Source organism: Acidobacteriota bacterium (assembly GCA_030697165.1).
In the GTDB taxonomy this organism is placed as follows: Bacteria; Acidobacteriota; Vicinamibacteria; order Vicinamibacterales; family UBA2999; genus 12-FULL-67-14b.
This window is the reverse complement of sequence record JAUYQQ010000015.1, coordinates 517,839-558,449: the sequence shown is the minus strand read 5'-3', so window position 1 is coordinate 558,449 and position 40,611 is coordinate 517,839. Positions and strand designations below refer to the sequence as shown.

The following is a 40,611-nucleotide window of genomic DNA, read 5'->3' as shown; positions in this document are numbered from 1 at the left end:
CCCGCGCCCTGGTACGCCTCGCTCGCCACCTCCAGCGCCAGCGAGGGGGCACAAAATCCATGGAGGCGTTGAGGGCCAGCGCGATTGACGGGCGAGGTCGGGGTCGGCGACCAACACCTGGAACGGAGAAGTGGAAGGCGTAGAAGGTGAAGATCTCTTTGGCCTTGGAGCTCCTTGCTTGGCCAGCACCATCGAGTCACTCCCTGTCCGTCCGCGAGACGGCAGAGTTTAGGCAGCCGTAGGCGAATGAAACCCTCGCGACCTGCAGGGGAGTCGAGGCGGGAGAACCAGGAGGAAGAGGACCAGGGCGAGGGTGCAGCCTGGCTCAGGATGGTCAGGGGAAGCCAAATCCGATGAGTAGCTCTGGGTCGGTTGAGATGCTGAGCAGGCAGGAATGGCGCCACCAGACTGAAGAAGAAGTTGAGGTCAGCACCAAACTCCACAAGTGAACTCCTGCCCGGCCTGCAGGTCGAACAGCGAGAAGGCGGCGGCCTGGCCGCTCCATGGGGACGTTGGGGGAGAGGCCGTGGCGCAGGAAGAGGGAGGTCGTAGCGCCGGAGTGGCGCAGGAGAGGCCAGTAGCTGGAAAATGGAATATCGATGATTATCTCATGAGAATTGTCAGCCCAACTGCAACTGCAACTGCAACTGCAACTGCTAACTTCAACTACCAACTTTAAACTCGTCAACTTTCAACTCTTTCTATTCGCGTGCTTCCCAGAAAGCCAGGGCGAGCCCGCCGGCGACCGTCAGGCCCAGGAAGAGGTTGGCGAGGCCGTGCAGGCGGTCGAACTCCTCGCGGATGGGATCGCCGGCCGGCAACATCGAGACCGGACCGCTCACCCGGGCCTGGATCGTCGCAATCTGCGGGGTGACCTGGTAGTCGGCGGCGAGCGTGAACGCGAGCATCAACCAGAGAATCGACGCCCGCACGCCGTACTTGATGGGCCGCGCCCCCAGCAGCCGGTGCAGCGTGAGGGCCACGAACATGACCGCGGCGCAAGCATAGCCGAGCCAATACACCCGCTGGAGCACCTCGCCGAAGACCCGGCCGGCCAGGACCCGGCCTTCAACCGGGTCCCACGCCTGGAGCACGCCGAATATGGACGGGGCGGCGACGCCGCCGGCGACCACCATTCCGCCCAGCCACAGGCACAGGGCCAGGACGTAGAGGTAGCGCAGGAGGGCCATCACCCCAGTTTACTGGTAAACTTTCTGCTCCCAATGACCTCTTCTCATCACCGTAATCCCCTGGCCCAGCTGACCCGCGAACAGAACGAGCGTAACGCGGCCCTATTGCGCAACACGCCGACACTTGGGCGCGAGGTGCGCTCGGAGGTATTGCCCTTCGCGCTGGATCTGACGCGCGCCGGCGTTGGCGCCGGCGCCGACACGACGCTCGCCGCGCTCGAGAAGACCGCGGCCACCATTGCCATCGAATCGCTGGTGTCGCTCGGCCGGGTCAACGATATCGACCACCTGGGCGGTGGCCTCGAGTTGATCGGCCCCCTGCTCATGACCTTGTCCGTGGTCGACTACGGCGCCAAGCACTACGCCATCGAGCATGGGCACACCAGCATCGGCTACTACGCAGCCCTGGCGGCACTGGGGTTTCTGCCGCGGGAACGGGTGATCGACTCGTTCCGCCGCAGCCTCGACATGGCCGGCCACGTGTCCTGGGTGCCTGGCGGCACGCCGATTGGTTCGGGCCGGTTGGGCGTGTCGATGCCGGTCGGCACCGGATTGGCCCTCGGCCTCAAGGCCCATCACGGCAAGGACGCGTTGGTGGTCTGCCACACGGGGGATGCCGGCTGGATCTCGGGCCAGGCGCTCAACGGGTTCACCGCGGCCAGCCTGCACGGCGCGCCAATCACGTTCGTGATGCACAAGAACGGCATCCAGTTGTCGGGCACCACCAAACGGATCATGGACAAGGATCCGCGTCCGATCGTGTCGAGTTTGGGCATCACGGTCCTCGAATTGCCGTCGCTGCACGATCGGCCCCGGCTGTTCGAGGCGTATTGCGAGGCCTATCGACTGGCGCAGGACGGCCACCCGTCGCTCATCTATCCCATCGGCTTCGGCCCTGGCGAGGCCAGCACGGTTCAGCACTTCGGCGAGAGGTACGGGATCGCCGACCGGGTCGCGAAGTTCGCCGCCGACCACCAGGTCGCCACCAGCACGCCGATCTGGATCCCCGGCTCCCTCATGAGCTACCGCGACGCGGAAGCGATGACGCAGTGCGTGTTCTACGTCAACGGCCTGGCGGGTGGCGAAGCCCATCACGACGGCGGCATGAAGGGCCGCGATGAAGCAAGCGTGCTCGGCAACCCGATGCTGGCGCTCTCGACCGAAGAGCAGCAGGCGTTGACGGACTTGCGGGCCAGGCCGGCGCGCCAGGTCGTGTCGTCGGCGCGGCCGCCGCACGGTACCGCCAACCTCATTCTCGACCCGGCGGATCTCGCCGGTATCAAGCTGCCCACTCCTGACAAGTGGGTCTCGCCCCGCGCCGGCAGCGAAGCCGCCTATGCCGCGGTCGCGAAGAAGTACCCGACCAGCTGCTTCCTGGTGTCGTGCGACCTTAATCCCTCGACCAAGCTGGGTAAGGCTGCGGACCTGTTGGCGCCGGGCCACACGTTCGAGTTGAGCATCCAGGAGCAGGCCGCCACGCTGCTGACCAACGGACTCGCGTTCTCCAGCACGCAGCCGCAGCTGAACGTCTTCGCGACCTTCGCGGCGTTCATGGAAGGCATTGCGAGGGAAGGGTTCGAGTTCTGGCGCTACCAGCGCAATCTCGATGGCCCCAACGAAGGCTTGAACGTGCTGATGCACCTGTCGCACGTCGGCGCCTGCACCGGCCGCGATCACTTCTCGGGCTGGAGCCTGGACTGGGTCAACCTGGCCCTTGGCTACCTGCCGTACCTGCGCCGGTTCTATGCGCCGGCCGACGCGCGCGCCGCGTTCATTGCGGTGCGGGACGCGGCCGCCGGCATGGGCGGCCACATCATCGCCATCCCCCGCGACGTCTTGCCGGTGTTGACGAAGCAAGGTACCACCGAGCCGATCTGGTCCGCGGAGGATGCGTGGGAGCCGGTGACGGCACTGCGCACCGCGCCTGGCGCGAAGGCCGTGGTCCTGGCGCTCGGCGCGCCGGCCTATGTCGCCGTTGCGGCCGCTGACCGCGCCACTGCCGCCGGTGTTCCCACCGACGTGTTCGTCGTCAACGGATTCCCCGTGCCCGAGGCGTTCTTCGACGGCCTGGCCGAAAAATACCAGCATGTCGTCACGATCGAGGACGGGCTGATTGGCACTGCGTCGGCTGGCCTGCGCGGCTTCGCTGCGTTCGTGACCGGCCGACTCGCTGCGGCCGGCGTCAAGTTCGATTATTTCGGGATCGTCGATCCCCAGATCGCGCCGTCGGAGGCGCACCTCCAGGTCTGGGAGCACTACGGCATGACCGAAGAGCGCCTCGCGGCCGCACTCTCCGGCGCCGGCTCTGGCGCCGTGGAAAAACCATGACGAACTCGAGAATCGGCATCGGCCTGGTGGCGGTCGCACTGTCGTGCGGGCTGTCGCGATCGCCCATCCAGGCGCAGGTGCCGGTGGGTGTCCAGGAGCCGGCATGGGCGCCCGACGGACGCCGGATCGCCGTCTCGTACCTCGACCGCATTTGGACGATGACGCCCGAGGGGCGGCAGGGGAAGGCCGTCACGACCGGCGAGGCCGGCGCGATTGAGCGCGAACCGGCGTTTGCGCCCGATGGCAGTCGCCTGGCGTACGCGGCCGATCGTGGTGACGGCTTCGACATCTACGTGGTGGCGCTGAAGAACGGCGCCGCCGCCGGCGCGCCCGTGGCCGCCACGACCCAGCCCGGCGACGAGCGCTGGCCGTCGTGGACCGCCGATGGCCGCCTGGTGTTCGCCCACCGCGATGCGCGTCCCGCCGGGCGCGGCGCCGACCCCAGCCTGCAGTGGGACCTGTTCGTCGTGCGCCCGGTCGAGGGTTCCGAGGCCTGGCAGGCGCCGCAGCCGCTCACCGAGACGGCCGATTCGGAAACCTATCCCCGCGTCTCACCCGACGGCACCAAGGTGGTGTTCGTGTCGGAGCGCGACTCCGAAGACGATCTCGACCTGTGGTGGATGCCGCTGCCGGCGGCGGCGGTGGCCAGGCCCACGCCGCTCGGCTCGCGTCCCGCCACGCCGGTGGTGGCGTCAGTGCCCAGTGTCGGCGCGGATGGGCGGGCGTTGCGCGCCACCCGGGTTGGTCGAGTCCGTGGTCACGAGGCCTATCCATCGTGGGCGCCCGACAACACCCGCATCGCTTTCTACGCCGTGCGCGAGGGCATTGGTTCGGTGTGGGTGACCGCGATCGAACCCGCGCGTCCCGAAGGCACCGAAGAGCCGGAGCCGCGTCCCAAGCCGGCGGCGCCGCCGCAGTTGGTGTCGCGCAAGGGCGGCGCGCCAGCGTGGTCGCCGGACGGCAAGACGCTGCTCGTCTCGGGCCTGCCCGACCCGCAGCCGGTTTACAACGGCAATCCGCTTCGCAGCGACGTCGAGGCGCCGCCGCTGTTCGCCCTGAACGCCGCGTTCCAGTTGTGGCGCGTGGCCGCGCCGCTGCCGGTCCACGAAGAGGGTGGCGCCGTGGCCGCCGACCTCGAGCCGTCGCCGGCCGCCTTCACCGCCGTGTTCGATCGGGTGTGGAACACCCTGAGCGCCCTCTATTACTCCGCACCGCCTGCAGCCGAGAAGTGGACCGGCCTGCGCGATCAACTCCGCCCACGCGCCGCCTCGGCGAAGGCCGAGAGCGAGCTGGAGGCCGTGATCGACGAGATGGTGGCGGCGCAGCCGCTGATCAAGCCGGTCGTGACCTCGAACGGGGCCGTCGTCGTGTCGGGTCACCCGCTCGCCTCCGAGGCCGGTCGGCTGGCTTTCGAAAAGGGCGGCAACGTCGTGGACGCGATGATCGCCGTGTCGTTCGCGCTCGGTGTGGTCGAGCCCGAGGCGTCGGGGGTCGGCGGTGACGGCTCGGCGGTGCTCTACCTCAAGGGCATGAAGAAGCCGACGGTGATCGAATACAAGGACATGACGCCGATTCGCGCGACGGCCGACAACCCGTTGCTGATGCAGGACGGCCGCATCGTCGCCGACGGTCCCGCCGCCGCCAATATTCCCGGCGTGGTGGCCGGACTCGATTACGCCTATCGTCACTACGGCAGCGGCAAGGTGAAGTGGGAGGACCTGGTTGCGCCGGCGATTGCGCTGGCCGATGAGGGGTTCATCCTGGACGAGGGCCTGCCCTCGAGCATTGCCGAAGGCCGCCGCTTTCTCGAGAAGTGGCCCGAAGCCGCGAAGATCTACCTGCCTGGCGGCAAGGTCCCCAAACCCGGCGAGCGGTTCTTCAACAAGGACTACGCCAATACGCTGCGCGCCATCCAGAAGGGCGGCGCCGACGCGTTCTATCGTGGTGAGATCGCGAAGAAGATCGCCGCCGACATGGAAGAGAACGGCGGCATCCTGACGTATGCCGACATGGCGCAGTATCGCGCCATCGAGCGAGCCCCGGTGATGGGCCGCTACCGCGGCCACACGCTGTATGCCGGCGGTCCCCCGGTCTCGACCGGCATCCAGCTGTTCGAATCGCTGCACGTGCTGGAGAACTACCAGCCGGTTGCGGGCGCGCGCGCCTCGACCGATCCGGACTACCTTCACTACCTCGTGGAGTCGTGGAAGGTGCGCGATCCGCTACGGCGCGTGGCCGATCCCGAACGCTGGCCGGTGGACTTCGAGGAGCACCTGACCGCCGAGCACGCCAAGAAGCTGTTCGCCAGGATCGATGCGAAGAAGGCATCGCGCTACGAGCGGCAGGCCCCCGAGGAGGCGCCGGCGACGCCGGCGGCTCCGGCGCCGCGCATCAGCACCGGGACGACCTCGTTTGCCGTGGCCGACGCGGAGGGCAACATGATTGCCGTCACGCAGACGCTCAGCACCTGGGGCGGCACTTTTTACGTGTCGAAGGGCCTCGGCTTTCTCTACAACAACCACCTGCGTTCGAACCGGCTGACCGCCGGCGCCTACGGCAGCCTCTTGCCGTTGACCAGGTCGAGCACGGCCAGCGTGCCGACGCTGGTGTTCGAACAGAAGCCTAACGGCGAGGAAGTGCCGCGGCTGGCGGTGGGCTGTGCCGGCAACGCGTGGATCCCGGTGTCGGTGTACAACATCATCACCGGCGTGATCGACGGCAAGCTGGGCGCGCAGGCGGCGATCGAGGCGCCACGGTTCCTGCCCGGCCGCGACCCGGCGGATCCGCTCGAGAACGGCGGGCGCATCGAGATCGAGGATCGCTTCCCGCGCGGCCTGTTGGGCAACCTGACCGACCGCGGCCACAAGTTCCAGCGGATCGGCCGCAAGGGTGAAGTGCGCTACGGCTATGCCGCGGCCATTACGGTGGACGTCGCGAACAAGACGGTCGAAGGCGGCGCCGAGCCCCGCCGCTCGCATGCAGCCGTGCCGTTCTCCCGCGCGGCCACCACCACCGCGCAATAGTTCGGGCGCACAATGTAGCGTCCGGCTTTCTTGTCCGCCGTAGCCTTGGCGGAGGTGGAAGCCGGACCATGCGACGGAGCCTCCATGATCGAACCCGGCAAGAAAGCCCCCGCGTTCTCCTTACCCGACCAGGCGGGCAAGACCCATTCCCTCGCTGACTATGCCGGCCAGCCGGTGGTGATCTACTTCTATCCGAAGGACGACACCCCTGGCTGCACCAAGGAATCGTGCGCATTCCAGGACAACCTGCCGAGGTTCAAGAAGGGCAAGGCGGCCGTGCTCGGCATGAGCATGCTCGACTCGAAGAGCAAGGCGAAGTTTGCGAAGAAATACGACCTCACGTTCCCGCTGCTGGCCGACGAAGATCACTCCGTGATGGAGAAATACGGCGTGTGGCAGGAGAAATCGATGTACGGCCGCAAGTACATGGGCGTGGCGCGCACCACTTATCTGATCGGGCCCGATGGCAAGGTCGTGAAGCGCTGGGACGGCGTGAAGGTCGACGGTCACGCTGAAGAAGTGTTGGCTGCCGTCCAGGCCCTGTAGTGTCTCAACCCACCGTCCTCCGGTTGCATGTGGCCGGGATGGACTGCGCTGACGAAGCGGCGCTGATTCGTCGCGCGCTCCATCGTCCTGGTGTGGCCGCGCTCAACTTCGACCTGGTCGGCCGGCGGGTTGACGTCACCTACGATCCGTCGATCCTGCCCGCGTCCGCGATCCTCGCGGCCGTGGCCGGCACCGGCCTGACCGCGCACACCCACGATGCCGGCGATGTCGTCGGCGACGATCATCCCGAGCACCATCACCATCATCACGACTACGCCAAGTGGTGGGCGGCGGCGAGCCTGGTGGCGTTTGGCGCCGGCTGGATCATCGACGGCGTGAACGCCGACACCTGGGCCGAAGCCCTGTTCGGCCATGGTGAAGACGGGCACGCGCACTACGGCGGCGCGGTCGTCGCGTACGCCATGTCGGCCGTGGCCGGCCTCGCGCCGATGATCCCGCGCGCCGTCACCTCGTTGCGCCACCTGCATCTCGACATGCACGTGCTGGTGTGCCTGTCGGCGATTGGCGCGGCCGCGATTGGCCAGTGGGCGGAAGCGGCCGCCGTCGCGTTCCTGTTTGCCGTCGCTCACTTGATGGAGGCGTGGAGTATCGATCGGGCCCGGCATGCGGTAGCGGCCCTGGTGGGACACGAACCCGGGTGGGGCGAGGACCGTGGCCATGAATCCGCGAATGTGGAACGGTGGATCGAGAAGTTCGCCGCGGTCTACACGCCGGCGGTCACTTTTGCCGCCCTCGCCGTGGCGCTCGGGCCTCCGCTCGTCGATGGGCAGTGGCAGACGTGGTTCTATCGCGCGCTGATCTTCCTGGTGCTGGCCTGCCCGTGCGCCCTGGTGATCTCCACGCCGGTAACGATCGTGGCCGCGCTGACTTCGGCAGCAAAGCGCGGTGTGCTGTTCAAGGGCGGATCGCCGCTCGAGCGTGCGGCCAACGCATCGGCGCCCACCGCCGCCGCGTTAGCGGCGGCAAGAGTAGTAGTGCAGTGCCGCACCACGGCGACCGTCCCGCTCGACCAGGTGGACGTGGTGCTGACTTGTGATCATCCAGAGGATCTCGAGTTCCTGGTGAGTCACGCCAAACGGGCCGTCAACGTCATCCGGCAGAACGTCACGCTCGCGCTGGCGACCAAGGCCGCGTTCCTGATCTCCGCGGTGTTCGGCGCTGCGCCGCTGTGGCTGGCGGTACTCGCCGATACCGGAGCGACCGTCGCGGTGACGCTGAACGGGCTTCGCCTCCTGCGTTCCCGGTAGCGACCACGTCTTCCAAGGTTCGGTAGGGCGGCGATCTGTGTCTAAATCTGTGTAAATCTGTGGCCTAGAATCGGTGCGTGTAGTTCACCTTGGTCGTCGCCCCGCGCGACAAGGTGAAGTAGCGGCCGTCGTCGTGGCGCCAGTTGTGGCCGTAGACGAAGTAGAAGTCGCTGCCCGGTCGCAGGATCCAGCGTAGCCGCGAGTTCAGCCCGGCGACGCGGCTCACATTGTCATATTGCAGCGAGTTGGTGAGCGCCACGAACGGCGTTGGCGTCCAGGCGGCGTTCACCCGCATCAGCGTGGTGGCGAAGGCGCCTTCGGGCAGCGTCACGTCCTGGCGCTCGAGGACGGCCGCCAAGTTCAGGGCACCGCTCGGCCGAAGCGTGGCGCCGAGCCTGGCGCGGCGGCGTGTACCCGACCAGAACTGGCCGAGTTGCACCTCGGCGTTCACCGACACGACGCGCTGACTGGCCGTGTTGACGTCGGCCTTGATGTCGTTGAACGAGTACTCACCCGGGGCCAGCACCACGCCCTCGGCGATCTCGAACGGCGCGTCCAGGTTCTCGAACTGGTTGGCCACCTCCACTCCCAAGTTGTCGCCCTGGTTCAGGCGCATGCCAAACGGCTGCGCCGACAGGCGCCGCGTTTCGAGCACGCCGTCGAGGTTGGTCAGGTTCTCGAAAAAGATCTGGAACTGCAACTCGCGCACGTGGGCCAGCCCGATCGGCCGCGGGTTCCACGACACGCTCGGCTGCAGGCGACGGAACCCGCGTCGCGGCGCGAAGCCGACCGCCGGATTCCAGGCATCGCCGAACTCGCGCAGCGAGACGTGGGCCTGCCATTTATTGTTGGGGTAATTCAGCCGGATGCCGCGCGCCGATCGATCGCCGAGGGTGGTCGCCTCAGCGAGCCTCGACTCGGTGTGGCCTGCGAAGAACGCCTCGAACTGCAGGTTCTTGTTGCCCAGGAACGCGGCGGTGGACAGGTCGAGATCCATGCCGTAGGTGTGGCGATCGGGCAGTTCGAGGTCGCCGGTCAGCCCGCTGGCGCGGCGCGTGTAGACGGCGCCAATCGACGACTGCGCGAGAAAGTTCCGCCGCAGCCGCGCCACCGAAAAATCCTCCGTGGGGACGACACCCTGCGCGCCGGTCCGCACCTGCAGCAGGCCCAGGTCCCACGCCCCGGCCTGGCCGCCGAGCCGTGCCCCGAACTGCACCGGGACCGGCTCACCACTGACCAGGCCGATGCGCCGGCTGAAGAACGGGTTCACGCCGCTGCTGCCGGCGAAGTTGTAGATGCTCGAGCCTTCGAGGAAAAACTGCCGCCGCTCCGGAAAGAACAGCGGGAAGCGGGTGAGGTTCACTTGCCGATCGTCCACCTCGGTTTCGGCGAAGTCGGTATTGACCGTCATAGCGAGGCGCAGGCTCGGCGTCACGCTGTAGCCGAGGTCAAGGCCGAGGTCGGCGCCGCTGTCGGCCGCACCGTCCGCGATGGTGTGGCTGCCGGCCAGGTAGGGCTTGACCTCGAGGCCCACCCCTTGGGAGATGTCACTGAGCCCGGTCAGCACGCCGGCGTTGAGCGGCAGGAACAGGCCCTGGTTGCGGCGATGGCCGCTCCACACCAGCTCTTCGTTCAGGCGCCGGATGGTGCGTTGAAAGTTGATGCCCCAGCGGTCGCTACGCGGATCGAAGTTGAGCGTGCGGAACGGGATGCGGATCTCCGCGGTCCAGCCCCGATCGTGACGGCGGACGCGCACGTCCCAGATGCCGTCCCACGACTTGTTGATGCTGCCGCCGCTGCCGATGCGCAGCAGGCCGTCGCCGAGCAGCCCGGCCGGGTTGATCTCGAAGAAGTAACCGGTGCGGCCGTCGCGAAAGGTGTCGAGGATCCACATGAAGCGATCGTCCGAACCGAGGCCGGCGTCGCGGCGGCGCTGGAAACCCTTGATGCCGGAGGGGTCGCTGTCGAACAGCTCGGCACCGATGTAGAGGCTGTTGGCGCTGAACACCACCCGTACTTCTGTGGGCTGGCTCGGCGCCGCGCCTTCGACCGGTTCCTGCTGCCGGAAGTCCGTGGCTGGCACCGCGCGCGCCCAGGCCGGTTCGTCGAGCCGGCCGTCGAGCGTGATGCGCTCCTCGTCCTGCAAACGTTCGGCGGCGAGGTGGGGGACAGGTTCGCTCTGCCCAGCCGAGGCCGGCGTGCCGAGCGCACACACGAGGAACGAGAGAAAGACAATCTTGTACATGAGTTCGGGGGGGAAACTCTGATCATACAAGCAGGTGTGCTGTTTTGAACCCTGACGCTGTTGGCCGACAATCTATGCTGGTCGCATGACCTGGCTTGGCTGGCTCGGAATCGCTGTCATCGTGGTCGCGATCGCGGCCGTCACCGGCCTCAAGCCCGGTGGCACGCGTCACGTGGCCGGCACGAAAATGATGGGCGTCGCCCGCGTCGCCTTGTTCATCATCGTCCTGATCGTCGCCTACCTCGCATTCAATGCACGCTAGGAGGACAAGAATGGCAGTCCAGAAGAACCTCGGTTTCCTGCTTCTCGCCGTGTATCTGATTTTGGTCGGCGTCGGAGGCCTTGTGGCCTTTGTGATGCCGAGTCCGGTGATGGCGGTGCTGGCGCTGCTCGCCGGCGTGATGATTCTCGTCGGCCGCTAGCCGACGGGGACTGACCCCTTGGCATTACCCACTCGGGTCAGTCCCCACCTGACTTAGCGACGTCCTTGCTGCCGCTGCTTTCTGGGCAGCGACTGGCGTTGGGCCTCACGCTCCTTGTGCTTCGCGAGCTGCTCAGCGGTCAGGATCTGCAGCGTCTGGGTCCGGACCTTGGCATTGAGGAGGGCCAGGTCGGCTTCGGCGGCTGCCACCTCGATGCTCTTGGCGCGCACCGCGGCCTCATCCAGCGCGTCGGCCTCGATCAGCGCGCGCATGCCTTGACGCGCGGCCCGCATTTTCTCGCCCGCGGCCTTGAACTCGGCCCGGTGCGATTCGCCAATCGCCTTGACCTGCGCCTTCTGGTCGTCGGTCAGGTCCAACTCGCGGAAACCGGGTCCGTTGCCCATACCCATGGGACCCCGTGGCCCGCCAGGTCCGCGCATGCCGTCGGGGGGCGGTCCGCCCACGCCGGGGCCTTGGCCGGGACCGCGCCGCGGCATCTGGCCGTCCTGCGCCGTGACGAGTGCCGATCCTGCCGCGAGAACGACCGCGACGAACCCCGCGGCGAGGGAAAACTTCAGTGTCTGGGTCATAAGGTGCCTCTCTCCTAGTGGCGCGCAGTTCGATACCTACAACGGGCCGTTCCTACGGAACGGCCCCAGTGCCCTCGGTGAGCCAGGATGCTCGACACCGTTATCTCCGTTCATACGCTCCACCTAACCTATGAGACGGGATTGTCGTGGCAGAGCCGTGGCGGGGATGTGAGAAAACTGTGGCACGGCCCGCAAGCCCCAAGCCTCAAGCCCCAAGGCCGCAACTTTGTGGAACACTTCCAGTAATGTCCCGCGTCCTGGTCGTCGAAGACGACACGCACATCCGCGATCTCATCGTCTTGCATCTCGGCCTGGAGGGCCTGGAGACCGATGCCGTGGGTGACGGCCTGGAAGGGCTGGCGCGAGCCGCGTCGCAGTCGTACGACCTGATCGTGCTCGACCTGATGCTGCCGGGCATGGACGGCGTGTCGATCTGCCGATCGATCCGGCGGGAGGGGCCGAACCAGGACGTGCCGATCATGATGCTCACCGCGCGGCGCGAGGAGAGCGACAAGGTGCTGGGCCTTGAAAGCGGCGCCGACGACTATCTCGCCAAGCCGTTCGGCATTCGTGAATTGTTCGCCCGGGTGCGGGCGCTGTTGCGGCGGCCACGACGGTCGCAGCTGCAGGCCGAAGCCGCGTCGGCCGGTGAACGCCCGGTCGAGATCCACGGGCTGCATATCGACCCCGCGCGGCGGGGCCTGCGTGTTCGCGGCAAGGACGTCGACCTCACGGCGCAGGAGTTCCGCCTCCTGTCCGTGCTCGCGACGCATCCGGGCATCGTGTTCAGCCGCGAAGCGCTGCTGACGCGCGTGTGGCCCGATCACACCTACGTCACCGAACGCAGCGTCGATTCGCTGGTCAAGCGGCTGCGCCGGCGCGTGGAGGAAGATCCTGCCAACCCGGCCATCATCCTCACCGTCTGGGGCAGTGGCTACAAGTGTGCCGATGTCTAGCCATTCGACTCGGCTGCCGCCGCCTCCGGCGGCGACAGCCTCGCTCAGGCCAGGGCGTGCGTTCGGCCGCAGCCTCTATTGGCGCATCGGCCTCGGCCTGATCCTGTTCCTGGCCATCACCCTGGGCCTGCAGGTCGGGCTCTTCATCTGGGTCGCGGGCGAAACCGAAGGCGGCATGCCCGAGCGCATGGGCCGCGACTTCGCCGAGTTGGTCGCGTCGGACTTCGAGTCGGCGCTCACCCAGGATCCCGCCCTCGACCTCGAGGCCTACGCGAAACGCCGCATCAGCGAACTTCATCGTCCGGCCGCGATCATCTTCGCCGACGGCCGCGTGGTCGCGCCGCCGAACGTCGACGTGCCGTCCGGCATGCGCATGCCTGGGCCGTTCAAGCGGCGTTCCGGTCCGCCAGGGGGCGGCCGCGGCGGTTCGCCAGGGCGCGAACGCCGGCCGCCGCCGGGCTTCGACGGCCCGCCGCCGGGGGCGCTTCCCCGCACGCCGTTTGGCGGACCGCGCCGCGGCCCCGTGATGGCGCCGATCGAACACAACGGTGATGTCGTGGCCGTCGTCTGGGTACCGCCGCTGACCGGCTTGCGCCGGGTGGCCGATGAAATTGGCACGCCGCTGGCGATTGGTGCGTTCCTGTTGCTGATCGCCGGCACGGCGCTGGCGGCCCTGGTGATCTTCCGCCCGGCGCAGGCACGCCTGCGCGCGCTCGAGGACGCGGCGCGCCGGTTTGGCGAGGGCGACCTGTCGGCCCGCGCGCCCGCGATTGGCGGCGATGAGGTGTCGGCGGTGGCCGAGGCGTTCAACCGCATGGCCGGTGACCTGGCCGCGCGGCAGGCGCAGCTGACCGAGGCCGACCGCGCACGCCGGCAGTTGCTGGCTGATGTGTCGCACGAGTTGATGACGCCGCTGACGGCGATTCGCGGCTACGCCGAGACCCTGGCTCTGCCGCAGTTCGCGCCGCCGAGCAAGGAGGGCACCCGCGCCGTGAAGGTCATCCAGGAGGAAGGCGAGCGCATCGAGCGCCTGGTCGGCGACCTGCTGGACCTCGCGCGATTCGAGGCCGGCGGCATCTTGCTGGCGCAGGAATCAGTGGATGTTGGCGAGTTGTTCGACCGCGTCACCGAGCGTCACGCCCAGACCGCCGAGGATAAGCACGTGGCCGTAGTCGTCGAGCTCCACGACGAGGACTTGCGGCTGGTCGGCGATCCCATGCGCATCGAGCAGGCGCTGCAGAACCTGGCCGCCAACGCCCTCAAGCACACCCCGCCCGGTGGGGTTGTTCGCCTTGGCGCGCGGCGCGACGACGGCCGGGTGCTGCTGACCGTGTGTGACAACGGCCTCGGCATACCCGCGGAGCACCTGCCCCACGTCTTCGACCGCTTCTACAAGGCTGACCGCTCGCGCTCCCAGTCGGGATCGGGATTGGGCCTGTCGATTGTGAAGGCGATCGTCGAGCGCCACGGCGGCCGAGTGGCCGTCCGCAGCGTCCCGAATGTCGAAACGGTGTTCGAGGTGACGCTGCCTATTTCCCGCGCCTGAGCAGGATCGAGAACAGACCCTGCAGCAGGTCGGTGTGATCCGCCAGTAGCTCGAACAGTGAATCGCGCTCGAGCTTGAGGGCGGTCCCCGTCGACAGCACCGTCACGCTCGCGTCGAACCGTGTCCCGCCGAGGGTTTCGTACATGCCGATCACGTCGCCGGCCACGGCGGTCGCCGACCGGCCGTCGGCCGTGTCCACCCGCAGCGAGCCGCCGAGGACGATGAGGATGGCGGCCTCGCCGCCGCGGGTCAGGGCTTCGGTGCCGCTGGAGAGCGTCACGGGCCGCGCGATCGCCGACAGCCGCCAGAGCTGCGCCGCCGTCGCGTGCGCCAGCAGCGGGCTCGACTGCAGCAGCAGCAGCCGATCCACCGGCTGCAGCTCTGTCGCGATCCGTTCCTTCAGCTCGGGCGCGACCGCGCCCTGAATCAAGGTATGGCCGACGTCCAGGTGGTTGGTGTGAATCATCAGCCGGAAGAGACCCTCGGCCAGTTCGACGTTCTCCGACAACAACGCCAGGAACTCGTCGTTGGTCAGCACCAGGCTGATGAGGCGCTCGGTCGCGGTCACCGTCATCGGCATGGGCGAGCCTTCGAGGACCTGTTCCACCGCCAGTGGCGCGGGTGCGGCAATCTCGGTCACGCCGTGGCTGCCGGCGGCGCGCGCCATTCCGTCGAGCAGGAACTGGACTGTTCGCGGCTGTTCGCCGCGCTGGTACAAGGTCCGTCCCGCCTCGAACCGCGCCTGGCGGCCCAGGCGCGCCAGCCGGAACAAGTCGTTGACCTGCGTGTACTCGAACAGCGGCAACCGCCGCAGGCGATCGGCGAGTTCGACCGAGGGCAGAGGTTCCTGCCACAGTTCCCGGCGCCGGTCGGCCGGCATGCGGTGCGCCGCCAGCGCCCACGACGCCGCCTCGAACATGTGCTGGTCCTTGGCATCGCGGTGAGCGAGCACGTGTTCCAGGTCGTCGGCGAGCGACCACATGCCGCGCGACTCGACCAGCAGCACGGCCGCCGCCGCAATCGACTCGTCTTCGTCGTGCAGTAACTGCGCCATGGTGTCTTCCACGTCGCGGACGCGGGTGCGGTAGATGACGTTGCCCTTGCGGATGCGTTCGTCCGCCGGCATGTCCTCGACCAGGATCATCACGCGCTTGCGCACCTCGCCGGCCAGCAGGTTGTCGAGGTACTCGATGCCGCGCGAGCGGACCTTTGGGTCGCTGTCGTCGAGCGAGTGCCGCACTGCAGCAATATCCGACGGCGAGTTGAGCAGGCCCAGCAGCTGGAACGTGCGGCCCAGCCGGCGGTTGTGCTTCTCCGTGAGCGAGCGGGCCAGCAGCGACTCGGTCTCGAGGCCCCCGGCCACGAACAGGTTGTGATGCAGCGTGAGGGCGCTGTAGGCAAGGCCGGCCTCGGCGTGCAGGTGCCGCGTGATGATGGCCGCATCGAGCGTGAGCTCAGGGCTGGTCCGGCGAATGCGCTCGAGGGCCGACACCGCCTTGAACTTCAGGAAGCCGTCGGAATCCTCCAGCGCGGTGAGCAACGCGGCGACCGATGACGGGAACGCGAGCTGGCCCAGCGTCGAGGGCACGTGGCGCCTGACCCAAATGTCCTCTTCGCGGTCGAGCATGAAATAGGCGAGTGGCGCCACCACCGGTTCGCCGTAGCCGACCAGCACGTGCCGGGCCGCCGACTTCAGCCGCCGGTTCCGCAGCAACGACACCAGCGGTGGCACGAACAGGAAGTCCTGCGCGCCCAGCTTGCCGGCGCTCTCGATCGCGGCCAGCGCGACCTCGACGTTCGAGTCGTACATCAGCGGCACCAGCAACGGACGGAACGCCGGGTTGGCGACGTCACCCAGGGCCCGCGCCGCCAGCAACCGGGCCGGCGTGGCCTGCTCGCGCGTGTCGCTGGAGAACCGCCGGAGCTGATCTTCCGCAGCCGCCACGTCGGCAGCCTGCGCGCTCGACGCCAGCGCCGATGCGGCGACAATCGCCAGGCCCTGGTCGCGGTCCTTGAGAAAGGGCCGCATGACATCCGCCGCCGCCTGGCCACGCAGCGACGCCAGTGCGCCGACTGCCGCAATCCGCACCGCCGCGTCGGGATCCTTCAGGGCCCGTTCCACTCGCGGCAGCCAGCGATCGGCGGCCGCCCGGCCCGCCGCTTCGGCCACGCCGAGGGTGCGGGCGCGAATCTCCGCCGACTCATGGGCCATCAGCAGCGGCGTCACCAGGTGCCGCTTGTCCATCGCGTCGAGCAGGTCAATGGCGTAGAGCACGCGGCGCGGCTCGGGGTGCGACAGCTCGCTGACCAGGGTTTCGATCGACTGTGGGTCCAGGTTCGTCGAGCGCAACTCCGCGGGCGCCACGTCCTGCTGTTCGATGCTGCGGCGGAAGGTCCGCAGGTACTCGCGGCGCGCCAGCATCGCCGTGGCCACCCACAGCCCCACCATCGTCAGGCTGGCGTAGCTCAGTTGCTGCCAGGTCCAGCCCAAGCCCCAGTCCTTGATCAGCACCAGGATCAGCAGGGCGCCCATACCCTTTGCCAGCCGGTCCATCGTGACGTCGATAAACGGCTTGGCGCGGTATTTGAGCTCGGCTGGGAGCGGCAGGAACAGGACCTCGCGCGAGGTCTTGTCCACGGTGTAGCGCAGCGACGTGTCGAGCACCCGCGCCAGGCCCGGCGCCCACAATGCCCCGTTGAACAGCATGATCACGGCGGTGGTGCCCAGGCTCATCGGCAGCACCAGGAGCGCGAACCCGATGCCCATCACGCGGTGGATGCGGCTGGTCAGCCCGACCTGGATCACGAAGCCGATCAACGACAGGTAGACCGTCACCTGCGCCAGGAACGCGGCGATGGCATCGGAGTTGGTGGCGCCCTTGGCCTCGGCGGTCGCCATGTTCAGCTGCTGCTCGATGATCGCCGCGCCGACCGCGGCAAAGGCAATCACCAGCGCGATCACCTGCAGGTGGCGTGACGATCCCAGCAGCTGGATCGCCTCACCGCTGCTGACCCCTTCTTCTTCGCCGGTCTTGGTAGCGTCGCTCGTGCCGGCCGCCTGCTCGCGCTTCATGATGAAGGTCACGATCACGAAGCACAGCCCCATAATCGCGGCGCTCAGCAGCAGCATCTGCCGGGCGCCGATCGACTCGACCAGGAACGCGGTCAGCGCCGCGCCGGTCGCGCCGCCCAGGCTGGCGCCGCCGCCGATGAAGCCGAAGATGCGCTTGGCCTGCCGCGCATCGTAGACGTCGTTGGCCAGCGTCCAGAACTGGCTGATCAGCAGGATCCCCAGGATCAGCGCCAGCACGTAGAACGCGACCGCCACCCAGTCGGCGCCGATGGTGGTGAACAGGAACCAGAACAGCAACAACAGGCCGGCCATGCCGGCCTGCGTCACGGGAATGGTCCAGCGCTGCGGCACCGGCTTCATCAGCACCGTGTAGCCCTGCATCAAGAAGCCGATCAGCACGCCGGCGCCGAACTGCACCCACGGCAGGTTGTCGGCGCCCAGGCTCGAGATGAACTCCGACCGCGTGATCGGCTTGACGATGTTGTAACTCGTCATCGCCAGGAACGAGTACAGGAACATCAGCAACGCGGTGGTCGACTCGCCGTTGCGCAACTGGACGATGGGGCCGAGGATGCGAGAGAGCATGGGATGGCGCGGGATGGCCTGAATCTTATCCTAAGGTAAACTCCCGCAGGGCCTGATGCTAAGTCTTGTTGAACGCGTGCTCGGCCTCACCAGCCGCGAGCTTCGGCGGGCCTTCCCGCTCTTCGCCTACCTGTTCCTGACCATGGCCAGCAGCGTCGCCAGCAAGGCGGCGCGCGATGCGCTGTTCCTGGACCGCTATCGCGCCATCGACCTGCCCTATGTCGACATCGCCATTGCCGTCCTGGTCGGCGTCGCCGCGAGCGTCTACCTGTGGATCGGCCACCGCACCAACCTCCGGAACCTGTTGGTCGGCAGCATCCTGTTCTTTGCCGCCAACGCCATCCTGTTCTGGACCTGGGCGGCCTCGTCTGAGACCGAGTCGGGCGCGCTGTTCATCGCCATCTACATCTGGGTCGGCGTGTTCTCGGTGCTGGCGCCGTCCCAGGTTTGGACGCTGGCCAATTACGTCATGACGACCCGCGAGGCCAAGCGCTCGTTCGGGTTCATCGGCAGCGGCGCCATCCTGGGCTGGATCGTCGGCGGGCTCGCGACCCGCGAAGGCGTCTCCCGCTTCGGCACCGAGAACATGCTGGCCTTCATTGCGCTGTCGCTGTTTGGCTGCGCCGGCCTGGTGATTTTGATCTGGCGCGATCGTCCCGACTACGTCGGCAACGATATGCCCGCCGCGGGCACCGAGACCGATTCCCGCACGCTGTGGGGCAGCCTGGCGCTGGTCCGCGAGTCGCCCTACCTGCGCGCGATCGCCGCGCTGATCCTGATCTCGGCGCTCGCCACCACCGTTGCCGGGTGGCAGTTCAAGGCGATTGCCAAGGCAGCGATTCCCGGCACCGACGAGCTGGCCATGTTCTTCGGCACCTTCAACATGATCGCCGGGGTCATGTCGCTGCTGCTCCAGTTGCTGTTGACCGGCCGCGTGCTGCGCACGGCCGGCGTCGGCGCGGCCCTCTTTATCGTGCCGACCGCCATGCTCATGGGGTCACTCGGCGTCTTCCTGCTGGGCACGCTCGTGGCAGCCGCGGCCCTCAAGGCGAGCGACCAGGTGTTGCGCTACTCGATCGACAAGGCGACCACCGAGTTGCTGTACCTGCCGGTGCCGGCCGCCCACACCTTTCGCGTCAAGTCGTTCATCGATACCGTCGTCTACCGGCTGGGCGATGCCGGCGGCGGCCTAATCATCCTGCTGTTTGCCGCGGCGCTGCAGTGGTCGGCGGTCGACATGTCGCGCGTCGGCGTCGTGCTGCTGGGCGCCTGGCTGGTGGCGGCGTGGATCGCGCGCCGGCAGTATGTCGAGAACCTGCGCGAGAGCATCCACCAGCACCGGGTTGATTACGAGCGGGCCTCGATGCCGGTGATGGAGCGCGACGCCACCGCGCTGATCTCGTCGCGCCTCAAGGGCACGACCCGGGAGATCGCCTACGCGCTCAGCCTGTTCGAGATGGCGCACGACCGCAAGGTGCACCCCGCGGTTCGCGGCCTGCTGCGCCATGAGCAGCCCGAGATTCGGCGCCAGGCGATTGCGCTGCTCGCGCGCGCCGGCGACACCAGCGTCAAGGCGGAGGTCGAAGAGCTCCTGCGCGACCCCAGCCTGGAGGTGCGCACCGAGGCGCTGATGTACCTGACGACCTTCGACCAGACCGACCCGCTGGAGCGGATCGAGTCGCTTGGCGACTTCGAGGATTTCTCGATTCGCGCGGCCGTGGTCGCGTTCCTGGCCCGCCCCGGCGCGACCCAGAATGTTGAGGCGTCGCGGCTGATGCTCGCCCGGATGGCCGAAGAACAGGGCGACCAGGCGCTGCGCACCCGCCTCGAGGCGGCCCGTCTGATCGGCACGTTGCCCGACCTGTTCGAACGTGAGCTGCGCACGTTGCTGGACGATGAGGACGTCGCGGTGGCGCGGGCGGCGATTGCCGCGGCCGGCAAGCTGAAGAAGCGGACCCTGACCGCGACCCTGATCGAGCGTCTCGCCGACCCCTCGCTGGCCCAGGCCGCCATCGACGCCCTGGCCGAATTTGGCGACCGCATTGTCGGCACGCTGCGCGACTACCTGACCGACGAGGAGTTGAACACCGACGTCCGCCGCGAGATTCCCAAGGTCTTGCAGGCGATCGGGTCGCAAGCCGCCCAGGCCGTGTTGATCGAAAGCGTGCTCGACCGGGACGTGATCCTGCGTTACCACGTCATCGCGGCCCTCAACAAGCTGGGCCAGCAGCACCCGGAGCGGTCCACTGATCGCAAGCTGATCGAATCGGTGCTCGCGGCCGAGATCATGGGGCACTACCGGTCGTACCAGGTGCTCGGCACCCTGGGCGCCTCGCTCGAAGACGATGCCAACCCGATCGCGCACGGGTTGCGGGAGTCGATCGAGAAGGAGGCCGAGCGGATCTTCCGCCTGCTCAAGATCCTCTACCCGCAATACGACATGCACAGCGCCCATGTGGGCCTGCAGTCGAACGATCCGATCGTCCACGACAACGCCGTCGAGTTCCTGGATTCGGTGCTGCCGCCCGAAGTGCGGGCCGTGTTGATTCCGCTGTTCGACCGCGAGGTGCCGGTCGCGGTCCGCATCGAGTCGGCCAACCGCATGCTGGGGGCCGCCCTCGGCGATCGGGAGGAGGCCATCGAGGTGATGGCGCTCAGCCAGGACCCGTGGCTGCGGTCCTGCGCGGCCTATGCCATGGGAGAAATGCGGCTGACACGGTTTGCCGCCACGCTGGACGAGTGGGCGAAAGACAGCGAACCGCTGCTGCGCGCGACCGCCATCGACGCCCGCGAGAAGCTGCGCCACGCCGCGGCCTCGGCCGCCGGCGTCGATGCCCTCTGAATGTGGCGTCCGCCATCTGCATGTGGTGTCCGGCCTGAATGTGGCGTCCGGCTTCTTGACCCGCCGTAGCCTTGGGCGGAGGCAGTTAGCCGGACCATTGCCTTACGCCGGACCGATTGCTTCCGCCGCCGGCGAGTCCGGCCACTTCGCGAGCCGGCGCGCCGTGTAGCCGGCGTGCGCCAGGCGGCCCTGGAACAAGGCCGTTTGCGAGGCCGCGAATTGCAGGCGGATGACCACGCGCAGCACGATGAACAGTTGCCCGATGGCGAACGCCAGGGCGTTGGCCGCCGCGCCAGGCGCGGCCAGGTAGTAGAGGAACAACACCGCCAGGAACGCCAGCGAGTTGAGCGCGTACAGGCCGATCGTGGCACCGAGGTTGCGGCGCACGAACCGGAGGCCCGCCGAGAGCGCCCCGATCATGCTGCGCCGGTCCTCAACCACCGCCCGCACCTTCGCATAGTCGAACACCAGGTTGGCGAGCAGGACCAGCGCGCCGAACACCGTATAGAGGGCCAGCCGATAAAAAAATGCCGTTCGCTCGACCGTCAGCTCGTCGATCAGGCGCGGGTAGACACCGTCGAAGAGCCAGCGGTGGACGGTGATGAACAGGAACGCGTAGACCGCGACCGTGACCACGCTCAGCCTGACGAAGCGGAAGACATAGACGCCGCAGGCCGCGAAGAAGGCGCCCGCGCCGATGGCGTGATCGCGCGCCAGGCGGTCCAGTACGCCGCCAATCAGGAAGGTCGACACCAGCAACTGGGCCGCGACCACCCACACCACGGGCGCGGGCGGCCCGCTGCCGTCAGCAAGGCCGGCCAGGTTCGCGAGCACCGCGGCAAAGCTGAGGATCGCCGGAACGAACGTCTGGCCCACACCGGACGAGTGCGCCAGGAACTCGTTCCACCAGTCGAAGTTCATGCCATCGGCAGCGGCTTGCGCGGCCAGGCTATCGCCCAGGTGCTGGCCGATCAGGCCGTGCAAGGCCAGCGACAGCGGCAGCGCGAGCAGCAGCGTCGATAGCCACACGCCGAGCACCAGCCACGGCGCCCGCTTGACGCGCATCAAGCCATCGACGAACGAATGCACGGACCCTGCCTCGCCGGAGCCTTGGCGAAGGCGGGTCATACGAAGAACGCGTAGGTCATCATCAGATCCTGGAGCCACACCATCCAGCGCAGCGACCACTTCGTCGCTGCCGTCTCGGTCGCCGGGGTCATCGCCTTGCTGTTGTTGGTGAAATTCGTGTCGAGCAGCAGCACGCGCTCGGGGTCGACCTGCGCCGACACGGCCTGGACCGGGCGCTCGAACGTGAAGGCATGCCAGCGGGCGCGGCCGTCCCAGGTCTCGCGCGCCTGCTCGCCGTTGCTGAAGGTGACCAGCACGTCGACGGGGAAGATGCCCGCTTCGAGCCGGCGCACCACCACCGTCGTCCGATACGTCCCGGCCGGGGCCTGCGCTTCGAAGGCGAGCGCATCGTTCAGGCCCCGCGCCGCCACGGGCGCGCTGTCGAGCCGCTCGATGGCGTAGTCGAACCTGTTCGAGCTGCGATAGACCTGGTCGAAGAACCAGGCGTGCGGCTGGCCCGTGACCTCATCAACGGTCGCGAAGAAGTCGTCGGGTTGCGGATGCTTGAACTGCCAGCGCGCGAAGAACGTGGCCAGCACCTTTTGCATCACTTCCCATGTGTGCCGTCGCTCGAGCGTGTGCAGCATGAGCGCGGCCTTGTGGTACGACTGCGCCTGGTGCGCGCCCGGCCACAACGCGTAGGTCGGCGTCGACAGCGCGTCGCGGTCGCCGGCGCGGCGGTAGGTGTTCATCCAGTTGGTGTCGGTCGCGCGCTTCAGCGGGATGTCGCGGAACTGCCAGGGGATGAAGTCGCCAAAGAACCGCTGGACCAGGTAGTTCGGTTGCAGCGCCACGGCCTGCACCCGCGAGTCCGAGTACTCGTTGAGCCCCTCGTCCAGCCAGGCGCGCTCGGTCTCGTTGTTGGCGACCATCCCGTACCACCACTGGTGCCCGGCTTCGTGCAGGACGACGTACTCGGGGTCGTTGGTGCCGCGCGGCGACAGCCAGCGCGCCCCGCCGGTGAAAATGGTCGGGTACTCCATGCCGCCCGAGTTGCTTTGAAACGCCGGGTCGACGATCGTGAGGTGTCCGTAGGGATACGCGCCGTACCACTCGCCGTAATAACGCAGCGCCGCGGCGGTGCCGGCGAAGTGCCGATCGGCCAGGCCCTCGTGCTCTGGTTGCAGCAGCAGCCGCATCTCGACCGGCGGCAGCCCGGCGTGCTCGAACCGCTGCGTCCTCTCGATGAAATCTGGACTTGTCGTCCACGCAAAGTCGTGCACGTCGTCCTGCACGTAGCGATGCGTGGTGGTGCCGCTGGCGGTGTCGGTCCGCGACTGTTCGCGGCCCGTGGCGCCAAGCGTCCAGCCCGACGGCACCGTCATGCGGACGTCGTAGCGGCCAAAGTCGGAATAGAACTCCGCATTGGCGAAGAACTGGCGGGCGGTCCAGCCGCCGGCTTCGAACACGCCAAGCTTGGGGAACCACTGCGAGACGAAGAAGTAGTTGCCGATGACGCCGGTGCGATCGAAGTTCTTCGGAAACTTGCCGGTCCAGGTGATCCGGAGCCGAAGGGTATCGCCGGGCTTGACGGCCGTGGTGAGGGCGGCCGACGCCAGGGAGCGGTCGGCGGGGTTCTGGTCGTCCGGCGAGATGTAGCGGAGCACCGGTTTCAGGTCCTCCCTCGTGCTCCCATCGTCGTTGAGGATCACGATGGTCGCTATTTCGGAGTAGCCGAAGTCGCCTGCCGCGGCGGCGCCAAGGGGGTCGTCACCGACGAGCCGGCGCTGTTTCAGCCAGGTGGAATCGGTATGGCGGAACGCGTTCCAGTACAGATGAAGGCGGATGGAGTACGCATCCAGGGTGCCGGTGTTCTGCCAGGTGATGGTCTCGCTGCCGGTCAGGGTGCGGGCCCCCGGGTCCAGCGTCACATCAATGTCGTAGTTGGCGTTCCGGGGCGACCGGGCCTGGCCCGCCGACTTGTCCACCGTAGCCATCGCGGTGGTGGAAGCGTCTTGACCGAACCTGGACGCGGAGGCGGGTCCCGCTGCCAATGCGAGGACCGCCACCCATGCCAGAAAAAGATGTCTGCGAAGTCTGTTCCTGTCCTTCACCGGGCCCATCGTAACCCGGCTTGCCGCGCCGTAGCCCTGCGAAGGCGGGTATAATCCTAGGCTCCTATGCCGATTCGAGTGCTTCTCTATGGTCTTGGCCCCATTGGCGCTGCGGTCGCGCGCCAGGTGGCTTCACGCAAGGGTTTCCAGATTGTCGGCGCGGTGGACATCGACCGCGCGAAGATCGGCCTCGACCTCGGACAGGTCATTGGCCTCGACAAGAAGCTGCGCATCCGCGTCACCAACGACGCGGTCGGAGCAATTAAGGCCGGCAAGCCGGACGTGGCGGTACTCTGCACGAGTTCGTCGCTCAAGAAGGTGATGCCGCAGATCGAACAGGTGCTCGGCAAGAAGGTCGCGATTGTCTCGACCACCGAGGAACTGTCGTACCCGGTGGGCAAGAATCGCGCGCTGGCGAAGAAGATCGATGCGCTGGCCAAGAAGGCCAAGGTGGCGGTCGTCGGCACCGGCGTCAATCCGGGCTTCGCGATGGATGCGCTGCCGATCACGCTGACCGGCATCTGCGAGCGGGTCGACAGCATTCGCGTCGATCGCATCCAGGACGCGCGCACCCGCCGCCTGCCGTTCCAGCAGAAGATTGGCTCAGGGCTGACGAAAGAGCAGTTCGCCGCCAAGGTCAAGGATGGCAGCGTGCGTCACGTCGGCCTCGCCGAGAGCGTGCAGATGATTGCCGACTCGATGGGCTGGAAGCTCGATAAGGTCACCGACGAGATTCAGCCGAAGATTGCCGACAAGGCGGTCGAAAGCGAGCTCATTGCCGTGGACCCCGGCTACGTGTGCGGCATCATCCAGGACGGCATTGGCTACAGCAAGGGCAAGCCGGTGATCACGCTCCACATGGAGGCCTACCTCGGCGCGCCCGAATCGTTCGATGCGGTCACGGTCGAAGGCCACCCGCGCGTGACCTCGAAGGTGGCCGGCGGCCTGCACGGCGACGTCGCCACCGCGTCGATCACCGTCAACTCGATCCCCAAGATCCTGCGCGTGGCGCCGGGCTTGCGGACGATGGCCGACATGCCGATTCCGAGCTGGTTCGGCGGCAAGTAGCGTCCGGCTTTAGCCGGACCAGATGTGGCGTCCGGCTTCTTGACCCGCCGTAGCCTTGGGCGGAGGCGGTTAGCCGGACCAGATAGCCGGACCTGGCGCGGATGGCGGTATCCTGAAAGGGTGAAACCGGCCACCCTGTTTGCGCTTGCGGGCCTGGCCCTGGGCGGCGCCGTCTCGACGGCGGTGGCCCAGCGGCAGGGCGCGTTCGATCAATCGATCAACCACCCGGCGATCCGCTACAACACCACCGACGCCAATACCGTCGTCGACGCCCTCAACCGGAAGCTCGCCGACAAGTCGGCGGCCCTCGTCTTTGACGAGAAGTCCGGGTACCTCAAGTCGGTGCTCGACCTGCTGCGGATCCCGGTGGAGTCGCAGGTGCTGGTCTACACGCAGACCAGCCTGCAGGCGCAGCACATCACCATGACCAACCCCCGCGCGATCTATTTCAACGACCACGCGTCGGTGGGCTTCGTTCGCGGCAGTGGGTTGCTCGAAGTCGTGGCGCAGGACCCCGTGCTGGGCTCGGTGTTCTACGTGATCCACCAGGAACGAACCACCACGCCGAGCATTGGCCGCGAGTCGCAGTGCCTGCGCTGTCACCTGTCGTGGGACACCCTGGGCGTCCCCGGCCAGACCATCCTGAGCACGTTCCCGCGCAAGGACGAGACCGACTACGCCAACGGGTTCACCGTGGACCACTTCCGGCCCATCGAGGATCGCTGGGGCGGCTGGTACGTCACCGGCAAGCGTGTGCCGCCGAAGCACGCCGGCAACCTCCCCCTGTTCATGCCCCCGTCCGCCAAGGCTACGGGGGGCAGGCCCGCCGACAGGCCCATTCCGCCGCCGGCGCGCGTCTCGCTCGAGGGGCAGTTCGACCTGACCGGTTACCCCACGCCGTACAGCGACATCGTCGCGCTGATGGTGATGGAGCACCAGGCGCACCTCTTCAATCTGTTCACGCGCGCGACCTGGGAATCGCGGGTGGGCGGTCCGCTGTCGGATTCGCGGGTTGCCGAAGCCGCTGACGCGATTGTCGAGTACATGCTGTTCGTGGATGAAGCGCCGATCACCGGCGGCCCCATCGAAGGGTCGTCCGGCTTTGCCGAAAAATTCATGGCCGAAGGCCCCCGCGATCCGAAGGGCCGCTCGCTGCACGATCTCGATCTGAAGACGCGCCTGCAGAAATATCCGCTCAGCTACATGATCTACTCGCCGCCGTTCCGGGGGCTGCCGGCGCCGGTCAAGAGCCTGGTGATGGCGAAGATCGCGCGCGTGCTGGCGGGCGAGGAGGCGGGGCCGAAGTACGCGCACCTGACGCCGGCCGTGCGCCAGGCGATCCAGGAGATTCTGAAGGCGACGATCTAAGACTTCTGCCGCTGCAGCGTCCAGATGTATTCAGGCTGGCCGTTGCGCACCGACTCCTCGACGATCGTCGCGCCGAGCTTGCGCATGGCGCCGACGCCGCGGGCGTTGCGGACGAGCGTCCGGCCGACCAGCGTCTTGACCCCCCATTCGTTGAACAGGAAATCGAGGTAGAGGTCCACGGCTCGCTTGAAGACGCCGGAGCCCCACAGACCCGGTGACATGGCGAAGCCGATCTCGGCGCGGCTGTCGCCCTCCAGGCGCAGCGCCATGAACAGGCCCGACACTTCCTGGTTGCCGGCCAGCAGCGTGTAGCACGCGGCACGGTTGTCGGCGCGGCGCGACTGGCTGAGGGTAATCCAGGTGAGGAAGTCGTCGACGGTCGCCGGCGGCGGATCGAGGTGCGCCGACACGTCGGGCCGCGCGAACAGCGCCACGAGCGCCGCCGCGTCGGTCGCGTGCACTTCCCGCAGGCACAGTTCGTCCCGCGTCAGCACCGGCAAAGCATCCACGATCGCCTGGCTCACAGTGTTTCAAGGGCTCCCGGGAAGAGTCGAGGGGGCTGGGAGAGCCAACCTGCAGACAGTATGTCTCGGTTTGTCCCGCGGTCAAGCGGACCGGAGGCCTATTCCGTGCAAACCGCCCCAGCCCCGTTAACCAGCTCTACCGTAGTGCCCGGGTGAGCGTAAGCGGTAGCGAGACCCCCGCGCCGTCCGGGCGGAGAATGGTTCCGGTGGCGGTGGCCGCGGCCGGCGACGACAGCAGGCTGGCGGCGATCATGAACAGGCCAATGAAGACACGCATGGCGGAACTCCTTGATTTCAGAGCACACGGGTTGACGAGCGAGCCGAGGGAACGTCGAGTTAGAAGTCGTGCCGCGCCATGCTGATCCGGGCGAGATACAGCATGGCGGCCGACGTGGATGCCGTGCTCGCGGTTTGTCAAGAGGACGCCGGAGGCGGAGCTTCGGGCGCAGGGATGGCGGGCAAATCGCTGGCGCGGCGCGCCTGGTGGCTCGGTGACCTTCGCCCGGTGCGGCGCTATTCGATCCCGAGGCGCTGGCGCTTGAGGTACAGGCCCTTGCGCGACAGGCCGAGCAGCTTGGCCGCATCGTCCACTTTGCCGTTGCAGCTCTTGAGGGCGCGCTGGATGAGAGCGCGCTCCAGGTGTTCGGTGGCGGCGGCCAGCGGCTGATCGATCCGCATCACCATCTCGGTGGGTTCGAGGACAAGTTGATCGGCGGGTACCGTGCGGCGGCTTGCGGTGATGACGGCGGACAGGTGCTCGGGCATCAACACCGCGCCCGGCTCGGCCAGGGCCACCATGCGCCGCACTTCGTTGGCCAGTTGCCGCACGTTGCCCGGCCAGCGGTACAGTACCAGGTAGTGGAGTGTTTCCTCGGCGACCCGCAACAGCGGCCTCTGCAGCTCGTGTGAGAACTTGTCGAGGAAGTGCTCGACGAGCAGCGGGATCTCCTCGCGGCGTTCGCGCAGCGGCGGCACCTGCAGCGGAATCACGCTTAGCCGGTAATACAGGTCCTCGCGGAACCTGCCGTCGGCCACCAGTTGCTCGAGATTGGCGTTGGTGGCGGCAACCACGCGCACGTCTACGAACTGAGGCCGGGTTTCGCCCAGCGGCAGGATCTCGCCGGTTTCGAGGAAGCGCAGCAGCTTCGGCTGAGCCTCCAGGCTCATCTCGCCGATCTCGTCGAGCAACAGGGTGCCGCCGGCGGCCGAACGAATCAGCCCAGGCGAATCGTCCAGGGCGCCGGTGAAGGCGCCGCGGCGGTGGCCGAACAACTGGCTGTCGAGGATCTCGCGTGGCACGGTGGTGCAGTTGAATGGCAGGAAGGCGCGATCGCGCCGGCCCGACGCCTGGTGCAACGCGCGGGCGAACAGTTCCTTGCCGACGCCGGTCTCGCCTGTAATCAGCACGGCGAGGTTCGACGCCGCGATGTGGCGCACCGACTTGACCAGGTCGAGCATGCGCTCCGAGGCGCACACCAATCCGAGCTGCTGCTCCGGCGAGGGTTCCGGCCACAGAGTGGTGCGCTCGCGCTCCTGGACACGCGCCTGGACAAGGGCCAGGGCGGTGTGGACCAGCCGTTCGATGGCCAGCAGCGTGGCCCGCGAGGAGGCGGTGGGCTGTGGTTGTGCGACGATCGAAAAGTGGCGGTCGCGATGGAGTCCCAACGGCATTGAGATTAAGCCCGGGTCGGCCACCGCGTGCTCGCCGTTGCCGCCGGGTCCGCTTTCGACCATTCGAGCGTGCAGGGCAGCGCGGGTATCGGCGATCAGCGAGAGGGTCTCGGCACCGAGGAGGGGCGGATGGGCGGCGAGGTCAACGAGGGCGGCGATGCGTTCGGTGAGGGCGGCCGCCGGGGGGCGGAGGTCGGCGGGTGGTTGCGGCTGTAGGCCGTCGCGCCCCATCGGCGCGGCGGCGTGGCCATTGGCGTCCTGCGGCCGGGCGCCGCTGTCGCGGAGGTCGCGTTGAATCTCGCCGCCGGCGCTGAGGTTGCCGACAGCGTGCAGGATGCGGGCCGCGCGTGCGAAGTGGCCGGCGGCGGCCGCCGGATCGTCCTGAGCGGTGAGCCGGCCGGCGACACGCGACGCCTCGGCCAGCATTTCGAGGGGCGGTTCTGGGTTGGCGGTCACGGCGTCGGCCATCAGCTGGGCACCTTCTCTTACGCGGCCAATGCGCCCGAGGCCCTCGGCAGCAAGCAACTGCATCCGCTCGAGAAGATTACGATCGGCCATGCGTTCTATGCGGGGGATGGCATCGAGGGCGAGGGCGACACCGGCGTCGGCCTGCCCGGTTCGATAGAGCCACTTCACACGAGTGAGGAGATGCCAGAGTCCGTAATAGGAGTTGCCCCTCTCAAGCTTCTCTGAAGTCAAATAGACTTCATCAGCGAGGCTTCTCGCCAGCTCAAGGTCGCCAGACGTAAGAGCTAACTGCATCTGCGTATCGCGGATGCCTATTTCACACGCCTCGCCTCGTCGGACAATTCCGAGCACCTCGCCGATTACCCCTTTCGCCGCCTCAATCGACTCCTGCGCGACATTGATATACGCCAGATTTCCGAGGGCCGGAATCTTTAGCTCGCGTGAGCCCGACCGCTCTGCGCAATCTAGGGCCTCTCTCGTAGATTCAAGAGCCGCCGCGTAGTCTGCGTTGAAGATAGCGATTCCGGTGCTCGTGATTGCCAAGCGACCCTGTTGCCACACATTCGCGAATCCCCCGAGGATCGTCTTCGCGGTTTGGATACTTTGCTCGGCGGCGAGCAGTAGTCCCCTCTTGGCTTGGATCTCGGCACACAGGTAGTGCAGGGCGACCATCGAATGTGGATCGCCAGATCGAATTACTTCTTTGCGAAGCTTGGAGACTTCGATTGCGGCCGGTTCGATTCCTACCCAGTGCAGCAACCCCTGCGCAAAACTACACATGAACCTCGTCTGCAGGCGCGCATCCCCGGATTCAGCTGCCAACTGGGCTGCGCGCTTCATTCCACGTAAGCCGGCATCGATATGGCCAACGCTTAAGGTCCCCCGCCCGATGATGTCCCAACACGATGCTTTCTCGGAGTTTGTGAGCCGCTCCTTGAGTAGCCGTTCGGCCGAATCGATAGCGCGCGTCGGGCTTCCAACGTGAGGCTCAAGCTGACATCGTAAGACTCGCAACGCGAGTGGACGGTCCGGTTGCTCGTCGATAGCAGTTGCCGCGTCCCGGAAAAGGCCGCACTCCACCAATGAGATGATCGTTGACTCAGGAGTCACGGATCCCTCCGACTCAGTGCACTAGCGGCTTTCCTGACGACTGATCGCCTTGCTGAATCAAGCCAAGAACTCTACGCAGCTCAAGAGAATTGCCGATCTCCTTGACGCTGATTCCGAGACTTCTCTGAGCTGCTCTTGCGGTCGAACCTGAGTCGAGTCCGAGGCTGGTGAGTTGCCTCAGCGAAGCCGTGACGAGTAACTTATCAGACGACAGACGCACCACAGTGCCGGTGCGTCCAGTTGCCGCCGAGATGTTTGCTAACAGGTGGGCCTGTTCGGTGTTCCAGGTTCCGTCAGATCCTCCGTGCGGGAGGAGAGTCAACAAGACGATGGACTGAGAGTCTGGGTGGGAGCGAGCAACTCCACGAGCTCTGTGGGAAAGCAGGGCATCTAGAATCGCGTACAAGGCTTCTCGTGAAGACCGATTGCTTCCGTCGATTGCGGCAACTTGGTCATGAGCAACAGATGCAGAGAGAGCAGTTGCCAATTGCGGAGCGATGGATTGAATCAGTAGTCGTTGTTCGACCGCAATCTCGCCTCCTGCGCTCGCATAAAAGGTCAGAGTGCCGACAAGAAGATCCCCGTCCATCAACGGCACGCTTGAGCCGAGGTCCACTCCGGCGGATCTCGCGAGTTCGCTGGGAAGGTCTAGGGTGGCATCAGAGTTCCAGATTGGCGTCCTGTGGGCGGCTACCCATCCGGAAAGTCGCTCCCCGAGAGCAATTTCAGGTCCGCCGACCAACTGTGACAGTGGACCATCAGCGTAAAGGCACCGAATTGAGTGTTCGTTTTCTGCGACGGCGTACAACGCCACAGAGCGCGCATCGGTGAGGCGCAGGACCTGCCTAGACACAATCACGCCGAAATCCTCCACAGAGAGTCCTCGTGGAGACGGATGAATAGATCGTAATAGGGAGAGGATCTGGAGCGGTAGCTGCTCAGGGACCTCGCCTAGTGGCGGGGCTGTCGTCTCTGGCGTTATTCGGAGCTTGGTCGCAATTGAATCGATGGCGTCCTTCTCGCGGTCTCCTTCTTGCGCCTCTTCGGAAAGTTGCTTCTGGGTCTCGATAAACTTGTCGACAATTAATGGGTCGTACATGGATCCTCTTCGCTGAACCAATATCTGGATGGCGTCATCAACAGACAGTCGCGGCCGGTAGGGCCGGTCCGATGTCAATGCGTCATAACAATCGACAACAGAGAGCACCCTAGCACCCAGAGGAATCTCGACACCCTTCAGGGCGTCCGGATATCCGGTGCCATCCCAGCTCTCGTGGTGGTGGCGGACGATTGGAACGACCGGATAAGGGAATTCAATGGATGAAAGAATGTCCGCGCCGATGTTGGCATGTTGCTTCATGACGTCGAACTCATTCGACGTAAGCCGCCCTGGCTTGTTGAGGATGAATTCAGGAATCGCAAGCTTTCCCATGTCGTGCAACAGAGCCGCCGCTTCGATCGCTTTGATCTGGGTGTCATCGTTGACGCCTACCGCTCTCGCCAGGCCAACCGCGTATCGCTGAACACGCCGAATATGTCCGTGCGTTATCTGGTCCTTTGCGTCAATCGCCATGGCGAGCGTCTCGATGGTGGACAAGTACATCGCGTTGACTTGTGTCAGATGGCGATTGGCATCTTCGATTCGGCCGAGAGATGTTTTGAACGTGAGATATGAAACCAGAAGGAGCGGAACGATGATCCCCAGGGTTGTTAGATCAATCTCGCGAGAATACGTAACCAGTAACCCTGCTACTGAGCCGCCGACGAAGTAGTTAACCGAAAGCCACAGAAAATTGTCGCGCCATATGGCGAACGGCGGCCGTCCTTTTTCGAGAGCAAGAGCAAATGTGACCAGCCAGCTGTTAAGCAGGAAGTAAGTAAGCGCACACAGGAAAAGCGGAAACAGGATTCGTCCGAGTGGCGTCGGTTCAATCGAGTAGGGCTGTATCCCGGCGACGCCGAAAAACACCTGTGCCGCGGTGTTAGTCGATAGCGCCACTGCCGAGACGTTGAAGATGACCCGAAATGGTTCGCGGGTGTTCCGACCGACGCGAAGTGAGATGATCAGCGCATCCAGAAGAGCGATGATCGTTCCTGCGGCAGGTCCGAAGAGAAGCACAGAAACGAGGACAAATGTGTCAGAGACCGAAAGGTGCGCCGGAATTCCGGGAATACGAACCGTGAACGCCCCAGTCAGAAGGGTCAGTGCCGCGAGAATTAGCCACTGAGGGTCGACCTGCTGGACAAACAGCTGACCGAGGGAGTGCGCTGCAATTGCGAGGCCAATTGCTGACACTCCAAGGACATACACCTTGCCAAGTTTCGATAGCGTCGTGAATCGCGCAGCCATAGAGGCGTCGCTAGAATAGCGCCGTGTTTACTATTCGCCCCAGATGATGAGCTTTGCCATGTTCGTCTCCTCGCAGAATCGTGCAGTTAAAGGCAGCGGCAAGCGTTAGTCGCCCCAGATGATCTGGTCGCCCCAAATGATCTGGTCGCCCCAAATGATCTGGTCGCCCCAAATGATCTGGTCGCCCCAGATGATCTGGTCGCCCCAAATGATCTGGTCGCCCCAGATGATCTGGTCGCCCCAGATGATCTGGTCGCCCCAGATGATCTGGTCGCCCCAGATGATCTGGTCACCCCAGATGATTTGGTCACCCCAGATGATCTGGTTTGACTCCACTAGGGGTCTCGCAGCAGCGGGATACGCGAAACCGCGGTCTTTCGTAAGGCTCAGACTTCCTACGATTGGAAGAACTCCGCCCAGATCTTCAAGATTCAGACTGCCGGCGCCGGCTGCCAGCAATCCGGCTGCGGGCATGAAGTCGGCGCTGGCCTGCAGTGCCAGTTTCACCTGCAGCGGCGTCAGGTCGCTGCGCCCGTCCAGTAACAGCGCCACCGCGCCGGACACGACCGCTGCCGACATGCTGGTGCCGCTCATCGAGAAGTAATCGCGCGACCCGGGGCCGTCGATCAGCCGCTCCGGATACTGCGTCATCAGGGTTGCCCCCGCTGCCGCCGTCGAGATGATCTTCGCGCCTGGCGCCACCAGGTCGGGCTTCACGATGTGGTCGACCAGCGTCGGGCCCTTCGAACTCCACGGCGCCACCTCATCGTCCGACTTGTCGGCCGTGCCCTGCGTGCGGATCGCACCGACCGTGATCGCGTAGGGCGAAATGCCCGGCGAGGTCACGCTGCCGTAGATCTGCTGGTTCTTGTCATTGGTGCCGTAGTTGCCAGCCGACGCCACCACCACCAGCCCGGCCTTGACCGCCCGCTCCACCGCCTGGCAGATCGGGTCGTCCTTGTAGCTCTGCGTCGGGGCCGCACCGAGCGACAGGTTCAGCACGCGGATGCCAAAGTCCTTGCGATAACGAATCGCCCAGTCGATGGCTTCGATCACGTCGCTGGCCTGGCCCGTGCCATCGGCGCCGAGCACCTTGAGGTTGACCAGGTGCGCCGCCGGCGCAATGCCACTCTCCGCGCCCTCTGCCGAGTTCCGGAACGACCGTGCCGCGACGATGCCGGCAATGTGGGTGCCGTGGCCGTAGTCATCGCGGCCGCGGCCGCGCCCGCTCGTGAAGTCCACGCTCGCGACGACCCGGTTCCGCAGGGCCGGGTGATCGGCAATGCCGCTGTCGATAATGGCCACCCCCACGCCACGCCCGTCGACCGCCCCAAGCGTCGCGATCGCGCCGGCCCACGCGGCGTCCGCGCCGATGGTATTGGCCGCCACCGCCAGGTGCGAGCGCACGGTCGAATCACCTGACACCGCATCCACTTCCACGTCCTGCGACAGCGCCGCCATCGCGCGCTTCGAGGCCGTGAGCACCGCTCCCGACGACAGGACCTTCTTCACCACCAGGCCATGCCGCCTGGCCAGACGGTCGATCCGTTCCTGCGACCCGGAAATGATGATGTCGATCGGCGCCGACGAGCTCGAGTTGAGGTGCGCCTCCAGATCCGACGAAAGGCGTGCGCGCCGCTCGCTGGCCGCGGCCGAGGTGACACACGCCAGCAGGAGGACCGCGATCGTGAACGCGGCGGTGGAACCGTGAAAAGCAGGTTGTGATCGGCCGCGGCGTGTGCGGGCGGTCGGCTGCAGGTTCTCCATCAGGGACTCCAAAGTCAGGACCAAGCAATTAAGTGCAAGTAACAGTCAGGCGGTGCGAGGCGGGTCTAATGGGACCCGCGCATTTCTTCAACCGAGTCCATCAGCACCCGCTGGGAGCCCCCAAGGGTGCGAATGGTGCGGAGCCGACCGTCACGGATGCGGTAGTAGACGGTGCGGCGGGAGACGGCGAGCAGCTGCGCGGCTTGCTCGATGCTCACGCTACGGCCCACCCGTGGCTGAAAATCTGGTCCGCTGTAGGTCAGCGTTTGAACGTCCATGAACGGTGCTCCTTGACCGACAGACATCGCACGGGCGGTGCCACCCGGACCGTGGCGACCGCCACGTTCGGCTAACTGATTGCATCGGCAGGGTTTGGTGTTCTACGATGCGGGCGGTCGCGCTTCGGGCCGCCCCCGAACTACGGCCAAGCCGTTGCCCGGCCCGGGTCAGCGGTGCCACGAAATACTGTTCTGCACGCAAACCGGGCGAAATTCGATCTCCGTGCACGCGTAAAACCGGCCAATCTATTGGCCGACTGGACAAGAAGTGAACCGACAACCGCGGGCATTGCTGAGCGTTCTGCTGGTGGGCGTGATGGCGTTCATGGGTTGGCGCTGGTGGTCCAGCCAACAACCAGCCGAGGATTCGGGTACAGAAATTGTTTTCTCCGACGTCATCACCCGTGGCGGCGTGCTCAGTTCCTCGCTGCGCAGCGAGCCACGGACGTTCAACCGGTGGGCCGACCAGAACTTCGCGACCGACCTGATCTCCCAGCTGACGCAAAGCAAGTTGATTCGTGTCAACCGCTCGACGCAGGAGATCGAACCGGCGTTGGCCGAATCGTGGACCGTGTCCCCGGACAATCGCACCTTTACCCTCACGCTGCGCGAAGCCGCGTGGTCCGACGGAACCCCCTTTACCTCGGCCGACGTCGTGTTCTCGTTCCAGGCCATTTATGACCCCAAGGTCAACAGCGTGCTCGCCAGTTCGCTACGGGTGGGCGGACAACCCCTTGCGGTGGCCGCGCCCGACGCGCGAACTGTTGTCATTACCTATCCCGGGGCCTTCGGGCCGGGCATCGCCCTCCTCGACAACCTGACGCTGGCGCCGAAGCATAAGCTGGAGGCGGCGCTCGCCGCCGGCACGTTCCCGCAGGCGTGGGGCGTGGCCACGCCCCTGACCGAGCTGGTGTCGCTCGGGCCGTTCGTCCTGACCCGCTACGAGCCAGGCCAGCGGCTGATCTTCGACCGCAACCCGCGCTACTGGAAGAAGGACGCCGCCGGCGTCGCCCTGCCGTACCTCGATCAGCTCGTGCTCGAAGTCGTGCCGGACCAGAATGCGGAGCTGGTGCGCCTGCAGTCCGGGCAGATCGACATGCTGCAGCAGCAGGTGCGCCCCGAAGACGTTGCCACGCTGCGGCCGCTCGTGGACCAGGGCCGGCTCCAGCTGCTGGAGCTTGGCGTCAGCACCGATCCCGATCTCTTCTTCTTCAACCTGCGCCCGCAGCAGTGGGCCAGGGACCCGCGCGGCAGCTGGATGTCGCGCAAAGAGTTCCGCCAGGCGATTTCGCACGCCGTGGATCGCGAGGCGTTCGCCAACACGGTGTTCCTCGGCGCCGGCGTGCCAATCTGGGGACCCGTGACGCCCGGAAACCAGAAGTGGTTCTCGCCCAACGTGCCCCGCTACGCGCACTCGTTGGACAAGGCGAAGGACCTGCTCGCCGGCCTGGGCCTGGCCAACCGCGATGCGGACGAGTGGCTCGAAGACGAGAAGGGCACGGAAGCCCGCTTCACGCTGCTGACCTTCCGTGGCAACTCCTCGCTCGAACGCGGATCGGCGGTGCTGCGCGAGGATCTCCGGCCGCTCGGCATTGCCGTGGACGTGGTCGCCCTCGAGCAGGGTGCGCTCATCCAGCGCTTGGTCAAGGGCGACTTCGAGGCGATTTCATTCTTTATCTCGTCGAGCAACCTCGATCCAGCCATGAATCCAGACTTCTGGCTCAGCTCGGGTTCCGCCCACATCTGGAATATGGGCCAGGTCACCCCCGCGACCGAGTGGGAGAAGCAGATCGACGACCTGATGCACGCGATGACCTCCAGCACCGACCAGGATGAACGCAAGCGCCTGTTCGACCAGGTCCAGAACATCTTCGCGGACAACCTGCCGATCATCTACTTCGTCGCGCCGCGCATGCACATGGGTGTCAGTGCCCGCGTGGGATCGATGTCGCCGACCATCCTGCGTCCGCAGTTGCTGTGGGCGTCTGACACGATCACGGTGCGCTCGCCGGCCGCGACGGGGCAGTAGCGGCGTATGGGACGCTATCTCCTGAGGCGTCTCGGGTTCGCCCTGTTGCTCGTCCTGGTCGTCTCGTCCGCCTCACTGCTGCTGACCACGCTCGCCCCCGGCGACATCACGTCCGAACAGGCCCTCTTTCTCGATCCGGCCGCGCTTGCGAAACGCCGCGCCGAACTCGGACTGGAACGGCCGCTGGCGGTGCAATACCTCGCGTGGTTGGGTGGCGCCGTCCGGCTCGACTTCGGCCGCTCCCTGCTGTACTCCCGGCCGGTGACCGAACTGGTCGGCGAACGCGCACTCAATACCGCGGTGCTCGCGCTGGTGGCGCTGCTGCTGGCGACCGCCATCGGCTTGCCGCTCGGCGTCTACTCCGGCAGCCGCTCGCGCGGCCTGGGCCGCGCCGCGGTGCGCGTGCTGTCGGTCCTGGCCTTGTCCATTCCACCGCTCATCGGCTCGCTGGCCCTCGTGTTTCTCGCCGCCCGCACCGGCTGGCTGCCGGTCGGCGGCATGACCTCGTCTGGCGGCATCGACCTCACCTGGGCGCAGTGGCTCGGCGACCTGGCCCGCCATCTCCCGATCCCGGCGCTCGCCCTGGCCCTGCCGCTGGCGGCGACCCTCGAACGGCTGCAGTCGCAGGCCATTGAAAAAGCCGTCCGCGAACCCTTCGTCATCGCCAGCCGCGCGCGCGGCGTCGGTCCTGTCCTGGCCATCGTCCGCCACGCCTGGCCCGTGTCGCTGCGCTCGGTGCTGGGCCTCTACGGCGTGATGATCGGGAGCCTGTTCAGCGGCTCGTTCGTGGTGGAGGTGGTCACGTCGTGGCCGGGCCTGGGCCGGTTGATGTACGACGCGCTCAAGGCACGTGACCTGTATTTGGTGGCCGGCTGTGCCGCGAGTGGCGCCTTCTTCCTGGCCGCCGGGACGTGGATCGCCGACGCGCTGCTGGCGATTGCCGACCCGCGGGTTCGCTCGCAGGAGGCGCGGTGACCCGCCGCGCCGCGTGGTTCGTGATCGTGCTGGCCTGCTTGTCGCTGGCGGCGCCGCTGCTCGCGCCGTACGAGGCCGGCCGCGGGTTTCGCGACTTCCTGCACGCCCCACCCATGCGGCCGCACTTCCAGGGCGCCGGCGCGCCCGTCGTGCATCCGGTTGTGCTGGCGGATCGACTCGAACAGCGTTTCGAGAGCGACCCGACCCGAACGTTGCCGCTCCCGTGGTTCGGCCAGGTCGACGGTCAGCCGGTCTTCCTGCTTGGCGCCGACAACTTCGGCCGCGATGTGCTGTCGCGACTGTTGTACGGCGCCCGCACCTCGGTCGGCCTGGCCCTGCTCGCCACGCTCGGTGCAGTCGTGATCGGCGCGCTCGCGGGTGCGTGGGCCGGGTTTCGCGGCGGCTGGATCGACGACACGATCATGCGAGCCGCCGACTTCGTGTTGATCCTGCCTGTCATCTACGTAGTGCTGGTGCTGCGGTCGGTGTTGCCCCTCGTCTTGCCGGCCACGACGGTGTTCGTGCTGGTGGCCGCAATCTTCGTGGCGGTGGGCTGGCCATTCGTGGCGAAGGGGGTGCGCGCCATTGTCGCCGCCGAGCGCGATCGCGAGTACGTGCAAGCCGCGCGCTCGCTTGGCGCCGGGCCGGGACACATCCTGCTGCGTCACCTAATGCCCGCCTGCTCGGGCCACCTCGTGGTGCAAGCCACGTTGTTGCTGCCAGGCTTTATCCTCGCCGAGGCGACGTTGTCGTTCATCGGCATGGGATTCCCCGATCCCGTGGCGAGCTGGGGCAACATGCTCGCCGAGGCCGGCAACTACAACGCGGTGGCCAGATTTCCGTGGACCCTCGCGCCGGCCGTCGCAATCTTCGCGATCGTGTTGGCCACCAATGTCGTCGCCGATGACCGAAAAGCGTGACAATCGGCCTTGGTACGAGGGTTGCACTGCCCGGGGCATGAGGAAGGCAACCTGCATCCTTTTGGCGGCAGGGCTCGTGGCCTCTGCGGCGTGCGCCACCAACCCCGTGACCGGCAAGAGCCAGATGTCTCTGCTGAGCGAAGCCGAGGAGCAGGCCATTGGCCAGCAGCAGGACGCCGAGATTCGCCGCGAAATGGGGGTCTACGACGACCCCGCCCTGCAGAACTACGTCAGCGAAATCGGCCAGGAGCTGGCGCGCGCCTCCCATCGTCCCAACCTGCCGTGGACCTTCACCGTTGTCGACAGTCCCGCGATCAACGCCTTCGCGTTGCCCGGCGGCTACATCTACGTCACCCGCGGAATCCTCGCCTACCTGGACGACGAGTCGGAGTTGGCGGGTGTGCTTGGACATGAGATTGGCCACGTCACGGCGCGGCATGCGGCGCAGGCGTACACGCGCCAGGCGCAGGCGGGCATTGGCCTTACTATCCTGAGCATCTTCGTGCCGGGCACGCAGCCGTTCACGGAGCTGGGCGCCGCGGGCCTCAGCGTGTTGTTCCTGAAGCATGGCCGCGAAGCGGAGATCGAAGCGGATCGCCTGGGCGTGGAGTACGGATCGCGCGCCGGCTGGGATCCGTCCGGCGTCCCGCGATTCCTGGCAACGCTCGCCCGCGTCGACGCGCTCAGTGAAGACGGCGTGCCCAACTGGTTGTCCACGCACCCCGACCCGGGGACGCGCGTTGGGCAGGCCACTCCGGTGGCCGGGAAGTTTGCCGCGCCAACCGCGAGCCGCACGAATCGCGACCAGTATCTCGACCGCATTGCCGGCCTGGTTCATGGCGATAACCCGAAAGATGGCATTGTGCGCGGCAACGTGTTCCTGCACCCGCTGCTGCGGTTGGGGCTCACGTTCCCGGAAGGGTGGGATGTGATCAACTCGCCCGAAGCGGTGATGGCACGAGAGCCCGGCACCGAGCACTACATGGTGCTGCAGGAAGTCGAACAGCCGCGGCTCGCGGGCCAGGCCGCCGGCGCCGGGGGCGGCCGTTCGGTCGGTGACGTGGCCGTGGCGGCCATGCGGGCCGCCGGCTACAGCGTGGTGGACGGCCGCATCGAGCCGATCAACGGCCAGCCGGCGCACGTGGGCCTCTATCGTGGCACCGCCAAGGGAACGGGCAAGGTGCTGATGCGCGCCGCCCATATTGCCGTGGGGCGGCAAATGTACGTCGTGGCCGGGTTTGCCCCCGAAGCCGAGTTCAACCTGGTCGATCGCGACGTGGTGCAGGCCATCCAGTCGTTCCGCATGCTCACCGCTGCGGAAGCAGCGAGCGTGCGGCCCAACCGGGTTGATTTCTACGTGGTCCGCCCCGGCGACTCGTGGCAATCGATCGCCGTTCGCCAGGGCAAGAGCATCGTGAACGCGGCGACGCTGGCGATCATGAACGACCACGACGTGAGCGTGCAGCCGGCCGCCGGCGATCGAATCAAGATCGTGATTCCAGGGGTCTGAGCGCGAGTCTGCGCCGCCAAAGGGTCTGACCCCTATAATCCTTACGTGGCGCGCTTCGCGAAGTCGGTCGCAAGACGAGTCTTCAAGACCCTGGCCGCGATGGCGGCCCTGGGGTTCGCCTACGTCGCCTACGTCTACCTGACGCTGCCCGATGTTCGTTCGCTGGCCGGCACCAATCCAACCACGACCGCATTCATGGAGCTGCGCGTGCGCGAGGCCGAGCGCGCCGGACGCAAGTTCCAGATTCGCCATCGCTGGGTGCCGTACCACCAGATCTCCGCCAACCTGCGGCGCGCCGTGATCGTGACCGAGGACGCGGCCTTCTTCGATCACGACGGCATCGACCTGAACGAGCTGAAAGCCTCGCTTGAAAAGAACTGGGAAGAAGGACAGCTGCTGCGCGGCGGCAGCACCATCACGCAGCAGCTCGCCAAGAACCTTTACCTGTCGGAGTCACGCAACCCGATGCGGAAGGTCACCGAGCTGTTGATTGCGCGCCGGTTGGAGGCCGCACTCACCAAGCGGCGGATCTTCGAGATCTACCTGAACATGATCGAGTGGGGCGACGGCATTTTTGGCTGCGAAGCGGCCGCGCGCGCCTACTTCGGCGGTCCGTGCGCCGCGCTCAGCGTGAACCAGGCGGCTCTGCTCGCCGGCGCCATCATCAATCCGCGCGTGCACAGCCCGGCCAAGCCGACGCGCCGGTTGCTGCGCCGCCAGCAGATCATCATCAGGCGCATGGGGATCAAGGAGGAGGCGCCGCCGCCGGCCGCCGTG

28 protein-coding genes (1 of these 28 cut by a window edge) are annotated in these 40,611 nt (G+C 66.5%); 16 read left to right on the top strand and 12 right to left on the bottom strand.

Features of this window, described 5'->3' with window-relative positions:
- Positions 1 to 701: 701 nt before the first annotated feature.
- A complete protein-coding gene (locus tag Q8T13_16050) occupies positions 702 to 1,190 on the bottom strand; it encodes a DUF4149 domain-containing protein (protein MDP3719275.1) in 489 nt (162 codons plus the stop codon).
- Between the two features lie 33 nt (positions 1,191 to 1,223).
- Here Q8T13_16050 and Q8T13_16045 point away from each other — a divergent pair, with 33 nt between their 5' ends.
- From Q8T13_16045 to Q8T13_16030, 4 genes are all read left to right on the top strand, one after another.
- Positions 1,224 to 3,518 (top strand): thiamine pyrophosphate-dependent enzyme, encoded by a 2,295-nt coding sequence (locus tag Q8T13_16045; protein MDP3719274.1) that lies wholly within the window; start codon positions 1,224 to 1,226, stop codon positions 3,516 to 3,518.
- The gene (locus tag Q8T13_16040) at positions 3,515 to 6,541 is read left to right on the top strand and encodes a gamma-glutamyltransferase (GenBank protein MDP3719273.1); all 3,027 of its coding nucleotides are present in this window, start codon (positions 3,515 to 3,517) and stop codon (positions 6,539 to 6,541) included. The genes Q8T13_16045 and Q8T13_16040 overlap by 4 nt, the downstream gene beginning before the upstream one ends.
- 84 nt (positions 6,542 to 6,625) lie before the next feature.
- Positions 6,626 to 7,087 carry a thioredoxin-dependent thiol peroxidase gene (gene bcp / locus Q8T13_16035; GenBank protein ID MDP3719272.1) on the top strand — a complete coding sequence of 154 codons (462 nt, stop codon included), beginning with the start codon at positions 6,626 to 6,628 and terminating at the stop codon, positions 7,085 to 7,087.
- A gap of 29 nt (positions 7,088 to 7,116) precedes the next feature.
- The gene (locus Q8T13_16030; GenBank protein ID MDP3719271.1) at positions 7,117 to 8,355 is read left to right on the top strand and encodes a cation transporter; all 1,239 of its coding nucleotides are present in this window, start codon (positions 7,117 to 7,119) and stop codon (positions 8,353 to 8,355) included.
- Positions 8,356 to 8,419: 64 nt separating this feature from the next.
- Here the strand turns inward: Q8T13_16030 and Q8T13_16025 are convergent, their stop codons facing one another.
- A complete protein-coding gene (locus Q8T13_16025) occupies positions 8,420 to 10,600 on the bottom strand; it encodes a DUF5916 domain-containing protein (GenBank protein ID MDP3719270.1) in 2,181 nt (726 codons plus the stop codon).
- Positions 10,601 to 10,685: 85 nt separating this feature from the next.
- Here Q8T13_16025 and Q8T13_16020 point away from each other — a divergent pair, with 85 nt between their 5' ends.
- Positions 10,686 to 10,862, top strand: coding sequence for a hypothetical protein (locus Q8T13_16020; protein ID MDP3719269.1), 177 nt, complete (start codon positions 10,686 to 10,688; stop codon positions 10,860 to 10,862).
- A 10-nt stretch (positions 10,863 to 10,872) separates the two neighbouring features.
- Positions 10,873 to 11,022 (top strand): hypothetical protein, encoded by a 150-nt coding sequence (locus Q8T13_16015; protein MDP3719268.1) that lies wholly within the window; start codon positions 10,873 to 10,875, stop codon positions 11,020 to 11,022.
- 53 nt (positions 11,023 to 11,075) lie between these two features.
- Here Q8T13_16015 and Q8T13_16010 read toward each other — a convergent pair whose 3' ends face one another.
- Complete coding sequence (locus tag Q8T13_16010; GenBank protein ID MDP3719267.1) at positions 11,076 to 11,612, bottom strand: Spy/CpxP family protein refolding chaperone; 537 nt, start codon at positions 11,610 to 11,612, stop codon at positions 11,076 to 11,078.
- A gap of 245 nt (positions 11,613 to 11,857) precedes the next feature.
- On the opposite strand from Q8T13_16010, the gene Q8T13_16005 reads away from it, so the two are divergent.
- Entirely contained in the window at positions 11,858 to 12,568 is a 711-nt protein-coding gene (locus tag Q8T13_16005) for a response regulator transcription factor (protein ID MDP3719266.1), read from the top strand.
- Positions 12,561 to 14,114 carry a HAMP domain-containing sensor histidine kinase gene (locus tag Q8T13_16000; protein ID MDP3719265.1) on the top strand — a complete coding sequence of 518 codons (1,554 nt, stop codon included), beginning with the start codon at positions 12,561 to 12,563 and terminating at the stop codon, positions 14,112 to 14,114. Before Q8T13_16005 ends, Q8T13_16000 begins: the two co-directional genes overlap by 8 nt.
- Here the strand turns inward: Q8T13_16000 and Q8T13_15995 are convergent.
- Positions 14,098 to 17,772, bottom strand: coding sequence for an Npt1/Npt2 family nucleotide transporter (locus Q8T13_15995; protein ID MDP3719264.1), 3,675 nt, complete (start codon positions 17,770 to 17,772; stop codon positions 14,098 to 14,100). The genes Q8T13_16000 and Q8T13_15995 overlap by 17 nt on opposite strands.
- Positions 17,773 to 17,827: 55 nt before the next feature.
- Here Q8T13_15995 and Q8T13_15990 point away from each other — a divergent pair, with 55 nt between their 5' ends.
- On the top strand, positions 17,828 to 20,614 hold the full coding sequence (locus Q8T13_15990) for an Npt1/Npt2 family nucleotide transporter (GenBank protein MDP3719263.1): 2,787 nt from the start codon (positions 17,828 to 17,830) through the stop codon (positions 20,612 to 20,614).
- 102 nt (positions 20,615 to 20,716) lie between these two features.
- On the opposite strand, the gene Q8T13_15985 is transcribed toward Q8T13_15990, so the two are convergent.
- Together Q8T13_15985 and Q8T13_15980 are read right to left on the bottom strand one after the other, a co-directional pair.
- Positions 20,717 to 21,742: a hypothetical protein gene (locus Q8T13_15985; GenBank protein ID MDP3719262.1), complete on the bottom strand. Its 1,026-nt coding sequence runs from the start codon at positions 21,740 to 21,742 to the stop codon at positions 20,717 to 20,719.
- Positions 21,739 to 23,679 carry a M1 family metallopeptidase gene (locus tag Q8T13_15980; GenBank protein MDP3719261.1) on the bottom strand — a complete coding sequence of 647 codons (1,941 nt, stop codon included), beginning with the start codon at positions 23,677 to 23,679 and terminating at the stop codon, positions 21,739 to 21,741. Before Q8T13_15980 ends, Q8T13_15985 begins: the two co-directional genes overlap by 4 nt.
- Before the next feature lie 183 nt (positions 23,680 to 23,862).
- On the opposite strand from Q8T13_15980, the gene Q8T13_15975 reads away from it, so the two are divergent.
- Both Q8T13_15975 and Q8T13_15970 read left to right on the top strand, forming a co-directional pair.
- On the top strand, positions 23,863 to 24,864 hold the full coding sequence (locus Q8T13_15975) for a dihydrodipicolinate reductase (GenBank protein ID MDP3719260.1): 1,002 nt from the start codon (positions 23,863 to 23,865) through the stop codon (positions 24,862 to 24,864).
- Positions 24,865 to 24,984: 120 nt separating this feature from the next.
- A complete protein-coding gene (locus tag Q8T13_15970) occupies positions 24,985 to 26,232 on the top strand; it encodes a hypothetical protein (GenBank protein MDP3719259.1) in 1,248 nt (415 codons plus the stop codon).
- On the opposite strand, the gene Q8T13_15965 is transcribed toward Q8T13_15970, so the two are convergent.
- The 6 genes from Q8T13_15965 to Q8T13_15940 form a co-directional block, all read right to left on the bottom strand.
- On the bottom strand, positions 26,229 to 26,756 hold the full coding sequence (locus Q8T13_15965) for a GNAT family N-acetyltransferase (GenBank protein ID MDP3719258.1): 528 nt from the start codon (positions 26,754 to 26,756) through the stop codon (positions 26,229 to 26,231). The two genes, Q8T13_15970 and Q8T13_15965, sit on opposite strands and share 4 nt — an antisense overlap.
- Before the next feature lie 136 nt (positions 26,757 to 26,892).
- Positions 26,893 to 27,033: a hypothetical protein gene (locus Q8T13_15960; GenBank protein MDP3719257.1), complete on the bottom strand. Its 141-nt coding sequence runs from the start codon at positions 27,031 to 27,033 to the stop codon at positions 26,893 to 26,895.
- Between the two features lie 236 nt (positions 27,034 to 27,269).
- The gene (locus Q8T13_15955) at positions 27,270 to 29,063 is read right to left on the bottom strand and encodes a sigma-54 dependent transcriptional regulator (protein MDP3719256.1); all 1,794 of its coding nucleotides are present in this window, start codon (positions 29,061 to 29,063) and stop codon (positions 27,270 to 27,272) included.
- Between the two features lie 955 nt (positions 29,064 to 30,018).
- On the bottom strand, positions 30,019 to 32,355 hold the full coding sequence (locus tag Q8T13_15950) for an HD domain-containing protein (protein MDP3719255.1): 2,337 nt from the start codon (positions 32,353 to 32,355) through the stop codon (positions 30,019 to 30,021).
- Between the two features lie 105 nt (positions 32,356 to 32,460).
- Positions 32,461 to 34,122 (bottom strand): S8 family peptidase, encoded by a 1,662-nt coding sequence (locus Q8T13_15945; protein ID MDP3719254.1) that lies wholly within the window; start codon positions 34,120 to 34,122, stop codon positions 32,461 to 32,463.
- 65 nt (positions 34,123 to 34,187) lie between these two features.
- Entirely contained in the window at positions 34,188 to 34,400 is a 213-nt protein-coding gene (locus Q8T13_15940) for a helix-turn-helix domain-containing protein (protein MDP3719253.1), read from the bottom strand.
- 268 nt (positions 34,401 to 34,668) lie between these two features.
- Here Q8T13_15940 and Q8T13_15935 point away from each other — a divergent pair, with 268 nt between their 5' ends.
- The 5 genes in view from Q8T13_15935 to mtgA are tightly spaced (at most 45 nt apart) and all read left to right on the top strand, a layout consistent with a single transcriptional unit that may run on beyond the window.
- Entirely contained in the window at positions 34,669 to 36,429 is a 1,761-nt protein-coding gene (locus Q8T13_15935; protein MDP3719252.1) for an ABC transporter substrate-binding protein, read from the top strand.
- A 6-nt stretch (positions 36,430 to 36,435) separates the two neighbouring features.
- Positions 36,436 to 37,404, top strand: a complete 969-nt coding sequence (locus tag Q8T13_15930) for an ABC transporter permease (protein ID MDP3719251.1) — start codon at positions 36,436 to 36,438, stop codon at positions 37,402 to 37,404.
- Positions 37,401 to 38,324 carry an ABC transporter permease gene (locus Q8T13_15925; GenBank protein MDP3719250.1) on the top strand — a complete coding sequence of 308 codons (924 nt, stop codon included), beginning with the start codon at positions 37,401 to 37,403 and terminating at the stop codon, positions 38,322 to 38,324. Before Q8T13_15930 ends, Q8T13_15925 begins: the two co-directional genes overlap by 4 nt.
- 37 nt (positions 38,325 to 38,361) lie before the next feature.
- A complete protein-coding gene (locus Q8T13_15920) occupies positions 38,362 to 39,834 on the top strand; it encodes a M48 family metalloprotease (protein MDP3719249.1) in 1,473 nt (490 codons plus the stop codon).
- Between the two features lie 45 nt (positions 39,835 to 39,879).
- A protein-coding gene (mtgA, locus tag Q8T13_15915; protein MDP3719248.1) for a monofunctional biosynthetic peptidoglycan transglycosylase crosses the window boundary here: on the top strand, positions 39,880 to 40,611 show its 5' portion. The gene runs 102 nt beyond the window's last position; only the first 732 of its 834 coding nucleotides appear in the window; the start codon lies at positions 39,880 to 39,882; its stop codon lies beyond the right edge, outside the window.

Coding starts and splice junctions, on each gene's coding strand:
- Q8T13_15940 (MDP3719253.1), bottom strand. CDS start 34,400: ATGGACGTTCAAACGCTGACCTACAGCGGACCAGATTTTCAGCCACGG.
- Q8T13_15975 (MDP3719260.1), top strand. CDS start 23,863: ATGCCGATTCGAGTGCTTCTCTATGGTCTTGGCCCCATTGGCGCTGCG.
- Q8T13_15920 (MDP3719249.1), top strand. CDS start 38,362: ATGAGGAAGGCAACCTGCATCCTTTTGGCGGCAGGGCTCGTGGCCTCT.
- Q8T13_15950 (MDP3719255.1), bottom strand. CDS start 32,355: ATGGCTGCGCGATTCACGACGCTATCGAAACTTGGCAAGGTGTATGTC.
- Q8T13_15990 (MDP3719263.1), top strand. CDS start 17,828: ATGCTAAGTCTTGTTGAACGCGTGCTCGGCCTCACCAGCCGCGAGCTT.
- Q8T13_16045 (MDP3719274.1), top strand. CDS start 1,224: ATGACCTCTTCTCATCACCGTAATCCCCTGGCCCAGCTGACCCGCGAA.
- Q8T13_15960 (MDP3719257.1), bottom strand. CDS start 27,033: ATGCGTGTCTTCATTGGCCTGTTCATGATCGCCGCCAGCCTGCTGTCG.
- Q8T13_16010 (MDP3719267.1), bottom strand. CDS start 11,612: ATGACCCAGACACTGAAGTTTTCCCTCGCCGCGGGGTTCGTCGCGGTC.
- Q8T13_15995 (MDP3719264.1), bottom strand. CDS start 17,772: ATGCTCTCTCGCATCCTCGGCCCCATCGTCCAGTTGCGCAACGGCGAG.
- Q8T13_16015 (MDP3719268.1), top strand. CDS start 10,873: ATGGCAGTCCAGAAGAACCTCGGTTTCCTGCTTCTCGCCGTGTATCTG.
- Q8T13_15930 (MDP3719251.1), top strand. CDS start 36,436: ATGGGACGCTATCTCCTGAGGCGTCTCGGGTTCGCCCTGTTGCTCGTC.
- Q8T13_16040 (MDP3719273.1), top strand. CDS start 3,515: ATGACGAACTCGAGAATCGGCATCGGCCTGGTGGCGGTCGCACTGTCG.
- Q8T13_16000 (MDP3719265.1), top strand. CDS start 12,561: ATGTCTAGCCATTCGACTCGGCTGCCGCCGCCTCCGGCGGCGACAGCC.
- Q8T13_16005 (MDP3719266.1), top strand. CDS start 11,858: ATGTCCCGCGTCCTGGTCGTCGAAGACGACACGCACATCCGCGATCTC.
- Q8T13_16050 (MDP3719275.1), bottom strand. CDS start 1,190: ATGGCCCTCCTGCGCTACCTCTACGTCCTGGCCCTGTGCCTGTGGCTG.
- bcp (MDP3719272.1), top strand. CDS start 6,626: ATGATCGAACCCGGCAAGAAAGCCCCCGCGTTCTCCTTACCCGACCAG.
- Q8T13_15985 (MDP3719262.1), bottom strand. CDS start 21,742: ATGACCCGCCTTCGCCAAGGCTCCGGCGAGGCAGGGTCCGTGCATTCG.
- Q8T13_16025 (MDP3719270.1), bottom strand. CDS start 10,600: ATGTACAAGATTGTCTTTCTCTCGTTCCTCGTGTGTGCGCTCGGCACG.
- Q8T13_15980 (MDP3719261.1), bottom strand. CDS start 23,679: ATGGCTACGGTGGACAAGTCGGCGGGCCAGGCCCGGTCGCCCCGGAAC.
- Q8T13_16020 (MDP3719269.1), top strand. CDS start 10,686: ATGACCTGGCTTGGCTGGCTCGGAATCGCTGTCATCGTGGTCGCGATC.
- Q8T13_15945 (MDP3719254.1), bottom strand. CDS start 34,122: ATGGAGAACCTGCAGCCGACCGCCCGCACACGCCGCGGCCGATCACAA.